This window comes from Pseudomonas sp. NA-150, from assembly GCF_044336365.1.
Classification (GTDB): Bacteria; Pseudomonadota; Gammaproteobacteria; order Pseudomonadales; family Pseudomonadaceae; genus Aquipseudomonas.
Genome location: NZ_CP172305.1, coordinates 2,042,055 through 2,097,802, shown reverse-complemented (window position 1 = coordinate 2,097,802; position 55,748 = coordinate 2,042,055). Strand labels below are relative to the sequence as shown.

The following is a 55,748-nucleotide window of genomic DNA, read 5'->3' as shown; positions in this document are numbered from 1 at the left end:
CCGTTGAGCGACTCCAATGGGCGGCCATACAGGTGAAAATGCAGGGTCGGTGTTTCGCCTTCGACACGAATCCCGTGCAGGTCTTCGCCGAGGAAGCTGATCGAAGTACCTGGCTGCACCACCACCTCTTTTTCCAACTCTAGTTTGGCGAACGCCGGGTCGCTGCCGTCGTCGGTGCGGGCCCACACGTAATTGATCTCCTGGCCTTGTACCGCAACGATCACCGCCCAGGTTTCGTGGTTATGCGGCAAGGTGCTTTTGCCCGGCAGCAGCGAGTTCATGTACAGCGTCGGGGTCTCGCCATCGTCGTTCAGGCGGTAGCGAAAAGCCGTGTCGCCCTCACCCGGCACCGGCGCTGGAAATTCGCTGAAGTTGAACAGGTCACGGCGCGCGGTCAGGCCTTCCAGCAGGCTGACGATTTCCTCCAGCGCTGCACGGTCAACGCCGCGTTGGTGGATGACTCGAATCTGTTTGAGGAAGTCCTCGATCACGTCGGCGCGGGTAGCGGTACTCATGGGATTGCTCCTCTTAGATAGACAGGCTGTAACGGCTGATATTGCTAAGCAAATACGGGTCGCCAGGGGCCGTGACACGGCGCCCCGAGTCCCCCAGTGCATGGCGCAGAAACGCTTGGGTGCGCTCGCTGTTCGGGCGCTGGAAAATCTGTTCGGCGCTGCCGTGCTCGACGATCAGGCCGTTCTCGGTGAAGTACACGACGTCACTGATCTCTTCGGCGAAGCGCATCTCATGGGTGACCAACACACAGGTCATGCCCTCTTCGGTCAGTTCGCGAATCACGGTCAGCACTTCACCGACGGTCTCTGGGTCTAGGGCCGAGGTCACTTCGTCGAACAGGATCAATTCCGGGCGCATGGCCAAGGCGCGGGCAATCGCCACCCGCTGTTGCTGACCACCCGACAGTTGACCCGGATAAGCATCGGCCTTGTGCTCCATGCGCACTTTGGCGAGCAAGGCACGGGCTTGTTTTTCGGCCTCGACGCGCTCGCGACCCAACACCTTGCGCGGCGCAATCACCAGGTTTTCCAGCACTGACAGGTGCGGGAACAGGTTGTACTGCTGAAAGACGAACCCCACCCGCTTACGCAACTCAATGCGTTCGGCCTCGCGGGTGAGGCGATGAACCTCGGTGCTGCCGACCCGAATCGTCCCGCGCTGCGGCTGCAACAGCCCGGTGATGCAGCGCAGGATGGTCGACTTACCGGAACCTGACGGCCCGATGATCGACACCGCCTGCCCGCGCTGCACATCCAGATCAATGCCCTTGAGCACCTGATTGCTGGCGAACGACAGATGCAGGTCCCGCAGGCTGACCAGAGGCGATTCAATAGAAGGCATAACGTCGCTCCAGGCGTTGGGTCAGTCGGGAAATCGGGTAGCAATAGGCGAAGAATAGCGCCAGCACACTGAAGTAGATCAGCACGGTAAAACCGGTGCGATTCACGGTATTGCTGGCGATCTGCGCGGTGTCGATCAGGTCATGCACGCCCACCAGCGAGGCCAGCGCGGTGCCCATGGTGATCACCGCGTAGAGGTTCATCCATGGCGGCAGCATGCGCTTGAAGCACTGCGGCAAAATGATCGAGCCGAACATCTGCCTGCGGCTGAACGCCAACGAACGCGCGGCTTCCCACTGGGTGGCCGGGATCGAGGCAATCGCCCCGCGAAAGATCTCCGCGACGTTGGCGCTGGCCGGCAGTGCCAGGCCGATGGTGACTTTCAGCCAATCAGGAAACGGCAAATACATCCCGCCCACATGAACCTCGAACGGGAACACGTAGGTGACGAAGTAGATCAACACCAGCCACGGCGCATTGCGAAACAGCTGCACCCATAGCCTCGCCGGCAAGCGCATCAGCCTGAACCGCGACAGCCCCAATGCACCCACCAGCAAGCCCAGCAGCGAACCGATGAGCACCGCCAACAGGCTGATCAGAATGTTTTGCCCCAGGCCCACGGCCAGCGCCGGCGACCATTCGACGAGCGCGGAAAATACCGAACCGGAGGCTTCAATAGCCATAACCAGGCATCCTCAAACGCGCTTCCAGCCAGCGCCCTGCGACGTTGACGACAAAGCTCAACAGGCCGAAAAACAGCAGAATCAATATCATCAGCTCCAACACGTTATCGCCCTGGGTCCAGATCATGATCGCCGCGTAGGTGATATCCCCCACCGCAATCGCCGACGCCACGGCGGTCATTTTCACCAGGTCGATCAGGTTGTTGATCAACGACGGCAAGGCAAAGCGCAGGGCCAGCGGCAGTTGCACGTTCCACAACAGTTGACGGCTGCTGAACGCCAGCGAGGCCGCTGCTTCGAGTGTTACCGCTGGCACCGCTTCGATTCCGGCACGCAGCGCTTCGGCGTGGAACGCGCCCTTGTGCAGCGAAATCACGATCACCACCCAGGCAAACGGCGTCAGCGGATTGGCCGCGCCCACCGCCTGAGTCAACAGCATGTTCAGCACCAGGAACGCGCAGTACAACTGGACCAGGGTCGGGGTGTTACGCGTGACTTCGATAAAAACCCGCGCCGGTTTGGCCAGCCACGGATTGCCCGAAGTCAGCATCGCCGCCAGCGTCACCCCGGCCAGCAAGCTGCCGACGATGGTGCACAGGCACAGGAGAATGCTGGTCAGCGCGCCATCCACCAACGAACCACGCTGATAGGCGTCAAGCAAAAAGCCGTAGTTCAAACCGAAGCCGGCGCTCCAGTGCACGAACAGGGTCAACCAGTGGGTCATTGCTCGACCTCGACCCGCAACCGTGCGCAAGCGTCGGCGATTCGCCGCCCGGCTTCGCGAACACTGATGGTCGCGGTGGCAATCGACAGGCGAAACCATGGAGACAACCCATACGCACTGCCCGCCACCCCGGCCACGCCCTCCTCCAGCAAATACGCGACCACGTCGGCGTCGCTGTTCAAGCGTTGACCATCTTCGCGATAGCGACCCAGCAAACCGGCGCAACGCACGAAAACGAAAAACCCACCTTCGGGTTGCAGCACCTCAAGCCCGTCCACCGCGCTCAAGGCACTGACCAACAGATCGCGGCGCTCGTGATACGCCGCGACCTGCTCCGGCAAGAATCCCAGTCCACCTTCGAACGCGGCCAGGGCAGCCGCCTGCCCCACCGAAGAAGCACCGGAGGTTGATTGCGACTGCACCACCGTCATCGCCGTGGTCAGCACCTCCGGACCGGCACCAAAGCCAATGCGCCAGCCGGTCATGGCGTAGGTCTTGGACACCCCGCCGACCAACAGGCAACGCGCCTGCAAATCCGGCGCGACATTGAGCAAACTCAGGGCATGACGGTCATCGAAACGAATGTGTTCGTACAGCTCATCCAGCAACACCAATACCTGTGGGTGACGGCGCAAGACCTCGGCCAGCGCCGCCAGCTCGGCTTCGCTGTACACCGCGCCACTGGGGTTGCCGGGACCGTTGAGGATCAGCCAGCGGGTGCGCGGACCGATGTGCGCTTCCAGTTGTGCCGGGGTCAGTTTGCAGCCTTGTTCCAGACCACATTCGATCAACACCGGCTCGCCGCCGTTGAAGCGCACGCTGTCCGGGAACGAAGGCCAATACGGCACCGGCACCAGCACTTCATCGCCGTCGTCCAGGGTCGCGGCGAAGGCGTTGAAGATGATTTGCTTGGCACCGTTGGCGATCACGATGGACGGCAGCGCATAGTCCAGACGGTTCTCGCGCTTGAGTTTGCGTTGCACCGCTTCACGCAAGGCGCGCACACCCGGCGTCGGCGTGTATTTGGTTGCCCCGGCAGCAATCGCCGCGTAAGCGGCTTGTTTGATGTGCTCCGGGGTGTCGAAATCCGGCTCGCCGGTGGTCAGGTCGAGTATGTCGCGACCGGTTTCGCGCAAGGCCATGGCCTGGGACTTGGCGGCGGCATTGGCCGACAGCGAAACGCGCTGTACGCGCCGGGACAGACGAAAGCTCATGGCGCGGTTCCTGTTGAATGATCAGCGTGCAGCACTTTGCCCGGATTGAGCAGGTTGCGAGGGTCGAGGGCCTGCTTGATGCACTGCATCAGCGCCAGTTCCACCGGGCTTTTGTAGCGCGGCAGCATCTCCAGTTTGCGCTGACCGATGCCGTGCTCGGCGCTGATCGAGCCGCCATGGGCATGGGCGCTGTCGTGTACCAGCAGACTCAACGCTTCGTAGTGGGCCATGTGCGCGTCAACCGTCGAGCCTAGCGGATGGGCCACGTTGTAATGCAGGTTGCCGTCGCCCAGATGGCCGAAGGTGAAGTGCCGCACCCCGGGAAAATGCGCCTGCAATAACGCATCGGTGTGTTCGACAAATTCCACCACCCGCGAAATCGGCACCGAGATATCGTGCTTCATGTTACGACCCGCGCGCTTCTGCGCCTCGCTCATGTGCTCACGCAACAGCCACAGGGCTTCGCTTTGCGCCAGGCTTTCGGCGATCAGCGCATCTGCCACCAACTCACTGTCGAAGGCTTCACCCAGCACCTCTTCGAACGCCTGACGCGCATGTGTATCACTGTGGTTATCGGACAGTTCGAGCAGCGCGAACCAAGGCTGGGATGCAGCGGAGAACGGCTGCGGACCGTCGGGAAACTGCTCACGCAGCAGGCTCAGACAGTCGGCAGTGAGCAATTCAAACGCGGTCAGGTTTGCGCCAAATCCAGCGCGGGCGTGTGATAGAAATTTCACCGCTTGCGCCAGCGAATCAAAGGCCAGCAACGCCGTGCATTGGGCTTTGGGCAGCGGGAACAGCTTCAAGGTCGCGGCAGTGATGATGCCCAGCGTGCCTTCGCTGCCGATGAATAGGTCGCGCAAGTCGTAGCCGGTGTTGTCCTTGCGCAAGCCGCGCAGGCCGTTCCAGATTTCGCCTTGAGCGGTGACCACTTCCAGCCCCAAGGTCAGCTCACGGGTATTGCCGTAGCGCAACACGGCGGTGCCGCCAGCGTTGGTGCCGAGGTTGCCGCCAAGGGTGCAACTGCCCTCGGCGCCCAGACTCAGGGGAAACAGACGCCCGGCGTCACGCGCCACGTCCTGGACGTTTTGCAGGATGCAGCCGGCTTCGACGGTCAGGGTATCGTTGTCGGTATCGACTTCACGCACCCGGTTCAAGCGATCCAGCAGCAACAACACCGCCGTGCCGCTGGCGTCCGGGGTCGCGGCGCCCATCAATCCGGTGTTGCCACCCTGGACCACGATCGGCGCGTTGAAATGCGCGCAGGCGCGGACCACGGCGGCGACTTCTTCGGTGTTGGCCGGGTGTACTGCCGCGATCACCGCGCCGACGTAACGGCCCTGTTTGTCGGTCAAAAAAGCCGACGCTTCTTCAGAGGTCTGCACATGCCGGGCGCCGAGTAACTGCTGCAATGTATTGAACAGATCACTGCTCATTGCTTCGCCTCCAAAGGCGCGGCGTCGCGGAACTTGTCATGCAACTGGTGCAACGCCTGGGTCGGTGGCATGCCGGTACGTTCGCCGAGTTCGATCAGCCAGCCACTGCGGTGCCAGTCACGAATGATCGCGTCCAGTTTCGCTTGCACGTCGTGTTCGCCCTTGCGCACCCAGATCACCGATGACGAAGGGATCAGGTCGTCGGCCAGCGGGATCTCGTAGTCGGCCCACTCGGCGTCACTCAACAGCGTGTGCATGGTCGGGCTGACGTGAACTGCTGCTACGCAACCGTTGCCGCGCAATGACAGCAGGGACTCCGACTGGCTTTTGAAGGCCTTGATTTCCGCGCCGTAGGTTTCCTGCAGCGGCTTGATGAAGTTGCTGCCCTGGGACACGCACACCGGTTTGCCACGCAGGTCTTCCCAACGAGTGATTCCCGCGCCCTTGCGAATCAACGCCGCGCCGCCGACTTCCTCGTAAGGCGTCGGCACGTAATCGAGGATCTGACTGCGCTCTTCGGTGAACTGCATGTTGGCGATCAAGATGTCGACCTTGCCCTGTTGCAGAAATTGCACGCGGTTGGGCGCCAGCACCGAGACGGTTTCCAGGTCGACGCCGAGGCGTTGCGCGATGCCCTTGGCCAACTCGACGTTGTAGCCCAGTGGGTCGCCGGTCTTGGGGTCGATGGTGCCGAACGGCGGACCACTGAGGATCACCCCAATGCTGATCTTGTGCCGCTGTTGAATCTTGTTCAGCGTGGCATCGGCCTGGGCCAGTCCGGCACACAGGGTCAACAGCAGCGCAGCCAGGGTACTGCCGGAAAAAAACGTCTTCATACGCGACTGCCTTGTACACCGACGCCCGAGGCGCCGGATTGCGGGAAAGGTGGGACGATCAGGCGCCGGCGCTCTGGAATTGCTTCTGCATTTCCACCAACGCGGGCGAGGCCGGGGTGATGTGGTTGCGCTGCTCGGCTTCGATCAACCAGCCGCTGCGGTGCCAGCCTTTGACGATGGGGTCGAGGCGCGCCTGGGTGTCGGTCTCGCCGCGTCGGGTCCAGATCACCGACGGTGCTGGATTGAGTTCCGGCAGCAAGGCGCGGTAGTTCTGCCATTCGGCGGTGTCGGCCAACAGCGGGTTGATCAGCGTCGCGTCGTGCACGGCGGCAACGCAGTTATTACCGCGCAGGGCCAGCAGCGATTCGGAGGAACTTTTGAAGGCCTTGATCTCGACGCCCAGTTCGGTCAGCGGTTTCACGTAGCTACTGCCTTGCGAGGTGCAGACTGCCTGGCCCTTGAGGTCTTCCCAGCGGGTGATTTTGCTGTCTTTCAACACTGCCGCGGTGCCGCCGACGCGATAGAACGGCGTCGGTACATGCCCCAGAATCTGGTCGCGTTCGGTCGTCCATTCCATGTTGGCGATCAGCACATCGACCTTGCCCTGTTGCAGGAACTGCACGCGGTTGGCCGGCAGGACTGACACCAGCTCAACCTCCACCGACAGCTGTTTGGCCAGGTCATTGGCCAGGTCGACATTCAGCCCCTTCGGCGCTTGAGTGGTGGGATCGATGGAGCCGAAAGGTCCACCGGACAGCACCACGCCGACCACCAGGCGGTGGCGCTGCTGGATTTTGTCCAACGTCGCGTCGGCCTGTGCCACACCCATCCCGGCGAGGGAAACCACGGCACCCAGCATCACGGGTAACCATCGACTAACGCGCAGGTGCTGAAACGACATGAACTTCCCCTTGGCAATGATCGGCGTGTCCCGACCTGATAGAGGGGCATGCTAGGGATGGACGGTGCCTAACGGAAATTCAAATATCTCATATTGTTATAACTTTCTGGATGCTGGTGGTTTTACAAAAGGCTATAAGCCTTATTTTATTGGTCTCCAGCGACACCTTCAAAAAACAACTTCCCCTATACATAAAAATACGTAATGTATTAGCACTGCCCATTGATATGAATATTGCCCGATCGAGCGCCCATGTCCGACCTTTCCACCCTGGATCTTGAACTGCTGCGAACCTTTATCGCCGTGGTCGATCACCACAGTTTTGCCGGAGCCGGCGTGCACCTGGCGCGTACTCAGTCGTCAGTGACGCAGCATATGCAGCGCCTGGAACAGCAAGTGGGCGTGCCGCTGTTTCGCAAACAAGGCCGGCAGAAGCTGCTGACCGAGCCGGGTTTGCAGTTACTGCGGCACGCACGACAAATGCTCGCGCTCAATGATGAGGCCTTGAGCTCCCTGCGTGAAAGCAGCCTCAGCGGCATACTGCGCATAGGCTCGCCGCATGACATCGCCGACACCATCCTGCCGCCGATTCTCAGCCACATCGCCCGCTCGGCGCCGCGCTTGCGCCTGGAAATCGACGTTGGCCGCAGCCCGTTTTTGATGGAAGACCTGCATCGCGGCAAGATCGACATGGTGATTTCTACCCGCGAAGACCCGTCCCTCGAAGGCTTCGCCCTGCGCACCTCGCCGGTGTGGTGGATTTGTTCGGCGCAATATATCCACGTGCCCGGCGAACCGCTGCCGCTGATTCTGGTGGATGAGCCAAGTATCTATCGGCGTTATGCGCTAGAGGCGTTGGAGCAGGCACAGATTCCGTGGCGACAGGCGTACCTGGCGTCGAACCTGATCGGGATCAAGGCGGCCACGCGTGCGGGGTTGGGGGTGACGGCGCGCAGCATGGAAATGCTCGGGCCGGACATGCGCGTGCTTGGCGAAAACGACGGACTGCCGCGCATGCCGGACGTGACCTATTACCTGTGGATTCGCCCGAACACGGTCAACCCGCTGGCGCGCAAGGCGTACGATTTAGTGCGCAGCAGTCAGGGCCTGCGCGGTGGATTTTAGACGTGTGGCTGGATAAAAATCTGTGGTTGATCCCAACTCTGTAGGAGCTGCCGAAGGCTGCGATAAGGTCGGAACGACCTTCGCGATGGCGATTGATCGTCCGAGTGCGGCCCAAACCTTCGGCAGCTCCTACAGGGGTCATGCGTGTTGCCTGCAATGGGTCAGATCAACTTCTGCTTGATCGCCTCTTCCAGCGAACTCTGGCTCAGGTGCTTGATCGTGGCATCCAACGATTCATTGAACGGTAACGTCACAATCAACAGCAATTGCATCCAGGTGGTGATGGTTTCGCTCTTGCTCACGGTGCCCAGTACTTTACCGTCGCGATTTTTGTACACCGTCTCCAGCGTCAGGTCATTGCTGAATGTCACAGGAATAACGAGAAACGTGAAGCCGCTGATAAACGCGGCGGCGCGATTTCCACGCTCGCTGTTCTTCAGGCTGGCATAGACGTAGACATCAGAATCAACCTGCTGACTGGTCACACTGCTCAGGCGATTGGATTCTTTGTACGAATCCAGCACCAGCTTCTCCCAGGCAGGAACATTGACCCCACCCGCCATAGGCGTGCCATTGAACTCATGCTCTGCGGTAAAACGCAGGTAAGCAGTTGGCTTGTGCTCAGCAGCGGCGGCTTGCGGAGGCCAGGTCTGAACCGGAGCCAGATTGTGCGCGGAGTAAGATACACACCCGGTCAACGAGGCACTGACCAACATCAACAATGCAACGAAAAAACGGCTCATTGTGCAGCCGCCTGTTGCAGTGCAGGTGCGGCAACCGAAGCTTGAACGGCCGATGGCGGCAGTTGCCTGGTCGCCGACGCCAGCAACTGAGCAACCAATTGGTTCAGGTAGTTCGCACCCAGGCGCGGCGCCCAGTAATCGCGGTCATATATGCCGACGTTTTGGGAGATATCGATCTTCTCGCTAGTCTTGGCCAATTGCTTGCCGTGGCGATCTTCGATGGTCAGGGTGCCGGCGATGTCGAAGGTATCGACGTCGACCGGGCCGTTGACCCAGATCCAGATGGTCAGCGTCAGAATCGCGCCGGGGATGTAGCCGGGGTGAGTCGAGCGCTTGCCCTTGAGCGAAGTCAGGTCGAACTTGAGCACCATGTCGTCATCGCCGGCTTTAACCGGGAACACCACGACCTTGTTGAAATAGTCGCTTTTCTCGACGTAATGGGTGATCTGGTCAGTCAGTTGACGGCTGGCGGTCAGGCGCTTTTCCGCGTTCACGCCAGGATCGGAAATCGACACTTCAGCGATTTGTGCAGCGTGTTCGATGCTCGTCGCGGCTTTAACTTGCGGTTCGCCAATAGGGCCTGTCGGGGTGAAGGAGATACAGCCGGTCAACGACAGGCTCATTGTCAGGGCGAGGGGTAGAAAAATCCGATTCACTGCAGTGTTCCTGTCTAATGCCAGGCGCGCGGCGACTCGGTGTCAAACAGACGAACAAGGATGAAGAAGTTTGCCAACGTCCGTGTATGCACTGTATTGCGGGTTACGCCGCCGCCTGAAAAATGGCGCCGATAAAATAGCGTAACCATTGTATATCTAAATGTTACAAAAAGAAGGCATAGAGCCACTATTTTTTGTAGCTCAGCACACCTACACAGTAGTTCTGTGGCTGGAGCAACATCCAGGTCACACCACAAATTCCCTTTAGGAACTGCCGCAGGCTGCGATAAGGTCCGAAGGACCTTCGGCAATTTCAAGAACACGACGGCTGCGCAATCGATCGCAGCCTTCGGCAGCTCCTACAGGATCACGGGCAATCACGGATTTGCACCCGCCACAAATCCACTGCGCCGCTACCAGGCCGCTATCGTCGAATCCGCCCTCGGCTCGGTCCCGCCACATAAAACCCCGCTCTGCGGATCACGCACGATGATCTGCCCTCGCCCATACACCGTCAGGTCGCAGGCCACTTCTACCTGATGCCCGCGCCGTGCCAGCGCCGCCGCCAGATCCCGCGAAGCGCCCTGCTCGATCCCGACTTTCATCCCGCCCAGCCACTGCCAGCGCGGCGCATCGAGGGCAGCCTGGGGATTGAGGCCGAAGTCGATCAGGTTCATCACCATCTGCACATGCCCCTGAGGCTGCATGTAGCCGCCCATGACCCCGAACGGACCCACGGGCTCGCCGTCCTTGCTGAGGAAGCCGGGGATGATGGTGTGGAACGTCTTTTTGCCCGGCGCCAGGCTGTTGGCATCGGCGGGGTCGAGGCTGAACTCCTGCCCACGGTTTTGCAGGCCGATGCCACTGTCGGGCAGCACCACGCCGGAGCCGAAACCGTGGTAGTTACTCTGGATGAACGACACCATGTTGCCTTCAGCATCGGCGGTGGCCAGGTACACCGTACCGCTGGCATGCGGATCGCCAGGCTTTGGCGGCAAGGCCTGCTCACCGATTTCGGCACGACGGCGGCTGGCGTACTCGGCGCTGAGCAAATCATTAACCGCAACCCGCATGTGTTCAGGGTCGGTGATGTAATGCCGGCCATCGCTGTAGGCCAGTTTCATGGCTTCCAGTTGCCGATGCCAGGTCTGCAGACTGTCGCGATGGTCGAAATCGAAGCCTTCGAGGATCTTCAGCGTCATCAGCGCCACCAGCCCCTGCCCGCTCGGCGGGATTTCCCAGACGTCGTAGCCTCGGTAATTGATGCTGATCGGATCGACCCACTGCGGGCGATAATCCCGCAAGTCACTGGCGCTCAAGTAGCCGCCGGTGGCCTGTGAATGCGCGGCCAGAAGCTCGGCCAGCGCGCCGCGATAGAAACTCTCGCACCCGGTTTCGGCCAGTTCGGCCAGGGTCCGAGCCTGTGCCGGATTGCGGAACAACTCGCCAGCCTTGGGAGCCCGGCCATCAATCAAGAAGGTCTCGAACCAGGCATCGAGCACCGCATCGCGATGTGGGCTGAGTTCCTCCAGCGTAGCCTGCCATTGCAGGGCAACCACGGGAGAAACCGGGAAGCCATCCCGCGCCAGACTGATCGCCGGTTGCAGCAGGTCGGCAAACGGCAGTCGGCCAAAACGCCGCGACAACTCGGCCCAGGCCGACGGAATGCCCGGCACGGTGACCGGGGTCCAGCCGTACAGCGGCATCTGCTGATGACCCGCCGCCTTCACCGCCTCGATGCTTAACGCCTTCGGCGCGTGACCGCTGGCATCGAGTCCGTGTATTTGTCCTTTGACCCAGACCAGCGCAAACGCGTCGCCGCCAATCCCGCAACCAGTGGGCTCGACCACGGTCAACGCGGCGGCTGTCGCAATGGCCGCATCAATCGCATTGCCGCCTTTTTGCAGCATTTCCATGCCGGCCTGTGCGGCCAGCGGTTGCGAGGCAGCGACCATGCCGCGACGGGCAAACACGCTTTGACGTTGTGATGAATAAGGGTATTCGTGGGCAGAAAATTTCAACATGACAAAGACTCATCAAGAAGGAATGCTAAATCACTCAGAGAACCCGGCTGAGAAAGGCCTGGGTTCGCGGATGTTTGGGTTTGCTGAAGATTTGCTCCGGCGGCCCCTGTTCGATCAGTTCACCTTGATCGAGCACCACCACGCGGTCGGCCACTTCACGGGCGAAACCCATTTCGTGGGTGACGACGACCATGGTCATGCCCTCCTTGGCCAGCTCTTTCATCACCTCCAGCACCTCACCCACGGTTTCCGGATCGAGGGCGCTGGTAGGTTCATCGAACAGCATCGCCTGGGGTTTCATCGCCAGCGCGCGGGCAATCGCCACCCGCTGTTGCTGACCGCCCGAGAGCATCGACGGGTAGTGATCGACCTTGTCCGCCAACCCGACCCGCACCAGCAGCTCGCGTGCCTGTTGGGTGGCCGCCGCGCGGGATACGCCAAGCACCTGAATCGGTGCCTCGATGATGTTCTCCAGCGCAGTCATGTGCGGGAACAGGTTGAAACGCTGGAACACCATGCCGATGTCCCGCCGTTGCCGGGCGATATTGCGCTCCGAATCGCGGACCAGGCTGCCGTCGGCGCGCTCGCGATAGCCCATGGCCCGACCATTGACCCGAATCGACCCGGATTGAATCTCTTCGAGCAAATTGATGCAGCGGATAAAGGTGGTCTTGCCCGAACCGGAAGCGCCAATCAGCACCACCACCTCGCCCCGGCGTACCTGCAGGGAGATACCTTTGAGAATCTGCAGATCGCCGAATGACTTGTGCAGATTCAGCGCTTCGATCACCAGTTCTTCACTCATGTGCGCCATCTCAACGTCCCCTCAGCAGTTTCATGGTGCTGCGCCCGAACATACGACTGGTGGGCGCCGCCGGCCGATCTGACTGACCAAAACGCGCTTCCAGCCAGCGCTGAAAGAAGCCCCAGAGTGTGGTCAACAACAGGAAATAGATCGCCACCACCAAGTACAACTCGAACACCCGGAAGGTCGCCGAGGTGACCATTTGTGTACTCAGCAACAACTCCTGCACGCCAATCACACTGACCAGCGTAGTGTTCTTCAGCATCACGTTGAACTCGTTGCCGATCGGCGGAACGATCACCCGGAAAGCTTGTGGCAACACAATGCGGCGCATCAGTTTGCCGAAGGTCATGCCCAGCGAGCGTCCGGCTTCGTACTGCCCCTTGTCCACCGCGCCGATGCCGGCCCGAATGATTTCGGACATGTATGCGCCTTCGTTGAGGCCCAGCGCGATGATCGCCGCCTGCAGGTTGCCCGGCAGAATGAACCAGCCGAAGTCGAGGTCTTCGAAACGAAAAATCCCGCCAGCCGCCAGCGCGGTATAGAGGAATACGATCTGCACCAGCAACGGCGTGCCGCGCATCAACCACACGTAAAAACGCACCGGGTACTGCAACAGCGGGTTGTTCGACAGCCGCATCAACGCTGCCAGCAGCCCCAACACACTGCCTATCAGCATCGCCGACACGCTGATCACGCAGGTCAGCCAGAGCCCGGTGAGGTACACCCCGCTCGGCTGCAACAGGTACTGCCAGAACACGTCCCAATTGAAGTTCATCGAACGAACCCTCAGTCCAGCTTGTCGCTGTCGACATGCCATTTGGCGAGCAATTGCGTGTAGCTGCCGTCACTGCGCATGTCCTTGAGCACCTGGTCCACGGCAGCCGTCAGTTGCGGATCATCCTTGCGCGTGCCCAACCCGGTAAGGATGCGACTGAACGCCGGAACGCCTTCCTGGAACAGGTCCGGGGCCATCGCCGCGTAGTAACCAGCGGTTTCCACAGTGGTGCCGTAGGCGTCGACCTGACTGATGCGCAGCGCCTGAAAGGCATCGGTGTCGGTGTTGTAAACCACCAGTTTCATCGGTGGCTTGCCGGCTTTGCTCAGGTTGTCGTTCTCGGCGTCGAGCAGGGTTTTGATGGTCGAGCCGTTGAGCACCGCCACCTTGTGTCCGGAGAGGTCAGCCAGTGCCTTGATACCTTTGGGATTACCCTTGGGCACCACCACCGACTGGCTGGAGTACATGTAGTTGGAGATGTCGATCACCTGCCGCCGCTCAGGCTTGTCGAACAGTTGATCGACGATCATGTCGCACTGTTTGGCGAGCAACGCCGGCACCAGTCCGGAGAACGGAATCACCCGCCACTCGACTTTCTTGTTATCCAGCCGTTTGGCGATTTCCAGGCCCAGGTCCACGGTCAGGCCCTTGGGTTTCTGCGCCTCGTCGAATGACACCAGCGGTGGTGAGTCCATGCCGGAGCAATAGGTCAGTTTGTCGACCTTTTGCAGGCGATCCGGCACTGTGGGCGCGGCCACCGCCAGTTGGGCAGCCAGACTCAGGGATACAACCGCGAACAACACACTTGGTTTATGCATGACGACTCCGATCAGTTAAGTAACGGGGCAGCACTCAAATCACAGCGGTAGTACGGCAGGCTTGACGCCGGCTCTATTTTTCCGATTGCGTGTGTTCCAATTTCAAAAACTCAATTAGCGGCGGGATGGTGCCCTCGATGTGCTCGCGCAGCACCGCCTCGGCCTTCGCCGCATCCCCGCTGCGGATCGCGTCGAGAATTACCGAATGTTCTTCGCGGGCGCTCATGGGCTTCTCGGCGTGCTGCAACCACAGGCGCATGTGTGGTTCGATCACCGAATACAGCGCGGTAATCTGCCGCATCAAACGCGGACGCTCGGCCAGGCTGCACAGGTATTCATGAAACGCGCGGTGCCGGCCGACCCACTCCGCACTCTCTTCGCGGCAGTCGTCCATTTCATCGAGCAGGCGTTCCAGACGACTCAGGTGGCGCTCAGTCATCTTTGGCACCGCCACCCGAATCGCCAGGCCCTCCAGGGCACTGCGCATTTCGAAAACTTCGTGCATCTCTTCGATATTCAGGCCACTGACCACCGCCCCGCGATTGGGCCGCAGGGTCACCAGACCATCGGCCGCAAGACGCCGAAACGCCTCACGCACCGGCATCCGGCTCATGCCGATTTCATTGGCGATGTCTTCGGCAATCAGCCGATCACCGGTGCGCAAGGTACCGCCGCAAATCGCCCCGAGCAGGTAGTCATAAGCTTCTTCTTCAGCAGTCATGGGCTGACGTTCAACGTAAGGATGGGCAAATCGCATGCTCTGTCACCGTTTTGTATTTTTGTATCCAATTATCCATAGATACAAAAAAGCAGAATCCGTGCCAGTTTGGAGAAACCGATTTAAGCGATTGATTCAGGGAGTTTATTGCGGATTTGCTGCGGAGTTAAACGGGCGGGCGGTCAGGCAGAACGACACAAAATGGAGCAGCTATAGGGTAAAACGCACACGACTGGGGAGAATGGGTAACGCGGTAACAGCAGGTGCAATGGTGACTTGTGGGAGCTGCCGAAGGCTGCGATGAGGCCCGAACCTTCACCGCGTTTTATGCCAATCGCAGCCTTCGGCAGCCCCTACAAAGTCCGCATTTCGTCGGTCAGAGATGCAACGCATGCCCCAACGCCCGCAGCGCCGCTTCCTGCACCGCTTCACCCAAGGTCGGATGCGCATGGATGGTGCCGGCGATATCTTCCAGACGGGCGCCCATTTCCAGGGATTGGGCGAATGCTGTGGACAGCTCCGAGACGCCGACACCCACCGCTTGCCAACCGACAATCAAGTGATTGTCACGACGCGCCACCACCCGGACGAAACCGCTTTTCGACTCCAGGGTCATCGCCCGGCCGTTGGCGGCGAACGGAAAGTTGCTCACGATGCAATCCAGGCCTTGGGCTTCTGCTTCCTGCGGCGTGGTGCCGACCACCACCAGTTCCGGGTCGGTAAAGCACACCGCTGCAATCGCCGTTGGATTGAACTCCCGTGCCTTGCCGGCAATCAGCTCCGCGACCATTTCACCTTGAGCCATGGCGCGATGGGCAAGCATCGGTTCGCCTGCCAGATCACCAATTGCCCAGACGTTGCGCATGCTGGTCTGGCACCGGTTGTTGATCTTCACCGCCGCGCCGTTCATCTGCAGATTCAGTGTTTCGAGGTTCCAGCCCTGACTGTTCGGACGCCGTCCCACGGCCACCAATACTTGATCGGCCGACAGCGTCAACGTCTCGCCGCCTGGGGCGCGCACGTGCAATGCCTGTTGATCGGCATCAAACCCTTCGACGCTGTGTTGCAGGTATACCTTCACCCCCAGTTGCTTCAGGGTCTCGGCAATCGGCAGGGTCAGTTCGCGATCATAGGCTGGCAGGATGCGGTCCTGCGCCTCGACCACGCTGACCTCAGCGCCCAGTTTGCGATAAGCGATGCCCAGCTCCAGACCGATGTAACCGCCACCGACCACGATCAAGTGCTTGGGAATCGAGGTCGGTGCCAGCGCTTCGGTAGACGAAATGATCGGCCCGCCCAACGGCAGCATCGGCAGGTTCACCGAGGTCGAACCGGTGGCCAGCAACAAGTGCTCGCATTGAATACGCAGGCCGGCGCTTTCGACGTCGACGGTCTTGCCATCGATGACCTTGGCCCAGCCATGAATCACCTGCACGTTGTTTTTCTTCAGCAGCGCCGCGACGCCGGTGGTCAAACGATCAACGATACCGTTGTTCCAGTTAATGCTTTGGCTGATGTCGAGACTGGCCGACGGCACGCTGATGCCCAGCGCCGATGGCTTGCTGAAAGCGCTGGTCTGGTGGAACTGCTCAGCAACGTGGATCAACGCCTTCGACGGGATGCAGCCAACGTTCAAGCAGGTGCCGCCCAAGGCCTGGCCTTCGATGAGCATGGTCGGAATGCCCAACTGACCGGCGCGAATCGCGGCGACGTAACCGCCAGGGCCGCCGCCGATGATCAGCAGTTTGGTGCTCAGAGTCTGTTGCATGCCTTACTCCACAAACAGGGTGGCGGGTTGTTCGAGCAAGCCACGCAGGGCTTGGATGAATTGCGCCGCGTCCATGCCATCGACCACGCGATGATCGAAGGAGCTGGAGAGGTTCATCATCTTGCGAATCACGATCTGGCCTTTGATCACCACCGGCCGCTCAACCATGCGGTTGACGCCGACAATGGCCACTTCCGGCAGATTGAGCACCGGCGTGCTGACGATCCCGCCCAAGGCGCCGAGGCTGGTCAGGGTGATGGTCGAACCGGACATTTCATCGCGACTGGCTTTACCGCTGCGCGCGGCCGTGGCCAGACGCGCGATTTCTTCGGCGTTGGCCCACAGGCTGCGGGATTCGGCGTGACGCACCACCGGCACCATCAAGCCGTTGTCGCCTTGGGTGGCGATGCCGACATGCACCGCGCCGTGGCGGGTGATGACTTGCGCTTCGTCGTCGTAGCGCGCATTGATTTGCGGGAAATCCCGCAGCGCCACGACCATCGCCCGCACCAGGAACGGCAACAAGGTCAGCTTGCCGCGACTGGCGCCCCACTTCTCGTTAAGTTGCACACGCAACTCTTCCAGTGCGGTGACGTCGATTTCTTCGACATAGCTGAAGTGTGCGGCGCGGCGTGTAGCATCTTGCATGCGTTGGGCAATCTTGCGACGCAGGCCGATCACCGGGATTTGCTCTTCATCGGTGCGTGCGGAGTACGCTGCGACGGGTGCCGGAGTGCCTTGGGTCTGCTGCTCCAGGTAAGCGTCGATATCTTCGTGGCGGATCTGCCCGGCAGGACCGTGGCCTTGCACCAGACGCAACGCAATCCCGGCGTCCAGAGCACGCTTGCGTACCGCTGGCGACGCCAATGGGCGCTCGTCGGTCTGCCGCGTAGAGCGAGCTTCCAGTGAGCGCTTCACACCCGCCGCCGATGCCGTGGTATGCGGTTTGACGTCGAGCACCGGCGCGGTTTCAACCTTGGGCTGAGCGACCGCAGCGGGCACGACAGGTGCTGCCTGAGCACTTTCTTTCAGGTTGCCAGCGCCTTCGACTTCGATGCGAATCAGCTCACTGCCGACCGCCATCACTTCGCCCGGCTGACCGCCGAGGGCGATGACCTTGCCCGCCACCGGCGACGGAATATCCACCGTGGCTTTGTCGGTCATCACATCGGCGACCACCTGATCTTCAACGATCATATCGCCGACTTTAACGAACCATTCCACCAGTTCGACTTGCGCGATGCCTTCGCCAATGTCCGGCATTTTAATGACATGCGTGCCCATTTAAATCTCCATAACCCGTTTCAAAGCCGCACCCACGCGGGATGGGCCAGGGAAATACGCCCACTCTTGAGCATGGGGATACGGGGTATCCCAGCCGGTAACGCGCTCGATGGGCGCTTCCAGGTAGTGGAAGCAATGTTCCTGAACCAACGCCACCAGTTCCGCGCCAAAACCACAGGTGCGAGTCGCTTCGTGAACCACTACGCAACGCCCGGTTTTCTTCACCGAGTTGACGATGGTTTCCAGGTCCAGCGGCCACAGGCTGCGCAGGTCGATCACTTCCGCATCGACGCCGGTTTCTTCCGCCGCCACTTGCGCGACATACACCGTGGTGCCGTAGGTCAACACCGTGACAGCGCTGCCAGGGCGGGCGATCGCGGCCACATCCAGCGGCACTTTGTAGTAGCCATCGGGCACGGCGCTGGCCGGGTGTTTCGACCATGGCGTTACCGGACGGTCGTGATGCCCATCGAACGGGCCGTTATACAGGCGTTTCGGCTCGAGAAAAATCACCGGGTCATCGTTTTCAATCGAGGCGATCAATAAGCCTTTGGCGTCATACGGATTGGACGGCATTACCGTGCGCAAACCGCAGACCTGAGTGAACATCGCTTCGATGCTCTGGCTGTGGGTCTGGCCACCATAGATCCCGCCGCCGCAGGGCATGCGCAGGGTCATCGGCGCAGTGAACTCGCCGGCCGAGCGATAGCGCAGGCGCGCTGCTTCGGAAATGATCTGGTCTGACGCCGGGTAAACGTAATCGGCAAACTGGATTTCGGCCACCGGGCGCAAGCCATAGGCGCCCATGCCCACGGCGACGCCGACAATCCCGCTTTCCGAGATCGGCGCATCGAACACCCGCGAGGTGCCGTATTTGGCTTGCAGGCCTTCGGTGCAGCGGAACACACCCCCGAAATAACCCACGTCCTGACCGAACACCACGACGTTGTCGTCGCGCTCAAGCATCACGTCCATGGCCGAGCGCAGGGCCTGGATCATGGTCATGGTGGTGGTGGTCATGGCGGTTTCCAACTGGATATTGTTGTTGTGATCGTTCATGTCAGATCCCCAACTCTTGACGCTGGCGTTTCAAGTGCTCCGGCATCTCTTTATAGACGTCTTCGAACATGGTCGCGGCGCTGGGCGTCTGCCCGCCGGCCAAGGTGCCGTACAGCTCAGCTTCTTTCTGCGCGGCGATGATCTCGGCTTCGAGTTCGGCGCTGACGCTGGCGTGTTCCTCGTCGGACCATTGACCGATGGTGATCAGGTGCTGCTTGAGGCGCGCAATCGGGTCACCCAACGGGAAGTGACTCCAGTCATCGGCAGGACGGTATTTCGACGGATCGTCGGAGGTCGAATGCGGACCGGCGCGGTAGGTCACCCACTCGATCATGGTCGGACCCAGGTTGCGCCGCGCACGCTCTGCCGCCCAGGCCGACGCGGCGTACACTGCGACAAAATCGTTACCATCGACACGCAACGAGGCAATGCCACACCCGACGCCACGCCCGGCGAAGGTCGTCGCTTCACCACCGGCAATCGCCTGGAAGGTGGAAATCGCCCATTGGTTGTTGACCACGTTGAGGATCACCGGCGCGCGATAGACGTGTGCAAAGGTCAGTGCGGTATGGAAGTCGGCCTCAGCGGTAGCACCGTCGCCAATCCAGGCCGATGCGATCTTGGTATCGCCCTTGATCGCCGAGGCCATGCCCCAGCCCACCGCCTGCACGAATTGCGTGGCGAGGTTGCCGGAAATGGTGAAGAAACCATAATCACGCACCGAGTACATGATCGGTAATTGCCGGCCTTTGAGCGGGTCGCGTTCGTTGGACAGCAACTGGCAGATCAGGTCCACCAGCGGCACTTCGCGGGCCATCAGGATGCTTTGTTGGCGGTACGTCGGGAAGCACATGTCGGTGACATTCAGCGCCAGCGCCTGTGCGCTGCCGATTGCCTCTTCGCCGAGGCTCTGCATGTAGAACGACATTTTTTTCTGACGCTGAGCGACCACCATGCGGTTGTCGAAGATCCGCGTCTTGAGCATGGCACGCATGCCTTTGCGCAAGATCTCTACCGGCACGCCTTCAGCCCACGGGCCCACGGCCTGGCCTTCATCGTTGAGGACCCGGATCAAGCCTTTGGCGAGGTCAGCGGTATCAGCGGGTTCGACATCGATGGGTGGTTTGCGCACCAGGCCGGCGCCGGTCAGTTTCAGGTAGGAAAAATCGGTCTTGCAGCCGGGACGGCCGGAGGGTTCAGGAACGTGCAGGCGCAGTGGTTCGTATTCGGTCATGGCTTTCTCTACGCTCGGTCTTGTCTGATATTTTGTTGGGCGTTGGAGCAGTGCTATCTGTTGGACCAGGATTTCAAGAATCTTGTCCTACACAAATCATATTCCTCAGCGTAGAGAATATTTTTCTGAAGTGGGTTGCGCTGAAGGCTATTTAGAGATAAATATTCTGCATAACCACAAAAAACAGGTGCTTTTATCTCATGCGCAAGCTGGATCGTACTGATGTCGGGATTCTCAACAGTCTTCAGGAGAATGCCCGCATCACCAATGCCGACCTCGCACGCTCGGTAAACCTGTCTCCTACCCCGTGCTTCAACCGAGTCAAGGCCATGGAAGAGCTGGGGCTGATCAAGCAACAAGTCACCCTGCTCGACCCTGATTTGCTCGGTTTGCACGTCAACGTCTTCATTCACGTCAGCCTCGAGAAGCAGGTGGAAGAAGCGCTGCACGTGTTCGAAGACGCCATCGCCGACCGCCCGGAAGTGATGGAGTGTTATTTGATGGCCGGCGATCCGGACTACCTGCTACGAGTGCTGGTGCCGACCATTCAGTCGCTGGAGCGCTTCATGCTGGACTTCCTGACTAAAGTCCCCGGTGTGGCCAACATCCGTTCGAGCTTTGCCCTTAAACAAGTGCGCTACAAAACCGCGCTGCCGCTGCCGGCCAATGGCTTGAACCTGGAAATCTAGAGCGTAAACCGATGAAGCACTCCCTTGCCTCGCGACTGCCCGCACCGCTGCGCAAACTGCTGCGACCGCTGCTTGACCCCTACCGCCGCTACCGCCACGCCCGGGTGATCCACGCAGTACGTGTGTCACTGGGCCTACTGGCGACAATTTTGCTAACCACCGGGATCAACCTGCCCCACGGCGAATGGGCGTCGATCACCATGCTGGTGGTGATTGGCGGCCTGCAGCACCACGGCAACATCGGCAAAAAAGCCAAAGAGCGAGCCTATGGCACGCTGATCGGTGCCGGGGTCGGGCTGCTGTTGCTGTTGCAACACGCGTACTTCGGCCTGCCGATCGTGACGTATCTGAGCATCTCGGTGGTCTGCGGTTTCTTTGCGTACCACGCGATTGGCAAGGGCGGTTACACGGCGTTGCTGTCGGCAATCACCGTGTTCATCGTCGTTGGCCATGGCGACAACCCGGTAGCGGACGGGCTGTGGCGGACCGTGGATATCCTGATCGGCAACGCCCTGGCCCTGGCGTTCTCCTTCGCCCTGCCGCTGTATGCGGTGTTCTCCTGGCGCTACAAACTGGCCAGCGCGTTGCGTGATTGCGCGGCGATTCATGGGCGGATCATCAGTGGACAGTCGGTGACCGATGATGACTATACAAAGCAGGTGAGTCAGGTGAACGGGGCGATGGTGCAGTTGCGCTCGTTGATGCCGTCGGTGTCCAAGGAGGTACGGATTTCGGTGACCGAGCTGGATGCGATTCAGCGTAATTTGCGGATGTGCATCAGTACGCTGGAGATCCTTGCCAATACACGGCCCGGCGGTGAGGTGATGGCGCAGTTGCAGCTGTCGCTGAAGGCAGAGCATCGGCAGATTCGGGTTCAATTGATAGGCATGGCAAGGGCGTTGCAGACCGGGATCTCCGAACGCCTTGAGCGCAAGGTTGCGGGGGTTGAGAAGGATGATTTGTTGCAGGAACCGGTGTATTCGGCGCTGGATGGCTATCGATTGTTGACCCTGCAACTGGCGGCGAATGTGGATGAGATGCGCGGTCGGTTGGCGCAGAGTTCGGGGCGGTGGAGGATTTGACTTTTGAAAAGTCAAAAGCCGCCTCCCTGTAGGAGCTGCCGAAGGCTGCGATTGGCATTCAAACGCAGCGACCGGTTCCTCCGAATGCGGTTCAGATCGATCGCAGCCTTCGGCAGCTCCTAGGTGTTTACCGTCTCCGGCGGATCAAACGCCGTCACCACCGGCAACTCCCCCACCCACAGCTCAATCTCCACACTGGCGGTCTGCGCCGAACACCCCTGCGACAACAACGAAGCCCGCACGTCATCGGTCACCACATTCGGATTGCCGTGTTTCTCCAGACTCCCATGCCCACCCCGCAATAGCGGGTCATACCAGGCCCCGGTGGCAATTTGCACCACGCCCGGGCGGATTCCGTCACTGACGATCACCCCCGCCAAAAACGCCCCGCGCTCGTTGAAGACCCGCACCACATCACCCGCCTCAATCCCCCGCGCTCGAGCATCGTCGGTATTCAGCGTCAACGGCTCGCGCTGGCGAATTTTCGACGCCCGACTGTAAGCCCCATGATCGTACTGACTGTGCAACCGCGTCTTCGGCTGGTTCGACAACAACTGCAATGGATACCCGGCCACGGGCTTGTCCAGCCATACCGGATGCCCCGGACAATCGGCGTAACCAAACCCGGCAATCCGCTCGGAGAATATCTCGATTCGCCCCGACGGCGTCGGCAACGGGTTCGCCAGCGGATCATCGCGAAAGCCTTTCAACAACACCGTTTCCTCGGCCGGAAACGCCACCTCAAACACCCCCTCACGCCAGAATCGATCAAATTCCGGCAACTCAACCCCGTGTTCACTGGCCCGCCCCCGCGACTCGTCGTAGATATGCCGCAACCACGCTGACACGTCACGCCCCTCGGTAAACGCAGCGCCCTGCCCCAGGCGTTCGGCCAGTTCGGCAAAGATCCGGTAATCGTCCCGTGACTGCCCCACCGGCTCGATGGCTTTGTGCATGGCGATCATGAAGCGGTCTGAACTGGCACTGCCGATGTCGTCACGCTCAAGGGCAGTGGTCGCCGGCAGGACGATGTCGGCGTACTTGGCCTGCGCCGTCCAATACTGCTCGTGAACGATGATGGTTTCCGGACGGTGCCAGGCGCCGATCAAACGGTTGAGGTCTTGATGATGATGAAAGATATTGCCGCCTGCCCAGTAGATCAGGCGAATGTCCGGATACGTCTGGCGCTTGCCGTTGTAGTCAAATGTCGCGCCGGGGTTGAGCAACATGTCACTGACCCGTGCCACCGGAATGAAGTCTTTGACCGGGTTGAAACCTTGGGAAAAGCGTGGCCCGGAGAACGCCTTGCGGCCGCTGCCCGTATTGTTCATGCAGCCATAACCCAGGCCGAAACCGCCACCGGGCAAGCCAATCTGGCCGAGCAAGGCGGCCAGGGTCACGGTCATCCAGAACGGTTGTTCGCCGTGCACTGAACGCTGCAGCGAGTAGGCGATGTTGATCATGGTCCGCTTGCGCGCCATGCGTCGGGCGAGGTCAATGATGTCGTGGGCGGCGATGTCCGTCAGGGCTTCGGCCCAGGCCGGGGTCTTCGCTTGGCCGTCGACAGTGCCCAGTAAATACTCGCGAAAATGTTCATAGCCCACGGTGTAGCGCGAGACAAAGGCGGCGTCATGCAGCCCTTCACTGATCAACACATAGGCCAGCGCCATCATCAACGCGGTATCGCTGCCAGGCCGCACCGGTAGCCATTGATTGCGCGCGGGGCCGACCAGATCCTCGCGCAGCGGGCTGACATTGACGAACTCCACCCCGGCTGCGGACATGTTCTCCAGCGCGGTGCTCAGCAGGTGGTCGCTGGCGCCCCCCGGACTGGTCTGGGCGTTCTTCGCCGGCAACCCGCCGAAGGCCACGAACAGTTCGCAATGCTTGGCCAGGTTGCTCCACGAGGTGTGCGCAGCGAGCAGCCAATCCATGTTGCCGACGATGTGGGGCATCAGCACCCGCCCGGCGCCGAGACTGTAGCTGTCGGTGCTGAACACGTAGCCGCCGAGGGTGTTCAGAAAACGATGCAGCTGGCTTTGCGCATGATGAAAACGCCCGGCGCTGCCCCACCCGTAACTGCCGCCGAAAATTGCCCGGTTGCCGTATTGATCCTTGACCCGCCCCAATTCCCGAGCCACCAGGTCCAGTGCAACCTCCCACGACACCTCGACAAACGGCTCCTGCCCGCGAAGCTCGCGGTGGCTGCCAGGGTTTTCAAGAAAGCTTTTGCGAACAGCCGGGCGCATGATCCGCGTCGGTGAGTCGATGGCACCGGCAATCGAATCGCCAATCGGCGACGGATCGCGGTCCCAGGACACCGGCTGCATACCTTCCAGCTTGCCGTTGCGTACCTGCGGGCGGTAGGCGCCCCAGTGCAGCGAGGTGAAACTCATGAAGCGATGACCTCCCGGGTCGTTTCGCCCAAACCAAGCAGCCCGAGAATCTGTTGCCGTAGTTGCACTAGATAAGGATCGTCGCGCCGACGCGGATACGGGCGTTCGACGGTCAACTGCGCCTGAATCCGCGCCGGGCGCTCGCTGAACACAATAATCCTATTCGCCAGCAGCAACGCTTCCTCAACGTCATGGGTCACCAGCAAGGCGGTATAGCCCTGACGTTGCCACAGCTGAGTCAGCTCAGCCTGCATGGCGATGCGCGTCAGCGAGTCGAGCTTGCCCAACGGCTCGTCGAGGATCAACAATCGCGGCTCATTGACCAACGCCCGCGCCAAAGAAACCCGCTGCGCCATGCCGCCGGACAATTGATGGGGAAACGCACGGGCGAACTGCCTAAGGCCGACCTTGGCCAACGCCGCATCGACCCGGCCCTTTTCGCCCTTGAGCAGCCCCCTGGCTTCAAGGCCGATGGCGACGTTGTCCCAGACCCGGCGCCATGGGTACAGCGTTGGGTCCTGAAACACCACCACGCGGCTGGGGTCCGGACGTTTGATGGCTTCGCCGTCGGCCTGCAGGCTGCCACTGTCTGCCGGTTCAAGCCCGGCGACCAGGCGCAGCAAGGTCGACTTGCCGCAACCCGACGGCCCCAGCAAGGCGACAAACTCGCCGGGGGCGACATCCAGCGATACCCGATCCAGCACCGGCAGCTTTTGCCCTTCAAGGCTGAAGGCGTGGCTGAGGTTATCGATGCGCAACGCCAGCCCGGCCGGCGTTGCCTGTTGTTTCAGCGCTACCATTTCATCGCTCCTTTTTGCCAGGCCAACAGACGATCACGCACGATGAACAAGGCCGAAATCAATCCTGAACACGCCAGCGCCATCAACAGCAGTGCGGCGTACATGTTGGCGTAGGCGGCCCAGCCCTGGGCCCATTGCAAATACCAGCCAATACCGGACTTGACGCCCATCATCTCAGCCACGACGAGCGTCGAGAACGACGCACCGAGGCCCATGAACAAGCCGACGAAGACATGCGGCAACGCGGCGGGGATCGCCACGTTGAAAATCAGAAAAGACGGTTTCGCGCCCAGGGTGCGCGCGACGTCGTAATAGGCCGTGTCGACGCTGGCCACACCCGACCAGGTCAGCACCGTCACCGGGAACCAGGTGGCCAGCGCGATAAGGAACACGCTGGCGCTCCAACTGCTGGGAAACAGGAAAAAACACAGCGGCAGCAACGCCGTCGACGGCACAGGGCCTAGAATCCGCAACACCGGATGCAGCCAGTAACCGAGGGCCCGCGACCAACCGATGGCGACCCCAGTGGTAAAACCGCTGATCGCGCCGAGCAACACCCCGCTGCCCAGCAACAACGCCGAATGCCACAGGCTATCGAGCAGGCGCGGCCAGTCCTCGACGTAGACATCCAGCAAGGCTTGCGGTGGGGCGAAGAACGGCACCGGCAGCCAGCCGAGCTTGGCGGTCAGCAACTCCCAAATGCTCAACAGGATCGGCAAGGCGATCAACCATGGCGCCGTGCTCCGCAGCCGTTTGGCCACGCGCGGCAGCCAACGTCCGGCGACGATCAACACCACGATCACCGCCGCCAATCCGAGAAACAGATTGGCCAGCCCTTGGGTCATCGGCCAGTTACGCGTGGCATTGGCAACGTGTGTGGTCAGCCAGGCCGCCGCGACCCAGCCCACCACCGACAGAATCGGTAAACCCGACCCTCGCGTCCAACTGACCCGATCGGTGCCGGCACTGGTCGCAACCGCCGTTTCAACTGAAGACATCGGCAGTGATCTCCTTGGCAAAGGCTGCCGCGTCGGTGCTCTGACGAATCACCTCGACGGTTTTCAGGTCCTGCACGTAGGTCTGGATTTCCGAGGTCAACACCGCACCGACCGCGTGGTGGCCGTGGGTGTGATCGTGAAGAATGCCCTGCACTTCTTCGGCCGTAGTATTCAGGGCGAATTTCTGAAACCCGATCGCCACGGCTTCCGGGTGCTGTACCGCATAGTCGTGGGCTTCGAGAATCGCCTGGTTCAGCGCCGCCACCACCTGTTTGTCTTCGCGCACCAACTTGCCCGTCACGCCGACCACGCAGCAACTGAGGTTGGCGTATTCATCCACCAAATTGCTCGACAGCTCCCGCGCCTGGCCAGACTTGATCAACCGGTACATGAACGGATCACTGCCGCTGATGGCCTGCACTTCGCCCTTGTCCAATGCGCTGCCGAGCAAGTCCGCCGGGTACAGTCGCCAGTCAACGTCGCGCTGCGGATCGATGCCATGCTTTTTCAGCAAGATGGAAAAGAAATTGCGATCCGGACTGGCCATGTCAGTGACGCCGATGGTCTTGCCCTTGAGCTCCTCAAGGCTGTGCAGCGGGCTGTTGGCCGCGCTCAACAAACGCAGGCAACCGCCGTGGGTACCGGCAGTGAGCTTGACGTCGAAACCCTGCTCCAACGCCTTCAACCAACGCAACGCCATGCCGACCCCGGCGTCTGCCTTGCCGGTGGCAATCGCTTCCAACAACACCTCGGTGGAGTTGCCGAAGTTGACGAACTCAACGTCGAGGTTGTGCCTCTTGAAGAAGCCTTCGCCATGGGCAATGACGATGGGCGCCAGGCACACCGCGTTCAAGTTGATCGCGAGCTTCAACGAACGCGGCTGGGCCAGCTTGATGAACTCCCCGGTCCCGCCCGGCTCTGCGCCCTGGTGTCCGGCGTGCTCATCCTCGGCCCAACCCAGCCGGGGCAATGACAACAGAAACGGGCTGGCCAAGGCTGCACCGGTGAGGCCGAGCATGCGCCGGCGGGACAAGGTTTCGAACGAGGCCATGGTGGTTTCCTGTACCTGGTAACGTGGATTGAATCAGCGAGAGGCTTGCGCCGGTTGCACGGCCTGCCCAAGGGCGGCGTGGAACGAGTCATCGAAAATGGTCGCCGCCGGGTAGGTTTTGGTCATGCCGGTCTGGGTGAAGAAGTCGATGGTTTGCTGCGCACCACTGATGACTTCTGGGCTGACCGGCGCGATGCTGATCTGCGAACGGGCGAACCAGATGCGCGCCACCTCGGCATCGGCTTTGGTCACACTGGCCCAGGCGTCGGCGTAAGTCCGGGTGTGTTGCGCATCGCTGAGGGACCAGGCACGGGCCTGCTGCAAGCGATGCAGGAAATCGTTGATCTCGGCGCGTTTGTCCTTGATCGCAGGGTCACTGGCGACGATGAAACTCTGGGCCGGAATCAAGCCTTTGGCGCTAAGGATGACGCGGCCACCCTGACGTTCCTGCTGGGTCACATAAGGGTCCCAGGTCGCCGTGGCGTCGATCGAACCACCGTCCAGAGCATGGGACGCGTCGAGGGCGCTGAGGTAGCGGTAGTCCACCGCATCGCGCGGCACCCCGGCCTTATCGAGTGCAGTGAGGATCAGTTGCTGACTCCACGAGCCTTTCCAGATCCCCACGCGCTTGCCAGCGAGGTCGGCCACGCTTTTGATCGAGGAGTTTTTCGGCACGACGATGGCGACCCCGTCGAGGTTCTGCCGCGAGACACCGATGACCTTGATCGGCGCGCCGAGTGCGCCCATGAACCGGCGCATCACCCAATAGGCCGACATCGAGGTTACCGGTGTTCAAGGCTTCGGCCACGGGCGAGCCGGAGGTGAACTGCTTCCATTCCAGGGTATAGGGCAGATCCTTGAGCACCCCGGCCGCTTCCATCACGGTACGGGCGCTATAGCTTTGGTCGCCGACCACCAGACTGTCGGCCTGGGCTTGCACGCTGGCAACCAAGGCAAAGGCCAGGCTCAACAGGGTTCGTGGGAAGATGCTCACGTTCGGTCTCCAAAGGCCCATACAGAGCCGGTCACAGAGTGATAACCGGGTCCGCGCGTGCGGTGACCGACAGCGTTTTTAATAACTTTTAAGACGGGTTTGTCTTTGACTTAAAACCATAACACTGGATCTTATATAAGATAAATTCAGTTTTGATCTAACCTAATATGCGAATTGCCGTATGGATTTACGGTGGATAATTGAGGGTTTCCAGGTGTATCAGGGTCGCCGCCTTCGCCAACACGTTGGCTCCCGCAGTGAATCCGAGTCTGGAGCAGGGTCTGCGGTAGACATAGGTCCGTGAAAGTTACAGACAACCAGCACTGGACAGCCGGGCTACACATCTGGAAAGTGGTCTGCAACGGACCTGAAGGGTGACTTCCAATACCCTCCATTCATGCTTGCCAGCCTCGGGGAAGACTCATGACCAGCGAACGCGCTCTCGATAATCTGTTTCCCACCGCCACGGAAATTCCGGAAAACTTCCGCTTCGCCGACCCGATCGAACAACGCGAGTACCTGGTCGATGGCGCCTTGCGCACCTGGGACGGGCCGCTCGCGCAAGTGCGCAGCCCGGTGTACCTGAAAACCGACCAAGGCGATCAACAAGTGATCCTCGGCAGTACGCCACTGCTCGACGGCGAAACCGCGCTCACAGCGCTCGATGCCTCGGTTCGCGCCTATGACAAAGGTCAGGGCAGTTGGCCAACCATGCGCGTCGCTGAACGCATCCAGCATGTGGAAGCCTTCCTCGGGCGCATGCGCGAACAGCGCGGCGCCGTGGTCAAGCTGCTGATGTGGGAAATCGGCAAAAGCCTCAAAGACTCGGAAAAAGAATTCGACCGCACCTGCGATTACATCGTCGACACCATCGGCGCGCTCAAGGAACTGGATCGCCGCTCCAGCCGCTTCGAGCTGGAACAGGACACCCTCGGCCAGATTCGCCGCGTACCGTTGGGCGTCGCGCTGTGCATGGGCCCTTACAACTACCCGCTGAACGAAACCTTCACCACGCTGATTCCGGCGCTGATCATGGGCAATACCGTGGTGTTCAAGCCGGCCAAATTTGGTGTGTTGTTGATTCGTCCGCTGCTGGAAGCCTTCCGCGACAGCTTCCCGGCCGGCGTGATCAACGTGATCTACGGCAGCGGCCGGGAAACCGTCAGTGCACTGATGGCCAGTGGCAAGGTCGACATCTTCGCGTTCATCGGCACCAACAAGGCCGCCAGCGACCTGAAGAAACTGCACCCCAAACCACACCGCTTGCGCGCGGCCTTGGGCCTCGACGCGAAAAACCCCGGCATCGTGTTGCCTGAAGTCGACCTCGACAACGCGGTCAATGAAGCGGTCACCGGCTCGCTGTCGTTCAACGGCCAACGCTGCACCGCATTGAAAATCCTGTTCGTCCACGAAGATGTGGTCGACAGCTTCATCGAGAAATTCAACCGCAAACTGCAAACGCTCAAGCCGGGCATGCCGTGGGAACCGGGGGTTTCGCTGACGCCGTTGCCGGAAATGGGCAAGACCGAATACCTCAGCGGCCTGGTCGCCGATGCGGTTGCCAAAGGCGCAAAAGTGGTCAATGCCCATGGGGGTGAGATCCGCAGTTCGTTCTTCTACCCGGCGGTGCTGTACCCGGTCAGCCCGCAAATGCGGGTGTACACCGAGGAGCAGTTCGGGCCGGTGATACCGATCGTGCCGTATCGGTTTCTCGAGACGGTGATCGATTACGTGCTTGACTCGGACTTCGGTCAGCAACTGAGTATTTTCGGCACCAACTCGACCCAGGTCGGGCGTCTGGTGGACACCTTTGCCAATCAGGTCGGGCGCATCAACATCAACGCCCAATGCCAACGCGGCCCCGACACCTTCCCGTTCAACGGCCGCAAGAACTCGGCCGAAGGTACGTTGTCAGTACACGATGCGTTGCGGGTGTTTTCGATTCGAACCCTGGTGGCGACCAAGTTCCAGGAGACCAACAAGGAACTGATCAGTGAGATCATTCGTAACCGTGAGTCGAGTTTTTTGACGACCGATTATATTTTCTAAAGTGATAGGCAGTGCAAACCGCGTGAATAGAAATACGTTAAAACGACAATGGCTGGCGGCCTCGATATTGGCCGCCTGTCTTGCGCCGCTGGCCGGCTGCACCCACCACCCTGCCGCCGTGGAGGGCTCGAGGTGCTACGCCACGGCGATGCCGACCGTGGGCGAAGGCGGTTTGGCCTGGGGTGATAATCAGAAGACCGCGCGCACCTCTGCGCTGGACAACTGCGAGCGTTACGCAGGCCGGTCAGGGGGAACGCCGGGGACGTGCAGGATTGTCGAGGCGCGGTGTAAGTAAGGGGTCTGTTCCAACAAGTTGGCGAAGGGCTTGATGCGACGTATCAGGCACACCGCCATCGCGGGCAAGCCCGCTCCTACAGTGATATTTGAGATATGGATATTCAAGAGCACCTGGCGCAGTTGGAAAGGCAACTTCAACAACGCATGACACCCGTCACCGAGCATGAAGTGTCAAACCTCATTGCCGATGACTTCGTTGAGTTTGGCGCCAGTGGCCATGTCTGGAGTAAATCAGATGTCATAGACGGCTTGAAAAATGAAGAAATTATCGGCCGGTCTATCAGTGATTTTTCCGCCAAACAGCTGGCAGAGAAGGTCATGCTCGTCACTTACCGCTGCCACAACCATGCCTCCGCGCTGAGGTCCGATTGCTGGTCATTAAGAAGTTCGATCTGGACTCTGAAAAATGGTCACTGGCAGATGACCTTTCATCAAGGAACCCCGCTGGTCTGCGCTGATATCTCTGCAATCTGAACCGGCTTCTTCGCAGGCAAGCCTGCCACAGTGGGTCTATATCAGGCACACACCCTGTGATCTGCACAAAACCTTGTAGGAGCTGCCGAAGGCTGCGATCACTCTAAATCGCGAAGGCCGTGCCGGCCTTATCGCAGCCTTCGGCAGCTCCTACAGGGGTTGTGTTGTCAGCCTGTTACTTCAGCACAATCAAGCGCTGCACGCCCTCCTCCGATTCTATGCCGTGGGTGTCGTGGGTGAAGCCTGGGAAGGATTGGTCGAAGCTTTCCAGTGCCTTCAGGTAGCTGAGGTACGGGCCGTCGGCCGTGCCCATGTTTTCGCCGGGCATCAGCAGCGGAATGCCCGGTGGGTACGGCACGATGCCGGTGGCGACGATGCGCCCCGCCGCCTGTTCCAGGGTGACGGATTCGGTTTCGCCTCGTACCAGTTTTTCGTAAGCCTCCACCGGGCTGAACTCGGCCTCGGGCAAGGTGCCGAACGCCAGGGCCATGTTCGCGGTGGTGCGGTGTTCGCCCATGGCTTTGAAGATCTGGCTGGCCAGGTCTTTCAACCCCATACCCTTGTAGCGCTGCGGATAGCTTTGCACCAGACCTGGCAACGCACGCTCCAGTTCGAGGTTTTCGTCGTAGTCGCGCTTGAAGTCGAGCAAGGCATTGACCAGCGTGCCCCACTTGCCACGGGTGATGCCGATGGAAAACAGGAACAGGATGGTGAAGTCGGTGGTTTTTTCGACCACGATGCCTTGATTGCCCAGGTAGGCAGTCAACACGCAGGCGGGTATGCCGGTGTCGAGCAACTCACCGTCGTCGCCCATGCCCGGCGTCAGCACCGAGACCTTGATCGGGTCGAGCATGCAGTAGCCTTCTTCGATATTGCCGAAGCCGTGCCAGACCTCGTTCGGGTGCAAGACCCAAGAATTCGGCTCGCTTCTCAGGAACGCCGGGGCTGCTTCGTGGAACGGCACCTGCTGCCCATTGAACTGCACGGTCGGTGGCTGCCAGCAGTCAAAGAACCATTCGTTTTTCGCCGCCCACTCATGGTGCATCTTGGAGATGACCTGGCGGAAAGCGACCGCCTCATCGATGGATTCGCCGGTCAGGATCTCGCCGCCCGGCGCTTCCATCATCGCCGAACTGACGTCACACGAGGCCATGATCGCGTAGTTAGGCGAGGTCGAGGCGTGCATCATGAACGACTCGTTGAAGCGTCCATGGGGAATCGCGCCGCGACCGTCGCGGACGTGAATCATCGATGCTTGCGACAAGGCCGCGAGCAGTTTGTGGGTCGATTGCGTGGCGAACACCGTCGGCCCCGACGGATCGTGGTCCTGCGGATTGCCGTGCATGGCAAACCGTTCGCGGTACAACGGGTTGAAGCGCGCATAGCCGTACCAGGCTTCATCGAAATGCAGGCGGTCGACACTCTCGCCCAGCAGTTTTTCCACGCGAGCGACGTTGTAGGTGAGGCCATCGTAAGTAGAGTTGGTGATGATCGCGTGCACCGGTGTTTTGTCGATGCCTTCTTTGACCAGCGGGTTAGCTTCGATGGCCTGTTTGATTGCCTCTTTGTTCAAACGCTCGGGCAGGATCGGCCCGATGATCCCGTAGCGGTTGCGGGTCGGTACCAGGTAGGTCGGAATTGCCCCGGACAAGGTCATCGAGTGTTCAGCAGACTTGTGGCAATTGCGATCGCACAAGGCGATCTGGTTGCGGGTCACGCTGGCCATCAGGATCACGCGGTTGGAGGTCGACGAGCCGTTGGTGACGAAGTAGCTGCGATGGGCACCGAACACCTTCGCGGCATACCGTTCGCCCTGACCGATGGGTCCACTGTGGTCCAGTAGCGAGCCAAGTTCACCGACGGAAATCGACAGGTCGGAACGCAGCAGGTTCTCGCCGAAGAACTCATGGAACGCGCGCCCCGCCGTGCTTTTCAGGAACGCAGTGCCACCGGCATGACCTGGGGTGTGCCACGAGTACTCATACGTCCTGGAGAACTTGATCAACGCGGCAAACATCGGCGGCAATACCGCCTGACGATAACGTTCAATGGCCGCCAAAATACGGCCACTTAAAAACGCGTAAGTGTCCTCGGGGAACCAGATAAAGTCGTCGGCATGCTGCATCACGGGCAAGGGGATGCTCGCCACCGTGCTGCGATCACTGAGCAGGAACACCGGCACGCGGGTATTACGTGCGCGCAGTTCGTTAAGCAGGTTGATGCAGGCTTCTTTGCCCTGACTGCGATCGCAATCCCAGTTTACTAACAGACACTGGATCGCCGAATCCGAGCGGACAATGCTGACCGCATCGTCGAAACCTTCCGTGGTCAGCACATTGATGCCACGGCCTTCCATGTCCTCGATCAACTTGCTCAGCGAACGATCAAAGATATTTTTTCCGCCTGGTGCGGGACTGACAACCAATGCAAGCATGCCCAATGGGCGCAGATCCTGGCTCATTGCAAAACCTCCCTGTTAGTAATGATGACGGGTTGATCACTCGCGGTAACCGTTGCCCCCGGATTCTTCAGCTTCACTGATTCCAACCGCATCAAGCGGGTATTGACCGTGCCGAACAAGGTGTAGCCAATGATGATGGCGATACCGCCAAGCATCAGTGCCTGAGCACCGGAACTGTACAGCGCAAGGTAGCTGTAAGCCGCTGCCACCCACGCGACGACGTTGGCCAACATCCGCTTGCTGAGGGGGATGTTGTTGACGATTTGCATGGTTTGCAGCGCGGCCATACAAAGGATGTAAGGGACCAGGTTGGTAACCACCGCCAGGTTGGTCAGGGCGGTAAATTGCGCCGAGAGATCCGGGCTGATGGTCAACAACGCCAGTGCCGTTTGCGCCGCCAACAAGATCAGCATCGCAACAATGGGCGTGCCATGCGCATTCGCTTTGCCAAAGATCGGCAAAAAGTAGCCCGTATCCGCCGAGCTTTTGAACACCTGAGCGATGGTGAATTGCCAACCCAGTAGCGAACCGATGCAGGCCAGCACCATCAAGGCCATGACCACATTACCGACCATGGGGTTGAACATTTTGGCGAACACTAGACCGAATGGCGCGGTGGACGTCACCAGGTCCTGGTTGGAGACAATCCCGGCAATCACGTTGGTGGAAACAATGTAGATCACCGCCGCACCGATGGTGCCGGCCAGTACCGCAATCGGGACGTTACGTTCGGGATTTTCTACTGCGTCCATGTTGGCGCACGCCGACTCAAGGCCGAGGAAGGCCCACAGGGTGATCGCCACCGAAGAACTGGCCGCGTGGAACCAGGTGACATTATGTGGGTTCCAGCCTTGGGCATAGATGCTGGAGTCGAACCAGAACCAACCCACGGTGGAAACTACCAATACCGGAGCGATAACCCCCCACACCGTGACCGCGCCGATTTTACCGGTGATGCCGGCACCACCAAAGTTGGCGAAGGTTGTTATCCACAATAGCGCGATAGTCGCCAACGTAATATTAATCGCACTGAGCTCCATTCCAAACAGCACTTGCAGATAGCCCACGGCGGTAATACTGATCGCCACATTGGCAATCAACAATGACAGGCCATAGGTGTAGTTGGTCATATAGTTACCGGCTTTACCGAAGGCATATTCGGAATACCCGCCCATGCCACCGGTCTTTCGACTGAGCATGCCGCAGCGCGCGAACGCATAGGCCAAGGCCAACGATCCAGTGGCCGTGACCAGCCACGAAAGAATTGAGATAGAGCCTACTTCAGCCAACTTGGTCGGTAATAGCACAATCCCTGAACCCAGCATATTGACGGCCGTCAACATCGTGAGCTGCATCACGTTCATTTTCTTTGCAGTAGCCATACCAAACTCCCTGCGGCAAGGTGAGTTTTTGAGTGTAGCGCTACTTTTTAAAACTTCCTGCTGTCAATACGGGTGTATACCCGTAATACGTTTATCGTGTGCCCGGACTGTTTAATGGTAATAATTAACCCACCGCAATCAATATGAAATATGACAATAGGCCACTATCGGTTTTATCTGGATTCATTGATAAAACAGATGAAAGCAATCTGCCAGAACGGCAGGCGCCAGGTTTGGGGGCGTTAATGGTGGGCGACACGAAGGATTTCCCGAGTCGGTCAGTACATTGAAACTTTATTTCGATACACTGAACTGACAAACGATACGAAGGACAACACCCATGACCCTCCCGGAGTCGGATCGCAACGGTATTCAAGTCATTTCACGGGCTGCGGCGATCCTCCGTTGCCTTGAAAGCGAGCCTTCTGGTTTGAGCCTGGGCGCGATTGCAAAACGGATAGAGCTTCCTCGCTCGACCGTTCAGCGGCTGGTCGACGCACTGGCGTTGGAGCAGCTACTAGAGCTGCAGGGCGCGGGCGGTGTGTGTCTCGGTCCGGCCTTGATGCGACTGGCCTCGCACACACACGTTGATATCACCCAACGCGCTCGCCCTTTCATTGAAGACCTGGCGCAGCAGACCGGCGAAACCGCCGTGTTGGAAAACGCCAACGGCGGCCACATGATGATTTTGCACTCCGCGATCTCCCATCAGCCGCTGCGGGTTTCCCCGACGGCGGGCACTGCGTTCAGCATCTACGCCACCTCCGGGGGCAAGATCCTGTTGTCAAAGATGAGCGATGAACGCGTGAGCAAACTGCTCGGCGCCGAGCTGCCCCCCTGACGCCGCATACCCCCTCCCTGCCCCACTTGCTCGAACAACTGCAGCAAATTCGCGACGAAGGTTTTGCCTATGACTTTGAGGAACACCTTCTCGGCGTCGGCGCGGTTGCTGTGGGTTTGCAAACGCCACAGGGTCATTACGCCATCGATGTGGTGGGGCCGATCTGGCGTGTGAGGGATCAACTGGAAACCATCAAGGCGGCGCTGTTGGCCTGCCAGGTGGCCCTGAACAAGGCCTTGCGCAGTATCGATTGAGCCCGGCATGAAACCAAAAAGCCCCGAACGGTCGGGGCTTTTGTTTGCGGCGATGGCTCAGCTGACCACCTCAATCTCTTCATAGCGCTTCCAACGATAAATCGCTACCGAGACCAGCCAGCTCAACGCAAATACGCCGACGATGAGGTAACCGATAATGCCGAAGTTATCGTTGAGGCCGCCAATCGCATCCCAGAATCCGCCACTCAACTTGAAGGTGTCGACCACCAGCCCGAGACCTTCGATACTGGCGACCAGCAGCGCCACCAACACGGAAACGCTGGTAATGGTGATGTTGTAATACAGCTTGCGAATCGGTTTGACGAAGGCCCAGCCATAAGCACCGAGCATCAGAATGCTGTCGGTGGTGTCGATCAGCGTCATGCCGGCCATGAACAGCACCGGGAACACCAGGATCGACCAGATCGGCATACCTTGCGCGGCCCCCGCCGCGGAGATCCCCAACAGCCCGACTTCGGTCGCGGTGTCGAAGCCCAGGCCAAACAGGAAGCCAAGAAAATACATGTGCCAGCTCTTGGTGATCAGCCCGAACAAAGGGCGAAAAAGCCGAGCCATGAGGCCCCTGCCGGCCAGCAGCAGGTTCAGGTCTTCTTCGACGTAACGTTCGCCACGCTTGACCCGGCGGAAGGTCTGGATCACCGAACGCAGTATCACCAGGTTCATCACCGCAATGGCGAACAGGAAGGAGGTGGACACCAGGGTGCCAATCAGACCGCCGATTTCTTTGAACCCGGCCATTTTGTCCTGCATGGCCATCGCCGTTGCCGCGATCACCACCGAGGCAAGCACGACGATGGTGGAGTGCCCCAGGGAGAACATCAGGCCGACACTGATTGGCCGTTTCCCGGCCTGCATCAGTTTGCGCGTGACGTTATCGATGGCCGCGATATGGTCGGCGTCCACGGCGTGGCGCAGGCCAAACGAGTAAGCGAGTATGCTGGTGCCCATGAGCAGCGGGTAATCGTGAAAAGCAATGAAGGCCCAGACCCACGCCGCCACATTGAACAGAATCAACACGGCATACAGTGCAATGACCTTCTGTTTCATCTGACCGCTGCCGTCACCGAACAAGGCTTTAACTACCGTTATCATCGACTCTCCCGGGATCTGAAATGCGGTTGATGTCAGACCATCGCCAGCCGACCGCTCTATCCCGGTGGAGAGTAATACTTTTTTACAAAAAAATCATACCGCGTCATTGTTTCGGGACGCAGCACCACAGGACAAGGCCATGCAACGAGTAACAATTACAATCGATGACGACCTGTTGGCGATCGTCGATTCGATGGTCATCGAGCGCGGTTACACCAGCCGCTCCGAGGCGTTCCGCGACCTGATCCGCGACAGCCACACGCGTGAAGCCAGCACCGAAGCCAGCGGCCAATGCGTGGCCACCCTGACCTACGTCTACGACCACGGCACCCGCGACCTTGCGCGAAAAATTACAGAAGCCCACCACGAACGCCACGACCTGGCCGTGGCTTCGATGCGCGTGCACCTCAACCACGACAGCCTGATGGAATGCTCGGTACTCAAGGGCGAAGCGCAAGACATCATCGCCTTCGCCAACGCCCTGACCAACCAGCGCGGCGTCAAATACAGCCACTTGCACGCGATACCAGTGACTCGTGAACACACGGAACATCATCACGGGGACTCGTCGATACCCCATGATCATTTGCATGTTTGAGGGTTTAGCGGTTGGCTGAATTGGAATGCGCTCTTCTTCAAGGAGCTGCCGAAGGCTGCGAACACTCTACATCGCGAAGGCCGTTCCGGCCTTTTCGCAGCCTCCGGCAGCGCCTACAGAGGACCGCGTTCTAAATAAAAATGGATGACACCGGCATGAACAACGAACCCCGTGACCCCAACGAACCGTTCAAACGCCTGTTCTTCGCCCTGCCCTGTGCCCCGGAACTGCGTCGCGCCATCGGCCAGTGGCGCGGTGCACTGCGGCTCAATAACGGGCGCCCGGTGCCGACGGAGAATTTTCATCTAACGCTGATGTTTCTCGGATCGGTCGGCGTCACGCAGATCCCGGACATCTGCGCGGCTGCGGCAAACCTGAAGACTCCAGGCGAAGCCTTGACCCTCTCACTCGATCATCTGGATGCCTGGCACCGCTCTGGGGTCCTGCTGCTGGCCCCCAGCCAAACGCCGCTCGCGCTGCGCCAGTTGGTTTACGCCTTGCAACAGGCGCTGTTACCGCTGGGGTTCGTTGACGCCGCCCGAGAGTTTCGCCCGCACCTGACGCTGATGCGCGACTATCACGCCACCGTCCCCGAATCCCCCACGGCACCGGAATTTCACCTGCGCGCCGGGCAGTTCATGTTGTTTGAATCACACAAAGGCCTCTACCGATCACTGGCCGAGTGGCCTCTGCTGGCGTAGCTAAAAGTTCTCAAGCGTCGCGTAACAGGTCATTGGCGTTCAACAGCTCGTAGGCGATTTCCGGGCGCTTCTCCAAACCGCGCCGAATCGCCGCCGGGATCGCTTGCCGGGTCTTACGACACAACCCAGGCAATTCGTCGATATTGATCCCGATCCCGCGCATGCTGCGCACTTCATTAAGGCTCGGAACGATCGTCACCCGCAGCCCCAACTGCTCGAACATCCGACGCTGCATATGCTCAAGGTCCGACAAACTGGACAGACTTTCCAGCCGATCGAGCAGGCGCTTTTCTTCCTGTCGCGTCAGATAGAGGATGCGCAGATCGGCGCCCTGGATTTCAACCAGCCGCTCCCGCTCGCAAATGCAGGCACCGGGTGGACAGGGTTGGCGGGTGGGAATGGTGGGGGTCATGGGGTCCGATCATAGCCAGTTCAGCCGAGTTTTCCATGCCCGTGTCGCCATTCGACTGGCTGTACCCGTTGAAATCCATGTTCAGACACTCCTTTCGAACGCATTTGAAATCATGACTTTCAACACTTAGGCTTGAGCAACACCCCAAGAGGAAACGTGATGACCTGGTCAGCCAAGCAATATTCGACGTTTGAGCAAGAGCGCACGCGCCCGGTGCGTGACCTGGTGGCGGCGATACCAACGCAAAACGTGCGCCTTGCTGTGGATTTGGGCTGCGGCCCCGGCAACTCCACCGAAGTGCTGGCCGAGCGCTTTCCCGGGGCGTTGGTAACCGGCATGGACAGTTCCGACGACATGCTGGTCAGCGCCAAATCGCGCTTGCCGGCGTTGAACTTTGAGCTGGCTGAGATCGAGACCTGGAATCCCGACCAGCACTTCGATGTGATCCTGGCCAATGCCTCGTTGCAGTGGGTGCCGGCCCATGACGCGCTGTATCCACGTTTGGTGAGCAAACTGGTTTCCGGCGGCAGCCTGGCGGTGCAGACCCCGGACAACCTGGAAGAACCCGCGCATCGCCTGGCGCGTGAGGTCGCGGCAAACGGGCCGTGGGCGAGCAAGACCGGCGCGGTCAAGCTCCCTCCACGGCACACCGCGAGCTTTTATTACCAACTGCTCAAACCCCATTGCAGCACTGTGGATGTGTGGCGCACCACCTATCACCATCCGTTGGCCGGTGGGCATGCGGCGGTGGTCGAGTGGTTCAAGGGTTCGGCATTGCGCCCTTATCTGGCGCAGTTGGACGACGCCGAAAAAACTGCATTTCTCGACAGTTACCTGACTGAGATCAGCAAGGCCTATCCGGCGCTGGAAGATGGCACAGTGTTGCTACCGTTTCCGAGGTTGTTCGTCGTCGCGACCCGCTGAGGTTTGGGAGTCAAGTTACATTCCTTGCAGGCGCTGCCGAAGGCTGCGAAGACGTCACAATCGCAGCCTTCGGCAGCTCCTGCGGGGGGCTTGTGCACCACCTGAGGACATAGCGCTCTTTGAAGGTGATAATGCCCGCCGCACTGTCCTCTCAAAGAAGCCATCATGTTCGAAATCAAACCCATGGACCCCACCCTCTACCGCCAACAAACCCGGCGCAGCACGCTGATCATTGCGCTGACCTTTGCGGTACTGGCGATGTTTTTTTCCGGTCTGGCGGTGATGCTGTTGGGTGTACCCGGCGGGGATAATTTCAGTTTGAACGTCGGCGGGGTGATTGTCGGACTGGCGCTTACCGTGGTGCTGGTACGCGGGCATTTCTGGTCCAAACCCTGGATGGCATCGGCGGTGTACGGCTGGCGACTCAAACGCAGCTTGATGAGCGTAACCAATGTCATGCATCACGTGACCGCTGGCGTGCAAGCCAGTGATCCGACGGCGATCAAACTGCTGCGTTTCTACCATCTTGGCTTGACCCAGATGCATCAGTTGGACGCCAATTCCAGCGCCCTGAGCCAAGCCGTGCATGAAATCGACCGGCACAAAGAACTGATGGAAGCCAAGGCGATGGACACTGATCAGTCACGCCTGGACCCAGCTTGGCTGGACGCGATGAAAAGCAAAACGACAAAATAATCGATTCCACCGACTAAAGACATTTGGTTATAAAGTTAGATCATATCGATATAAATAATTATAAGGAATATCGTTATGCTGCCGGCCTGTTTTTTCACGCAGTCGCGCTGGTTTCGTAGGGCAAGTCATGGATCTCGGTAATCTCGGTTGTGTCGTTGCAGGCTTGCTGGTTGGCTTCATTGTCGGGATGACCGGCGTGGGCGGCGGTTCGCTGATGACCCCTATTCTGCTGTGGTTTGGCATCAACCCGGCGACGGCGGTGGGCACCGACCTGCTGTATGCCGCGATCACCAAATCCGGCGGCGTGCTGGTGCATCGCAAAAACCGCAATATCGACTGGGCGATCACCGGCTGGCTGACCCTCGGCAGCGTGCCCGCAGTGGCGTTGACCCTGTGGTACCTGAGCAGCCTGCACACTGCGCCCCAGGCCATGAACGCGATGATCAAGCAGGCGTTGGGCGTGGTGTTGCTGCTCACGGCGCTGGCGATTTTCTTCAAGAAGCGCCTGCTGGAATTTGCCCACAAGCGCGCGGGCGGCCACTACAACCCCAGCGGGAAAAGCCTGAACGCCCTGACCGTGCTCACCGGTTTGATCCTCGGCACCATGGTCGCCCTGACCTCCATCGGCGCCGGCGCGCTGGGCACCGTGGCGTTGTTTGTCTTGTACCCGTTCCTGCCCACCCGACGTTTGGTCGGCACCGAAATCGCCCACGCCGTTCCGTTGACCCTGGTTGCGGGTCTGGGTCACGCGAGCATGGGCAACATGGATTGGACTGTGTTGGGCTTCTTGCTGATCGGCTCGCTGCCGGGCATCTACATTGGCAGCCACCTGACCGGGCGTGTTTCCGATGACATCTTGCGCCCCTGCCTGGCATTGATGCTGTTGCTGATTGGTTATAAGTTGGTGTTCTGATCGTCCCTCAAGATTAAAAAGCTCAACAAAAATGCCCCTCATCACAAGGGGCTTTTTATTAGAACTCAGACGCCTTACAGACTACCCAGAAAGTCCATCTTGCCCAGCGGCACACCGTTATTACGCAAAATACCGTAAGTGTTCACCAGGTGGAAGTTGAAGTTCGGCAGACCAAACTTGAACAAGTAATCCTGCTGGGTAAAGGTCATTTCCATGCCTGGAATGGTCAGGTTAACCGGTTTACCGGCGTTGTCCTGATAATCCGCCGGTGTCAGGCTTTCGAGAAAACCAACCAGCACGGCAATGCGTTCACGCAGTTGTTCCAGTGTGGTCTCATCTCCGGCAAAGCCTGGCCCTTCGACGCCTGACAGGTACTCGGCACTGATCTTGGCAATATAGGTCGCGGTGTGGACTTGCCCAACCAGGTCATACATATCCGGGGCGAGACGAGCGGACAACAACGTATCGACTTTAATGTTTTTGGCCTGGGCATGGACGTCGGCTTTATCCAGAAACGCGGACATTCTTTCGAGACCACGGAGAAAAACAGGAACAGTCAGATCGAAGTAAGAAAGGCTCATTGGGGTATCCTCGGGTGATCGCTTGGTAAGAAGTCAGTTATCAAGTTCCGCAACAATGTCGCTGTGTTAGTTAGCAAGGACACTGCGGCGCTGATGGGAGTAATACTCTTCTTTCCACGGGCAACCGAGAAGGACCACACCGGACAATGTACTGTTTCACCGGGTGAAATAAAGCCGAAACGACAAAGCCCCCGAGAGCATCGGGGCTTTGTCCTTAATGCCTAACAAGACTGCTTGTAAATGCTGCTTCAACGTGCGGTCCACCGAACGCTTTACGTTCGAGATCCTTCATAGCTTGACCCTGCTGGTCAGGTGCCCTGACTCGCTGGGAAATGAAAGGAACAGACCCAAATCCACCTGAGTACGAGAGGCCTCTGCCAGCGAGCGCACCTTCTTCGAAGCCGAGAGCAAGGTCTGCTTGTCCAGCGTGCCCTCACGCACAGCCGCGACGATCGCCTCAGCAATCGCGTCAAGGCCGGCCTCGCTCGACACCAGCAACAAATGCGCGCCTGCGGCCAGGGACGTAACGGCCGTTTCGGTGATGGTGTTACCACGAATGATGGACACGGCATCGAGGTCATCGCTGATGATCAATCCGTCGAACGCCAGGTTATCGCGCAACAGACCTATGACCTTGGCCGAGGTGGACGCGGACTTATCGGGATCGATGGCGGGGAAAACCGCCGGGCCGGGCATGATCGCTTTGACCCCGGAGGCAATCACCTGCCGGAAAACGTCGAGCCCGTCCTCAAGCAATTCATAGGGACCAGGAACGAAGGCTTCAGCCACCGCCGGATCAGCCTCGGTGATAAAATGCCCCGGGAAATGCTTGGCGGTCGCGATCACCCCGGCCCGCTGTACACCCCGGATGAAGGCACAGGAAATCCGCGCGACTTCTGCCGGATTCGAACCGAGATTGCGGTTATGCAACCAAGGGTTGGCGCCCGTCACCACATCCACAATCGGCGCCAGGATCAGGTTGATGCCCATAATGCGCGCCGCACTGGCCATCTCGAAACAGCGCTCTTCAATGTCGGCGGCGCTCAGATCTTTGAGCAATTCCACCGGCGGCATTTTAGGCACCAGTTCGTGAAGGCGCTGGATACCGCCAAGCTCTTGGTCGACGGCAATCAACACCGGCGAGTTGGCATACTCCACGGCTTCTTTAGCAATCTGCGCGAAGTGCTCGCGTGTTTCCCGACGCCGGCGCTCAACGCTCATACTTCTGGCAATGTATTCCTCGCGACTTTCCCCCAGCAACACGGACACTCCGCCACGGCTCAAGTAGCGGCGGACATTTTCATCCAGTTCCAGCCCCGAAAATGCAGGCAGTAGCACTGAATAGGCGGCTCTCTGAAGTTCGTTTGACATGGACTTACCCTGCATGTGTGAGGCCCTGACCCCATGGCCAGAGGCGAGTGATCCGAGCGAGCGAAATTGACCCATCGAGCGAGCCGATGCATGATGCTGCTCGATCTTCTGCAAAAACGACATTTGCATGCTCGTTTATGCCCACTATATGACAGGACACGATTAAGTCAATGCTCACTCATGAAGCTTTCCCCGGCGAGCGGCAAAAACTGATCACCCTTCGCCTTGCGCAACACGGACGCGTTTTGGCGGCGGAGTTGGCCACGGAGTTCAACGTTTCGGAACATTCGATACGTCGCGACCTCGGCGTTCTCGCTGACGCGGGCCTGTGCAAACGGGTATACGGCGGCGCGATCTCCATTCCTGGCAACAGCGCCGGTCAGCCTGAAAAAAATGAAGAACAGCGTTCACGCAAAGACGCTTTAGGGACAACGGCCGCGACCCTGATCAAATCCGGTCAGCACATTTTCATTGATGGCGGCAGCACCAACTTCGCCATTTCGAGCGAAATCAATCACGACCTTGCACTGTCCATCACTACGAATTCACCGTCGATTGCGCTTGAACTGGCCAAATTACCGCTGGCAGACGTGATTTTACTGGGCGGCCGATTGCACAAAGCGACAGGCAGCGCAGTCGGACTGACCGCAACCCAGCAATTGCTGAATTTCAATTTTGATATCTGTTTTCTGGGCGCTTGCGCCATCGATGCGGGCAAAGGGATAACCGCCTTCGACCTGGACGACGCCGAGTTCAAACGTGCGGTGGTCTCGCGCAGCGGTCAGATCGTGGTGGTGGTCACCAATGAAAAATTGGCGAGCATCGCGCATTATCAGGTCGCACCCTGCGAGGACCTGGGCGTGCTGGTGGTTGAACATGACGCACCGGCGGAGCGACTGGACCCGATTCGCGCGAAGGTTTCGACTGTCTTGATTGCCGGTTGAAGAGTCGACTACCAGAGACCGTCTTCCGTCAGCCCCAACTCACGCATTTCGTGCTCCCGGAACTGTTGGTCGCACGCCATAAAAAACTCGTCGAGTTGCGGTGCTGCGACAGAGGTTCCCGACAGCATCGAGTGAACCTGCCCGCGATGGTGAATTTGGTGCTCGAACAGGTGCAGAAGAATTCGGTCAATCCGCTCCTCGACAGGGCCGGCCGTGCGCTTCAGGAGCACGGTTCGACGCAGTTCGTGTTGATCGAGGCCTTGGCATAGCGCGGCCAGACGGCGGTCCATTGAGCGCTGCCGGCTGTTGAGGTCGGCAAAAACAAGGTCCGCCGGAATGCTGATGTCCTGCCCCGGTAAATCCTGTTCCAGCGCTGCGAGGTAGTAGCGGTCGACATCGAGGATGTGGTGAAGCGTGGACTGGATGGAGGGGAAAAAACTGGTCCTGGGTGCGCGATACTCGGCATCAGTCAGTGCATTGCAGGCGCGCAGCAGCCGGTCGTTGGCCCAGAGGTTGTTGAGCGCTTGGGCGAGGAAGTAGTTCATCGGGCTGGCCTCTTTCCATTGTCTTTTACCGACCTCCCCCCGAACGATAACCGCTACTCAAACCGCCTCTCGAGCAAACGACCGGACGATCGATTTGGTAGCAGGACTGATGTCCAAATCGCCGGCCTTTTTGAACGGAAGCCATTTGCAGTCAGCGATTTCATTTTGCGGAGAGGGTTTGTCGGTTTCACGTAGCTGCACAGTAAACACGTAGTGAACCGTGTTGTTCTTCTCGAAGCGGGCAAGGTAAATCAGATCTTGTGCCACCAATCCGGTTTCCTCGCTCAGCTCGCGCAATGCGGCTTGCGCGGGTGTTTCGCCGGCCTCGATCTTGCCGCCAGGCAACACCCAGTTGGATTTTGCTTTGCGCACATAGAGAACGCGATTATCTCGCCGGCAAATTACAGTCGCTCTCTCTTTCATCGCCTTGCCCCGCCAGTAGTGTGTCGGGCTACGCCGCTTCAAGCGATGCTCTAAGCGTAGCACTGTCATAAATCCTTCATATTCGACGCACTAAACATGCCAGCCAGGCACATTTTTCTGTAACCACAAACTGCGAGGCATCGCCCTACGTGGTCATAATGACCAAATATAAATATAAACAATTGAATTTAAAGGGAAAAAAATGGCGCTAACTGTGACCTGTTAATCACAGAATCCTCACAGCCGAAACCGAGCGACGGCCAGGCACACCGTTCATGTACACATTTTTTAAATCTTGAGGGAGCAATACGACGCAATGCCCTAACGCAAAAACTCTGGGCGCCCCTGGAAAACGTCATGGTGATCTCCACCACTGACTTGCAAGGCAACATCACTTACGTCAACGACCTGTTCTGTCCGTTGACCGGCTACAGCCCCACCCAAACCCCAGAAACGAAAAAGCCCTGAATAATCAGGGCGTTGACGCGAGTCTTAGGATTAAGGTGATCGCCGTTTATTTGCTTTACTAAATATCAGCAATCACAAACGGCTCTTCCGTCGCAAAAACTGACTGGTAAATTGCGTCATATGGAGCTTCGCGAGCTAACCAGCCGACGGTTCGGCGATCCGGTTATCTGTGAAAAGAACGCTGCAAAATGAATCAAACCGTGGGATGAAACTCGATTGCTAACCAGATGGCATCCGAGTCAGACCAGTAGCGGTGCCATGGGTAGGTCGGGTTGCCATCGGCCTGCACCTGGGTAAACGGATCATGGGTAAAACCCGGCGCCATGCTGATCTGTTCGTAAAGGGTTGAGTCATCACGCTCAAGGAATTTCTGGATGCGCCCTGTCCCGTGAATCTGAGTGTGAATCTCAAGGAACGGATGCTCGTTGTGCAGGTAGCAGTCGGTATTCGTGGGTGCCCACCACAAGTTGAGGCGAATGCCGTACTCACGCAGGTCGGTCACTTCTTTGCGCTGATTGGCAAAGGCGAACGGATCGAGCATCACGTTGCCGATTTCGTCGTAACGGGAAATGTACAGCGGCGTGGTGCGCGGAAACTTGGCAAAGCGATTGCCGAACCAGTCCCACTCACCGAACACCACCCCCCCCAGATTGACCTCGCTGCGAACCCTGAAGATCGCAACGCGGCTCGCCTCGGCGATCACGGCATTGAACAACCGGGTGGATTTCCAGCCTGGGACCACGCTGGGAATCGGCCCGCCAATGTGCATGGGCGCATGGTCCAGATTCAGGGCTACCCCGCCAGGCACGACAAAGTCCTTCACATTCTCGACGAGGTAGCATTCCACGAACTCGTCGGAAAACTGCAGTTCACGTTTTTGGTTAATCGCTGACATGGTTCTCTCCTGCCTGGGAATTTTCTGACTCAACGAATCATGCCGCCACGAAGGGCGGCACAATTCAAGGAGCTACTATCAGAAACCGCGCTTCTCGACGTAGTCGTCACGCAGGTCACCCAGGTAGGCAGGCACGGTGATGTCCCACCAGCCGGTCGGGTGCATGTTGCTCCATGGGCGCTCAAGGGAGGTGATCGCCTCGATGACGTATGGGCGGCCCGATGCCAGCGCACGCTCCACCGCCGCGCCGATCTGCAGAGGGTCGGTCACGCGTTCAGATGCGGCACCCAGCGACTTGGCGAAGTCGGCAATGTGCGCTTCCCACGAAGCACCGTCCGGGGTGCGGAAATCGGTGATCATTTCCCGGTCCTCGCCGAACATATTCAGTTGCAGGTTGCGAATGGCCGCCCAACCGCCGTTGTTCATGATCAGGAAGATGGCTGGAACACCCATCATCACCGCCGTGGCCAGTTCCTGGCCTGTCTGCAGGAAAGCACCGTCGCCGCAGATAGCCACCACGGGCTGACTCGGGGCACCCATCTTGGCACCGATGGCCGCCGGCACCGCGAAGCCGATCCCAGAGAAGCCCCCAGGTGTGATGTGCTGCTTGGGGCCGTAGACCGGGAACTCGTTGAACACCTGGTTCTGCGGGTTGCTTGAGTCAGTGACCACGATGGTGTCGCGAGGCAGTACCTTGCGCGCTTCGAACAGCACTTGAGACACAGTCATCGGCGATTCATTGCAGGTACGCAGCGGGTGAAGGTGCTCTTCCCACTTGCCTTTGAGGGTTTGCAGGCGCTTAAACATCGGCGACTGGGAATAGTCGCGGGCCGGGCCCTGCGCACGCAACTGCGCCAGCAGTGCAGTCAGGATCGGTCCGGCGTCGCCGACGATGCCCACTTCGGCCGGGTAGTTTTTGCCGATCTCAAAGCCATCGATGTCGATCTGGATCAGCTTGGTTTTCGGAATATCGAAGGTCACGCCCGGACGGTAGGACGAGGTGATACGGTCGCTGAAGCGGCAACCGATGGCCAGGATCACATCAGCTTCCCGGGTCATGGCGTTGCCTGGGATCGAGCCCAGGTCACCGCACGGCCAGGCATACAGAGGGTGGTCTTCGGGAATCGAGCCCTTGCCCATGAATGAGGTCGTGACGGCCGCACCCACGTGCTCGGCGATCGCGACGAGCTCGGCACTGGCATTGGCCGCGATCACGCCGCCACCGGCCATGATCACCGGACGCTCGGCCGACAGCAGCAGCTCGACGGCGCGAGTGATGTCGGCCGGGTCACCGTGCAGGCGACCATGGCCACGGTGGGTCTGCGGGGCAGGCAATGCCACCTCTGCGTACTCGGCTTGCAGGTCTTGCGGCAGATTGATCAGCGCCGGGCCACGACGACCTTCAAGCATCACGTTGAAGGCCTGGGTCATAACACTTGGCAACTGCGCGACATGGCTCGGTTGCCACCAACGCTTGACCACAGGTTCGGCCATGCGCGGGAAGTTGTCGCCGTGGGGGCGGTCCAGCTCCTGCAGCACGCCCTTGCCCATCATGTAGGTGTGTACGCCACCACTGATCACCAGTTGCGGAATCGAATCGGCGAATGCGGTAGCGATGCCGGTCAGCGTGTTCGTGGCGCCAGGGCCGATAGAGGCACAGACCGCAGCGATCTGGCCGCTGGCCCGATAGAAGCCGTCGGCCATGTGCGAAGCGCCTTGCTCATGCATAGCGGGGACGAGGGTGATCTCGTCCTTGCGATCGACGAAGGCATCGAGCAATGCGGTGTTGCCGTGGCCCGGAATACCGAAGACATAAGGCACTTTTTCGCGGATCAGGTACTCGACCACGATCTGCCCGCCCGTCATTTTTTTTGTATCAGCCATGTCCTGCTCCGTTTTTCTGTAATGGGATGGTGTGCGTTGCCACGCAGATCGTGGCCTTCAAGTTCGAGACAGCCCTGTCGAGTCAACCAATGTCGACCGTGTTCACCGTGTTGGTTCTTTTCACCGCGGCGATACCGAAGTCTCGCTCCAGGATGTGGTCTGCCGCGCGCAATGCCTGCGCCGCAATCGTGAGGGCCGGGTTCACGGCAGCCGAGGACGGCATGAAGGAGGCGTCGATCACGAAAAGGTTGTTGTGGTCGTGGCTGCGGCAGAACGTATCCAGTGCGCTGGTGCGCGGATCGGTGCCGAACTTCACGGTGCCGCACTGGTGCGACGTCGAATGCTTGAGCAGCGGTTTGGTCAGCACGATCGGATAGCCGCTGGCACGCAGTAACGCTGCGAGCTTTTTGACTAACACACGATGCGGTGCCAGGTTGTTGCGCCGGATCGCCAACTGAATCTTGCCGTCCTTGAGCACCACTCGGCTGTCCGGGTCGGGCAGGTCTTCAGAAAAGGCAATCCAGTCGATGCTGTGACTGGCCATGGTCGAGCCCACAGCCTTGGGCAGAAACGGCACGTTGGCAGACAACATTCCACCTTGCAGCTTGCCGAGCATTTGCGCGTGCCCCAACGGAAATGGGTAATCCGGCGCACCGAAGTAGAACTCGTTCATCGCCAGGGTTTTCTGAAAGGTGGTGGTGTTTTTGCCCATGGAAAGCCCCATCAACGCCGTCTGGTTATGGGCCATGTAATTGCGCCCTACCACGTCGGAACTGTTGGCCACCCCGTTCGGCGCCGCATCGCAGGCCGAGCGCAACAACAACGCCGCGCTATTGACTGCCCCGCAGGCGACAACGATCAGCTTTGCGGTGAGGATTTCGGTCTTGCCGGCACTCTCCACCTCCACCCCGCTGACCGTTTTGCCGTCAGCCGAGAGGATCAAGCGCTTAACCAGAGTCTGGGTGCGCAAGGTGACGCAACCGGTGGCCAATGCTGGCTTCACCAGTGCGGTTTCCGCCTCCATCTTCGCGCTGACCTTGCACGGAAAACCATCGCAGGTTTTGCAGAGGATGCAGCAGCCCTTTCTGGAATAATTGATGGCCAGCGGCAAGGCGGAAGTGCGCGCGCCCAGTCGGGACATCGTCGCGCCCATCTGCGCAACGATCGGCTCGCTGGCCACTCGCGGGAATGGATACGCGTTGCTGCGCCAAGGGGCCGAGGGGTCATCGGTGTCATCGCCGTGCACCTCAAAGATCGCTTCGGCTTCGGCGTAATAGGGCTCCAGCTGCGCATAGGAAATCGGCCAGGCGGGAGAAACCCCGGCTTCATGGCGTAATTCCTCGAAATCCCGTTCACGCAGGCGGATCATCGAGGCACCATAGAACTTGGTGCAACCACCCACGTTGTAGTAGATGCTGGGGCGAAATGCCGTGCCACTCGCATCCAGCCAAGAGTCATGTGCAGTGTATTTTTTGTCGAAGAATACTGATGCGACGCTCCAGTTCTGGTCTTCCTGAGGCACCCAGTCACCGCGTTCGAGCATGAGCACGTTCACGCCGTTCTCAGCGAGACGACGGGCCGTGGCCCCACCGCCTACTCCGCTGCCGATGACAATGACTTCGGGTAATTGCTTCATGTACGCCTCTTTATCGCCTGAAAAACCAGCTGAGCCTCACGTGCATCGTGTGGGCACCCAGCGCAGCCGCTGGGTGCCATTGAAGTATTTGCCGTTGGCCGCTTTCACTCAATTTCGCAACCTAAACAAAGCCGACGCACACTGACGCACTGCATGACATAACGGGCGCAGGCGCGCCGATCAGACCTGCGGGAAAGGCACCCAGCCACGCGTGCGATTGGACTCCACACACGCCTGCGACAACGCCACGCCACGCACGCCCTCCTGGATATCGGGAATCGGCACAACGGTTGCGCTGCGCCAGGCAGGCCCCGCCTCCAGCGCTTGGGCGAAATCGGCGTAAAGCACCGCCAGCGCTTCCAGATAGCCCTCCGAGTTGCCGGCGGGCAGGCTGGTGAACGCCAGCGTCTGGGCACAATTGTCGGACTGCCCGCGCCGATAGATCCGCTCCGCTTCGCCTGTGGGCGCGAAACGCAGGGTCTCGGGCGCCTCCTGGCACCATTCGACCGACGCCTTGCTGCCGATGACCTTGAATCGCAGGCCATTTCGGTGGCCGGGCGCCGCCAGGCTTGCCCATAACAAACCATCCACGCCGCCTTCAAACTCCAGTTGCACCACGTTGGTATCGTCCATTGCCCAACCCGGTACGGTACTGGTCAGCTTGGCGTTAAGCCCGGTGCAGCGTCGCCCCGAAAGGAACTCCAGCAGGTTGAAGGCATGGGTACCCACATCGCCCAGCGCAGCGGTTGGGCCCGCCTTGGCCGGCTCACCACGCCAGGCCAGGCTTTTGCCGAGGTGCTCGACCCCTGGCGCCAGCCACTCCAGCAGATACTCGACATACAGAAAGCGGATCTCGCCGAGCTCCCCGCCCTGGATACGGCTGCGCGCGTCCCGAACCATGGGATAACCCAAGTAGGTGTAGGTCATGGCCAGGAAGGTATTGCGCTGCCGAGCGATCCTCACCAGTTCAAGCGCCTCGTCCAGGCTGTTGACCAGGGGTTTGTCACAGATGACCGGAATGCCCGCCTCAAGGAACAGACGGCACGGCTCAAAGTGCAAAAAATTGGGCGTGACAATGACCACCGCTTCGATAGGGTCAGGACGCGCTTTCTCGGCGAGCGCCATGTGCGCAAACGTCGAGTAGATCCGGGTCGGGTCCACACCCAGCGCCTCGCCCGCTTCACGCCCTGTGGCAGGATCGGAAGAGAATGCGCCGGCCACGATCTCGAAGCGATCGCACAGGCGCATGGCTGCGCGGTGGTAACTGGCAAAGAAAGCGCCTTTGCCACCACCGACCATGCCGACCTTGAGTTTTCTTTTTGCAGGAATATCGCCCGTCAAAACCGCCATGGTGAAAAACCCTCGTGAGTGAGGCCGACTTAGGCCTTAGATGTTATTGCAGGACCGCCCTGTTACTTACGCCTTACCCGCCCAGACGGAATCAAAGAACGCCCGACACTTATTCAGGTTCTGCAGCGGGTCCGCGCGCCATACCTCTTCGCTAAACACTTCCACATCGAAATACCCGCGGTATCCGCTCTGATGCAGCTTGGTCAAGATGGACTTGAGCGGCAGCACACCCTCCCCCGGCAACAGGCGATCATCGTGGCAGCGTGTGGGCTCTCGCCAATCCGAAAAATGCACCAGGGCGATTCGCGAGGCCGTTTCTTCGATGCGCCTGTCCAGTTCCGGCTCATGGCACAGGTGCCAGGCATCAAACAGAATGCCGACCGCGGTGCTGTTGACTACTTTCACGATCCGCTCGGCATCGACCAGCGTGTTCAGATAATCCAGATAGGGTTCATGCACGGGCTCCAGCGCCAGGGTCACCCCCCGTTGCCGAGCTTCCTCGCCCAGGCGTACCAGCACGTCGACGGTTGCCTCGTCCATCTGCTCACGGGTGCGGCCTTGGTGATTGCCCGGCACCACGCCCATCACGCCGACGCCGAGGGTCGCGCAGTCATCCAGCGCGCCACGCAACAGGTCAAAGACCTGTCGGTCCTGCCGCCCCTCCGCCGTCAGCATGCACGGCAGTCCGACCATGCTCACCGGTGCAAGCGGTGCATCCCTCAGCACCTTGGCGCCCCGGTCCACCCCACAGGCCTTTATCTTGTCCCACCACAGACTGATCCCGTTCATACCCGCTTCTGAACAGACCCGAACGTCCTCCTCGAAGGACAAGTACCGGGTGGTGATCCCACAAACGGAAAGTGCTCGCGCAGGCGAACCCGCCACCGCGTTAATGATGTGAGGCATGTGCTTGTCGACCCTGTTGTGCTGTTATTTCGCAGGTAGCGACAACCCTGCACGCGATGAGCCTGAACGGTTACCTGCTCGGGCCCTCATCAATAGCGGCCCGAACAATGTCAGAAGACCCAGGAGCACCAGCGGGATGTAGAACAGGGCGTGAATCCCAAACGTGCTGACAATCCATGAATACGCGGCCGGCCCCGCCAGCAACCCGGAAAAACCGATGCCGTTCACAATCCCGACGTTGCGCCCGGCATTGGCTGGATCCTTACGCCCGGCACTGGACAGCATTAGCGGTGCAATGCAGGCCAGCCCCAAGCCCAGCAGGGCAAACCCGGCCATCGCGACGACCGCATGAGTACTCAGTGTCGCCAGGCATATACCGAGAATGGCGGTGAACCCACAGCACAGGAGCATGCGTGACACCCCAATGAGCTCGGCAAGGCGGTCGCCGGTGATGCGCCCGATGAACCCCGCCCCGGTAAACAGGCTGATGGCCAGGCCCGCCGTGGCGATGCTCATGCCCGCTTGGCGGTTGAGGAACTCCTGGCCCCAGTCATTCACGGCGCTCTCGCTGACCATCCCGCCCGTCAACAAGGCTCCGAAGGCCACAATGACGGCGAGAATGCGCCAATCCCAGCCTTTCGCGCCTGCCGTTAAGTCAGCACTGGCCTGTGGAGCGGCCAGCAATTCATGTTTGTCGAGCATGAAGCGATTGGCGAGCACACTGAGCACCGCCAGGCTGATGCCGGCGAAGGTGAAGGGTGCGGCGGCACTGAGGGGAAAGAGGCCGGCAAGGTAGCTGGCCAAAATGCCAAAGAAGAACCCACCCAAGGAAAAGAACGCATGGAACGCCGCCATGATCGGCCGCCGGTAAAACCGTTCAACCTGGACGCCATGGGCGTTGAGCGCCGTATCCGTGGCCCCGCGCAGCGTCCCCAGGACGATGCCGAAGGTCATGGCAAAATAGAAATCATTGGAAAAGCCCAGAACAATGATCGAGACCGGGTAGAGCAGCATCAGCACCCTGATAACGGACTTGGGGCCGAAGATGTCCAGAAAGCGCCCGACACACAGGGCCCCCACAGTCGAACCAACGCCGATCCCCAAGGCCACCATGCCAAAATCAAGATCGCCCAGGCTGCCTTGTAGCCCTAACTGACGGCGAAACGCGCTCACGCCAATGGCCCATGTGTAGAGCATGGCCCCCAGAATCATGAAGCCTGCGAAGGTGGCGATTCGCGCTTTCCTGATCCTGGGTGTGACGTGGGAGTTGTCTCGTGTATTCATGACGGAGGATCACCTGTCGAGAGGGCCAGTAGCCGAGTGCCCACACTGGCTTGAGTGTGAACCGCTCAAGGCTCACTCGAGTATCTGTCCGTGTGTGGCTTAACTCAATTTCGCACATCGGCGGCAAGTGACGCACACTGACGCGCCCCATAAAAAAGCCGCCGCCCGAAGTCGGGACAGCGGCCAGGTTGCGCGCCGAATTGAGCTACAGCGGCTATTGCCACAGCGACGTGTACAGTTCGATCACTTCATCGGCGCTCGGCACGCGAGGGTTGTTACCCGGCGAGCCCGAAGCCAGCGCTTGTTGCGCCATGACTGCCATGGACTGCTCGAAGCGTTCACGGTCAACGCCGAACTGGCGCAACGTGGGTACAGCCAACTCGTCATTCACGGCCTCAAGAAAAGCAATCAGCTTTTCATTGGCCAGCGCATCGCTGTCCGCCGCATTGGCAGCACCGATGGCGCGAGCACAGTCGGCGTAACGCTCGACGGCGGCCGGAATCGACCAGGCCGTTACGGCCGGCAGTAGCATGGCGTTGGACAAACCATGGGGGACATGGAAGAAGGCACCGATAGGCCGGCTCATGCCATGTACCAGTGCCACCGAGGCATTGGAAAAGGCGATACCCGCCAGCGTGGCGCCGATCATCATGGCTTCGCGAGCGACCTGATCCTGACCATCACGGTAGACGCGGCGCAAGTTCGGCCCGATCAGGCTCATGGCCGCCAGCGCCTGAGTGTCGCTGTATGGGTTTGCCTTGCGGCTGACATAGGCTTCGATGGCATGAGTGAGCGCATCGATGCCGGTATCCGCGGTCGTGCGCGCAGGCAGGCTGAGGGTAAGTTTGAAGTCGATCAGTGCTGCCACCGGCATGAAACCAATCCCGGCGCACAGGAGTTTTTCATCGTTGGTTTCATCGGTAATGATCGTGAAGCGCGTCACCTCCGAACCGGTGCCGGCCGTGGTGGGTATGGCGATGATCGGCAGGCCGGCTTCGTTGACTTGGCGCGGAAAACGGTAATCACGAATGTTCCCACCGTGCTTGCCGAGGATGGCAATGGCCTTGGCACTGTCGATGGGGCTGCCGCCGCCCAGGGCGACAATCGAGTCGAAGCTGCCGTCGCGTACACGCGCCACCCCGGCCTGAATCGACTGGGCTGTCGGCTCCGGCACGGTGTCATCGAACACTTCACAGACAATATTGCGCTCGGCCAGCACCGCGACCAGTCGCTCAGCCTGCCCCAGTTTGACCATGACCTTATCCGTGACGATCAACGGGCGACTGCAGTTCAGCGCCGCCAATACGTCGGGCAGTTTTCGGCTGGCGTCGGCGCCGATTTCCATGATGCGGGGAAGAATGGCTTGTACAGACATCAGATCACCTCAAGAGCATTACCGTTGATTATTTTTATATAACGATACAAAATGTATCGTTATATAAAAATAAAGTCGACCGGAAGCGCAAAAAAAAGCCACCGGCTGTCGACCGATGGCTTGGAGTGAGGCGTGACGGTGGGTTATGTCTCAGACGGAGGCTCTTCTACCAGCTCGCCTAATCTGGATGCCGCGCGTCTGAGCTGCGGCTCGAGTGCCAACAGTTCCTCAAGACTTTTGCGTATGGTCGGGGCATGGGTGTACAAGCAGGCGAAGAGTCGCCCGCTGCGGTCCTTGATCGGCACGGCGCAGGCCACCATACCGTCGACGAATTCTTCATTGTCGACCGCCAGTTCGCTCTTGCGGATGGCCTTGAGCTGGGCCTCCAACGCTTCGGCCTGGGTGAGGGTGTTGCGAGCCATACGCTTGAGCGACAGGCTTTCGATGATCTGCCTGCGGCGGCTCTCGGAGAAGGTGCTCAGGTACAGCTTGCCACTCGCAGTGCACCACATCGGTACATGGGTGCCCACCGGCAAGTGCAACTGCAAGGGCCAACTGCTCTGGACCCGATCGTGGTACACCATGTCGATGCCGTCAGGCATGGCGATGCCGCAGGTTTCGTCCAGTTCCTCGGCCAGTTGCCTGAGAATGGCCTGGCGCTGGGCCTTGTAGCGGCTGGCATAGATCACGCCCATGGCGATGTGATGCAGGCGCTCGCTGGGCACAATCGCCCCGCGCAGGTTGGTCTGCAGGAAACCTTCGGCCTGAATCTGCTGAAGCAAACGATGGAGGCTAGGCTT

54 protein-coding genes and 1 pseudogene (2 of these 55 cut by a window edge) are annotated in these 55,748 nt (G+C 59.6%); 15 read left to right on the top strand and 40 right to left on the bottom strand.

Annotated features, from left to right (window positions below; translation table 11 throughout):
- The 8 genes in view from ACF0H7_RS10065 to ACF0H7_RS10030 are tightly spaced (at most 58 nt apart) and all read right to left on the bottom strand, a layout consistent with a single transcriptional unit that may run on beyond the window.
- On the bottom strand, positions 1-515 hold the 5' portion of the coding sequence (locus ACF0H7_RS10065; protein WP_397452611.1) for a cysteine dioxygenase. 82 nt of this gene lie to the left of the window's left edge; only the first 515 of its 597 coding nucleotides appear in the window; its start codon is at positions 513-515; the stop codon falls past the left edge of the window.
- 13 nt (positions 516-528) lie between these two features.
- On the bottom strand, positions 529-1,356 hold the full coding sequence (locus tag ACF0H7_RS10060) for an amino acid ABC transporter ATP-binding protein (protein ID WP_397452610.1): 828 nt from the start codon (positions 1,354-1,356) through the stop codon (positions 529-531).
- Positions 1,343-2,038: an amino acid ABC transporter permease gene (locus ACF0H7_RS10055; RefSeq protein WP_397452609.1), complete on the bottom strand. Its 696-nt coding sequence runs from the start codon at positions 2,036-2,038 to the stop codon at positions 1,343-1,345. The genes ACF0H7_RS10060 and ACF0H7_RS10055 overlap by 14 nt, the downstream gene beginning before the upstream one ends.
- Positions 2,028-2,762 (bottom strand): amino acid ABC transporter permease, encoded by a 735-nt coding sequence (locus ACF0H7_RS10050; RefSeq protein ID WP_397452608.1) that lies wholly within the window; start codon positions 2,760-2,762, stop codon positions 2,028-2,030. The genes ACF0H7_RS10055 and ACF0H7_RS10050 overlap by 11 nt, the downstream gene beginning before the upstream one ends.
- Entirely contained in the window at positions 2,759-3,976 is a 1,218-nt protein-coding gene (locus tag ACF0H7_RS10045) for an aminotransferase class I/II-fold pyridoxal phosphate-dependent enzyme (RefSeq protein WP_397452607.1), read from the bottom strand. The genes ACF0H7_RS10050 and ACF0H7_RS10045 overlap by 4 nt, the downstream gene beginning before the upstream one ends.
- Positions 3,973-5,412: an FAD-binding oxidoreductase gene (locus ACF0H7_RS10040; RefSeq protein ID WP_397452606.1), complete on the bottom strand. Its 1,440-nt coding sequence runs from the start codon at positions 5,410-5,412 to the stop codon at positions 3,973-3,975. The genes ACF0H7_RS10045 and ACF0H7_RS10040 overlap by 4 nt, the downstream gene beginning before the upstream one ends.
- Positions 5,409-6,248, bottom strand: a complete 840-nt coding sequence (locus ACF0H7_RS10035) for a transporter substrate-binding domain-containing protein (RefSeq protein ID WP_397452605.1) — start codon at positions 6,246-6,248, stop codon at positions 5,409-5,411. The genes ACF0H7_RS10040 and ACF0H7_RS10035 overlap by 4 nt, the downstream gene beginning before the upstream one ends.
- 58 nt (positions 6,249-6,306) lie before the next feature.
- On the bottom strand, positions 6,307-7,149 hold the full coding sequence (locus ACF0H7_RS10030; RefSeq protein WP_397452604.1) for a transporter substrate-binding domain-containing protein: 843 nt from the start codon (positions 7,147-7,149) through the stop codon (positions 6,307-6,309).
- A gap of 252 nt (positions 7,150-7,401) precedes the next feature.
- On the opposite strand from ACF0H7_RS10030, the gene ACF0H7_RS10025 reads away from it, so the two are divergent.
- Entirely contained in the window at positions 7,402-8,274 is an 873-nt protein-coding gene (locus ACF0H7_RS10025; RefSeq protein WP_397452603.1) for a LysR substrate-binding domain-containing protein, read from the top strand.
- Positions 8,275-8,435: 161 nt separating this feature from the next.
- On the opposite strand, the gene ACF0H7_RS10020 is transcribed toward ACF0H7_RS10025, so the two are convergent.
- The 11 genes from ACF0H7_RS10020 to ACF0H7_RS09970 all read right to left on the bottom strand — a co-directional run bounded on the left by ACF0H7_RS10020 (position 8,436) and on the right by ACF0H7_RS09970 (position 20,161).
- Positions 8,436-9,017 (bottom strand): hypothetical protein, encoded by a 582-nt coding sequence (locus tag ACF0H7_RS10020; protein ID WP_397452602.1) that lies wholly within the window; start codon positions 9,015-9,017, stop codon positions 8,436-8,438.
- Positions 9,014-9,673, bottom strand: coding sequence for a hypothetical protein (locus ACF0H7_RS10015; RefSeq protein WP_397452601.1), 660 nt, complete (start codon positions 9,671-9,673; stop codon positions 9,014-9,016). Before ACF0H7_RS10015 ends, ACF0H7_RS10020 begins: the two co-directional genes overlap by 4 nt.
- A gap of 413 nt (positions 9,674-10,086) precedes the next feature.
- Positions 10,087-11,697 carry a gamma-glutamyltransferase gene (gene ggt / locus ACF0H7_RS10010; protein WP_397452600.1) on the bottom strand — a complete coding sequence of 537 codons (1,611 nt, stop codon included), beginning with the start codon at positions 11,695-11,697 and terminating at the stop codon, positions 10,087-10,089.
- A 34-nt stretch (positions 11,698-11,731) separates the two neighbouring features.
- A complete protein-coding gene (locus ACF0H7_RS10005) occupies positions 11,732-12,511 on the bottom strand; it encodes an amino acid ABC transporter ATP-binding protein (protein ID WP_397452599.1) in 780 nt (259 codons plus the stop codon).
- A 1-nt stretch (position 12,512) separates the two neighbouring features.
- Positions 12,513-13,280, bottom strand: a complete 768-nt coding sequence (locus ACF0H7_RS10000) for an amino acid ABC transporter permease (protein WP_397452598.1) — start codon at positions 13,278-13,280, stop codon at positions 12,513-12,515.
- Positions 13,281-13,291: 11 nt separating this feature from the next.
- Complete coding sequence (locus ACF0H7_RS09995) at positions 13,292-14,098, bottom strand: ABC transporter substrate-binding protein (RefSeq protein ID WP_397452597.1); 807 nt, start codon at positions 14,096-14,098, stop codon at positions 13,292-13,294.
- A 73-nt stretch (positions 14,099-14,171) separates the two neighbouring features.
- Positions 14,172-14,855, bottom strand: a complete 684-nt coding sequence (locus ACF0H7_RS09990) for a GntR family transcriptional regulator (RefSeq protein ID WP_397452596.1) — start codon at positions 14,853-14,855, stop codon at positions 14,172-14,174.
- Between the two features lie 337 nt (positions 14,856-15,192).
- Positions 15,193-16,584 (bottom strand): dihydrolipoyl dehydrogenase, encoded by a 1,392-nt coding sequence (gene lpdA, locus ACF0H7_RS09985; RefSeq protein WP_397452595.1) that lies wholly within the window; start codon positions 16,582-16,584, stop codon positions 15,193-15,195.
- Positions 16,585-16,587: 3 nt separating this feature from the next.
- On the bottom strand, positions 16,588-17,868 hold the full coding sequence (locus tag ACF0H7_RS09980) for a dihydrolipoamide acetyltransferase family protein (RefSeq protein ID WP_397452594.1): 1,281 nt from the start codon (positions 17,866-17,868) through the stop codon (positions 16,588-16,590).
- Entirely contained in the window at positions 17,869-18,927 is a 1,059-nt protein-coding gene (locus ACF0H7_RS09975; RefSeq protein WP_397452593.1) for an alpha-ketoacid dehydrogenase subunit beta, read from the bottom strand. It lies immediately after the preceding gene.
- A 1-nt stretch (position 18,928) separates the two neighbouring features.
- Positions 18,929-20,161 carry a 3-methyl-2-oxobutanoate dehydrogenase (2-methylpropanoyl-transferring) subunit alpha gene (locus ACF0H7_RS09970; RefSeq protein ID WP_397452592.1) on the bottom strand — a complete coding sequence of 411 codons (1,233 nt, stop codon included), beginning with the start codon at positions 20,159-20,161 and terminating at the stop codon, positions 18,929-18,931.
- Positions 20,162-20,361: 200 nt separating this feature from the next.
- Here ACF0H7_RS09970 and bkdR point away from each other — a divergent pair, with 200 nt between their 5' ends.
- Positions 20,362-20,850: a Bkd operon transcriptional regulator BkdR gene (bkdR, locus tag ACF0H7_RS09965; protein WP_397452591.1), complete on the top strand. Its 489-nt coding sequence runs from the start codon at positions 20,362-20,364 to the stop codon at positions 20,848-20,850.
- Between the two features lie 11 nt (positions 20,851-20,861).
- On the top strand, positions 20,862-21,932 hold the full coding sequence (locus ACF0H7_RS09960) for an FUSC family protein (protein ID WP_397452590.1): 1,071 nt from the start codon (positions 20,862-20,864) through the stop codon (positions 21,930-21,932).
- Positions 21,933-22,051: 119 nt separating this feature from the next.
- On the opposite strand, the gene ACF0H7_RS09955 is transcribed toward ACF0H7_RS09960, so the two are convergent.
- The 5 genes and pseudogenes from ACF0H7_RS09955 to ACF0H7_RS09935 all read right to left on the bottom strand — a co-directional run bounded on the left by ACF0H7_RS09955 (position 22,052) and on the right by ACF0H7_RS09935 (position 28,192).
- A complete protein-coding gene (locus tag ACF0H7_RS09955; protein WP_397452589.1) occupies positions 22,052-24,328 on the bottom strand; it encodes a molybdopterin guanine dinucleotide-containing S/N-oxide reductase in 2,277 nt (758 codons plus the stop codon).
- Positions 24,325-25,128: an ABC transporter ATP-binding protein gene (locus tag ACF0H7_RS09950; protein WP_397452588.1), complete on the bottom strand. Its 804-nt coding sequence runs from the start codon at positions 25,126-25,128 to the stop codon at positions 24,325-24,327. The genes ACF0H7_RS09955 and ACF0H7_RS09950 overlap by 4 nt, the downstream gene beginning before the upstream one ends.
- Entirely contained in the window at positions 25,122-26,126 is a 1,005-nt protein-coding gene (locus ACF0H7_RS09945; protein ID WP_397452587.1) for an ABC transporter permease, read from the bottom strand. Before ACF0H7_RS09945 ends, ACF0H7_RS09950 begins: the two co-directional genes overlap by 7 nt.
- On the bottom strand, positions 26,113-27,177 hold the full coding sequence (locus ACF0H7_RS09940) for an ABC transporter substrate-binding protein (RefSeq protein ID WP_397452586.1): 1,065 nt from the start codon (positions 27,175-27,177) through the stop codon (positions 26,113-26,115). Before ACF0H7_RS09940 ends, ACF0H7_RS09945 begins: the two co-directional genes overlap by 14 nt.
- A 33-nt stretch (positions 27,178-27,210) precedes the next feature.
- Positions 27,211-28,192: pseudogene (locus ACF0H7_RS09935) on the bottom strand (ABC transporter substrate-binding protein).
- Between the two features lie 402 nt (positions 28,193-28,594).
- Between ACF0H7_RS09935 and ACF0H7_RS09930 the strand changes: the two are divergent.
- The 3 genes from ACF0H7_RS09930 to ACF0H7_RS09920 all read left to right on the top strand — a co-directional run bounded on the left by ACF0H7_RS09930 (position 28,595) and on the right by ACF0H7_RS09920 (position 30,991).
- Positions 28,595-30,220 (top strand): NADP-dependent glyceraldehyde-3-phosphate dehydrogenase, encoded by a 1,626-nt coding sequence (locus ACF0H7_RS09930; protein ID WP_397452585.1) that lies wholly within the window; start codon positions 28,595-28,597, stop codon positions 30,218-30,220.
- 22 nt (positions 30,221-30,242) lie between these two features.
- Positions 30,243-30,515 carry a hypothetical protein gene (locus ACF0H7_RS09925; protein WP_397452584.1) on the top strand — a complete coding sequence of 91 codons (273 nt, stop codon included), beginning with the start codon at positions 30,243-30,245 and terminating at the stop codon, positions 30,513-30,515.
- Between the two features lie 95 nt (positions 30,516-30,610).
- Positions 30,611-30,991 carry a DUF4440 domain-containing protein gene (locus tag ACF0H7_RS09920; RefSeq protein WP_397452583.1) on the top strand — a complete coding sequence of 127 codons (381 nt, stop codon included), beginning with the start codon at positions 30,611-30,613 and terminating at the stop codon, positions 30,989-30,991.
- Between the two features lie 175 nt (positions 30,992-31,166).
- On the opposite strand, the gene ACF0H7_RS09915 is transcribed toward ACF0H7_RS09920, so the two are convergent.
- Both ACF0H7_RS09915 and potE read right to left on the bottom strand, forming a co-directional pair.
- Entirely contained in the window at positions 31,167-33,452 is a 2,286-nt protein-coding gene (locus tag ACF0H7_RS09915) for an Orn/Lys/Arg decarboxylase N-terminal domain-containing protein (RefSeq protein WP_397452582.1), read from the bottom strand.
- Positions 33,449-34,834, bottom strand: a complete 1,386-nt coding sequence (gene potE, locus ACF0H7_RS09910) for a putrescine-ornithine antiporter (RefSeq protein WP_397452581.1) — start codon at positions 34,832-34,834, stop codon at positions 33,449-33,451. The genes ACF0H7_RS09915 and potE overlap by 4 nt, the downstream gene beginning before the upstream one ends.
- 340 nt (positions 34,835-35,174) lie before the next feature.
- Between potE and ACF0H7_RS09905 the strand changes: the two genes are divergently transcribed.
- A complete protein-coding gene (locus tag ACF0H7_RS09905; protein WP_397452580.1) occupies positions 35,175-35,675 on the top strand; it encodes an IclR family transcriptional regulator in 501 nt (166 codons plus the stop codon).
- 26 nt (positions 35,676-35,701) lie between these two features.
- A complete protein-coding gene (locus ACF0H7_RS09900; RefSeq protein WP_397452579.1) occupies positions 35,702-35,929 on the top strand; it encodes an IclR family transcriptional regulator C-terminal domain-containing protein in 228 nt (75 codons plus the stop codon).
- 57 nt (positions 35,930-35,986) lie between these two features.
- Here ACF0H7_RS09900 and ACF0H7_RS09895 read toward each other — a convergent pair whose 3' ends face one another.
- On the bottom strand, positions 35,987-37,042 hold the full coding sequence (locus ACF0H7_RS09895; protein ID WP_397452578.1) for a HoxN/HupN/NixA family nickel/cobalt transporter: 1,056 nt from the start codon (positions 37,040-37,042) through the stop codon (positions 35,987-35,989).
- 139 nt (positions 37,043-37,181) lie between these two features.
- On the opposite strand from ACF0H7_RS09895, the gene nikR reads away from it, so the two are divergent.
- Together nikR and thpR are read left to right on the top strand one after the other, a co-directional pair.
- Positions 37,182-37,640: a nickel-responsive transcriptional regulator NikR gene (nikR, locus tag ACF0H7_RS09890; protein ID WP_397452577.1), complete on the top strand. Its 459-nt coding sequence runs from the start codon at positions 37,182-37,184 to the stop codon at positions 37,638-37,640.
- Between the two features lie 155 nt (positions 37,641-37,795).
- The gene (gene thpR / locus ACF0H7_RS09885) at positions 37,796-38,341 is read left to right on the top strand and encodes an RNA 2',3'-cyclic phosphodiesterase (RefSeq protein ID WP_397452576.1); all 546 of its coding nucleotides are present in this window, start codon (positions 37,796-37,798) and stop codon (positions 38,339-38,341) included.
- 10 nt (positions 38,342-38,351) lie between these two features.
- Here the strand turns inward: thpR and ACF0H7_RS09880 are convergent, their stop codons facing one another.
- Positions 38,352-38,753, bottom strand: a complete 402-nt coding sequence (locus ACF0H7_RS09880; protein ID WP_397452575.1) for a hypothetical protein — start codon at positions 38,751-38,753, stop codon at positions 38,352-38,354.
- A gap of 159 nt (positions 38,754-38,912) precedes the next feature.
- Here ACF0H7_RS09880 and tam point away from each other — a divergent pair, with 159 nt between their 5' ends.
- From tam to ACF0H7_RS09865, 3 genes are all read left to right on the top strand, one after another.
- Positions 38,913-39,677, top strand: a complete 765-nt coding sequence (tam, locus tag ACF0H7_RS09875) for a trans-aconitate 2-methyltransferase (RefSeq protein ID WP_397452574.1) — start codon at positions 38,913-38,915, stop codon at positions 39,675-39,677.
- A 165-nt stretch (positions 39,678-39,842) separates the two neighbouring features.
- Positions 39,843-40,373 (top strand): DUF3087 domain-containing protein, encoded by a 531-nt coding sequence (locus tag ACF0H7_RS09870; protein ID WP_397452573.1) that lies wholly within the window; start codon positions 39,843-39,845, stop codon positions 40,371-40,373.
- Between the two features lie 127 nt (positions 40,374-40,500).
- Positions 40,501-41,286 carry a sulfite exporter TauE/SafE family protein gene (locus ACF0H7_RS09865; protein ID WP_397452572.1) on the top strand — a complete coding sequence of 262 codons (786 nt, stop codon included), beginning with the start codon at positions 40,501-40,503 and terminating at the stop codon, positions 41,284-41,286.
- A gap of 74 nt (positions 41,287-41,360) precedes the next feature.
- Here the strand turns inward: ACF0H7_RS09865 and ACF0H7_RS09860 are convergent, their stop codons facing one another.
- Together ACF0H7_RS09860 and ACF0H7_RS09855 are read right to left on the bottom strand one after the other, a co-directional pair.
- Entirely contained in the window at positions 41,361-41,867 is a 507-nt protein-coding gene (locus tag ACF0H7_RS09860; RefSeq protein ID WP_397452571.1) for a DUF1993 family protein, read from the bottom strand.
- Between the two features lie 288 nt (positions 41,868-42,155).
- Positions 42,156-43,361, bottom strand: a complete 1,206-nt coding sequence (locus tag ACF0H7_RS09855; RefSeq protein WP_397452570.1) for a glycoside hydrolase family 3 N-terminal domain-containing protein — start codon at positions 43,359-43,361, stop codon at positions 42,156-42,158.
- 47 nt (positions 43,362-43,408) lie between these two features.
- On the opposite strand from ACF0H7_RS09855, the gene ACF0H7_RS09850 reads away from it, so the two are divergent.
- Positions 43,409-44,182 carry a DeoR/GlpR family DNA-binding transcription regulator gene (locus ACF0H7_RS09850; protein ID WP_397452569.1) on the top strand — a complete coding sequence of 258 codons (774 nt, stop codon included), beginning with the start codon at positions 43,409-43,411 and terminating at the stop codon, positions 44,180-44,182.
- Positions 44,183-44,190: 8 nt separating this feature from the next.
- Here the strand turns inward: ACF0H7_RS09850 and ACF0H7_RS09845 are convergent, their stop codons facing one another.
- Positions 44,191-44,727 carry a DinB family protein gene (locus tag ACF0H7_RS09845; RefSeq protein WP_397452568.1) on the bottom strand — a complete coding sequence of 179 codons (537 nt, stop codon included), beginning with the start codon at positions 44,725-44,727 and terminating at the stop codon, positions 44,191-44,193.
- Between the two features lie 57 nt (positions 44,728-44,784).
- Complete coding sequence (locus tag ACF0H7_RS09840) at positions 44,785-45,150, bottom strand: NUDIX hydrolase (protein ID WP_397453868.1); 366 nt, start codon at positions 45,148-45,150, stop codon at positions 44,785-44,787.
- A gap of 357 nt (positions 45,151-45,507) precedes the next feature.
- Between ACF0H7_RS09840 and ACF0H7_RS09835 the strand changes: the two genes are divergently transcribed.
- The gene (locus ACF0H7_RS09835; protein ID WP_397452567.1) at positions 45,508-45,618 is read left to right on the top strand and encodes a PAS domain S-box protein; all 111 of its coding nucleotides are present in this window, start codon (positions 45,508-45,510) and stop codon (positions 45,616-45,618) included.
- A 193-nt stretch (positions 45,619-45,811) separates the two neighbouring features.
- On the opposite strand, the gene ACF0H7_RS09830 is transcribed toward ACF0H7_RS09835, so the two are convergent.
- The 8 genes from ACF0H7_RS09830 to ACF0H7_RS09795 all read right to left on the bottom strand — a co-directional run.
- Positions 45,812-46,513 (bottom strand): hypothetical protein, encoded by a 702-nt coding sequence (locus ACF0H7_RS09830; protein WP_397452566.1) that lies wholly within the window; start codon positions 46,511-46,513, stop codon positions 45,812-45,814.
- A 78-nt stretch (positions 46,514-46,591) separates the two neighbouring features.
- A complete protein-coding gene (locus ACF0H7_RS09825; RefSeq protein WP_397452565.1) occupies positions 46,592-48,397 on the bottom strand; it encodes a thiamine pyrophosphate-binding protein in 1,806 nt (601 codons plus the stop codon).
- Between the two features lie 82 nt (positions 48,398-48,479).
- Positions 48,480-50,033, bottom strand: coding sequence for a GMC oxidoreductase (locus ACF0H7_RS09820; RefSeq protein WP_397452564.1), 1,554 nt, complete (start codon positions 50,031-50,033; stop codon positions 48,480-48,482).
- A gap of 180 nt (positions 50,034-50,213) precedes the next feature.
- Complete coding sequence (locus ACF0H7_RS09815) at positions 50,214-51,383, bottom strand: Gfo/Idh/MocA family protein (RefSeq protein ID WP_397452563.1); 1,170 nt, start codon at positions 51,381-51,383, stop codon at positions 50,214-50,216.
- Between the two features lie 66 nt (positions 51,384-51,449).
- Positions 51,450-52,289, bottom strand: coding sequence for a sugar phosphate isomerase/epimerase family protein (locus ACF0H7_RS09810; RefSeq protein WP_397452562.1), 840 nt, complete (start codon positions 52,287-52,289; stop codon positions 51,450-51,452).
- Positions 52,290-52,313: 24 nt separating this feature from the next.
- Positions 52,314-53,573 carry an MFS transporter gene (locus ACF0H7_RS09805; protein WP_397452561.1) on the bottom strand — a complete coding sequence of 420 codons (1,260 nt, stop codon included), beginning with the start codon at positions 53,571-53,573 and terminating at the stop codon, positions 52,314-52,316.
- Positions 53,574-53,787: 214 nt separating this feature from the next.
- Positions 53,788-54,948, bottom strand: a complete 1,161-nt coding sequence (locus ACF0H7_RS09800) for an iron-containing alcohol dehydrogenase (protein ID WP_397452560.1) — start codon at positions 54,946-54,948, stop codon at positions 53,788-53,790.
- 143 nt (positions 54,949-55,091) lie between these two features.
- Positions 55,092-55,748, bottom strand: the 3' portion of a protein-coding gene (locus ACF0H7_RS09795; RefSeq protein WP_397452559.1) for an IclR family transcriptional regulator. 129 nt of this gene lie beyond the right edge of the window; only the last 657 of its 786 coding nucleotides appear in the window; the start codon falls outside the window, past its right edge — the gene reads right to left on this strand; the stop codon is at positions 55,092-55,094.

What these genes read in the sequence shown, in the direction of transcription:
- ACF0H7_RS10060 (WP_397452610.1), bottom strand. Translation starts at nt 1,356, where the DNA reads ATGCCTTCTATTGAATCGCCTCTGGTCAGCCTGCGGGACCTGCATCTG.
- ACF0H7_RS10055 (WP_397452609.1), bottom strand. Translation starts at nt 2,038, where the DNA reads ATGGCTATTGAAGCCTCCGGTTCGGTATTTTCCGCGCTCGTCGAATGG.
- ACF0H7_RS10050 (WP_397452608.1), bottom strand. Translation starts at nt 2,762, where the DNA reads ATGACCCACTGGTTGACCCTGTTCGTGCACTGGAGCGCCGGCTTCGGT.
- ACF0H7_RS10045 (WP_397452607.1), bottom strand. Translation starts at nt 3,976, where the DNA reads ATGAGCTTTCGTCTGTCCCGGCGCGTACAGCGCGTTTCGCTGTCGGCC.
- ACF0H7_RS10040 (WP_397452606.1), bottom strand. Translation starts at nt 5,412, where the DNA reads ATGAGCAGTGATCTGTTCAATACATTGCAGCAGTTACTCGGCGCCCGG.
- ACF0H7_RS10035 (WP_397452605.1), bottom strand. Translation starts at nt 6,248, where the DNA reads ATGAAGACGTTTTTTTCCGGCAGTACCCTGGCTGCGCTGCTGTTGACC.
- ACF0H7_RS10030 (WP_397452604.1), bottom strand. Translation starts at nt 7,149, where the DNA reads ATGTCGTTTCAGCACCTGCGCGTTAGTCGATGGTTACCCGTGATGCTG.
- ACF0H7_RS10025 (WP_397452603.1), top strand. Translation starts at nt 7,402, where the DNA reads ATGTCCGACCTTTCCACCCTGGATCTTGAACTGCTGCGAACCTTTATC.
- ACF0H7_RS10020 (WP_397452602.1), bottom strand. Translation starts at nt 9,017, where the DNA reads ATGAGCCGTTTTTTCGTTGCATTGTTGATGTTGGTCAGTGCCTCGTTG.
- ggt (WP_397452600.1), bottom strand. Translation starts at nt 11,697, where the DNA reads ATGTTGAAATTTTCTGCCCACGAATACCCTTATTCATCACAACGTCAA.
- ACF0H7_RS10005 (WP_397452599.1), bottom strand. Translation starts at nt 12,511, where the DNA reads ATGGCGCACATGAGTGAAGAACTGGTGATCGAAGCGCTGAATCTGCAC.
- ACF0H7_RS10000 (WP_397452598.1), bottom strand. Translation starts at nt 13,280, where the DNA reads ATGAACTTCAATTGGGACGTGTTCTGGCAGTACCTGTTGCAGCCGAGC.
- ACF0H7_RS09995 (WP_397452597.1), bottom strand. Translation starts at nt 14,098, where the DNA reads ATGCATAAACCAAGTGTGTTGTTCGCGGTTGTATCCCTGAGTCTGGCT.
- ACF0H7_RS09990 (WP_397452596.1), bottom strand. Translation starts at nt 14,855, where the DNA reads ATGCGATTTGCCCATCCTTACGTTGAACGTCAGCCCATGACTGCTGAA.
- lpdA (WP_397452595.1), bottom strand. Translation starts at nt 16,584, where the DNA reads ATGCAACAGACTCTGAGCACCAAACTGCTGATCATCGGCGGCGGCCCT.
- ACF0H7_RS09980 (WP_397452594.1), bottom strand. Translation starts at nt 17,868, where the DNA reads ATGGGCACGCATGTCATTAAAATGCCGGACATTGGCGAAGGCATCGCG.
- ACF0H7_RS09975 (WP_397452593.1), bottom strand. Translation starts at nt 18,927, where the DNA reads ATGAACGATCACAACAACAATATCCAGTTGGAAACCGCCATGACCACC.
- ACF0H7_RS09970 (WP_397452592.1), bottom strand. Translation starts at nt 20,161, where the DNA reads ATGACCGAATACGAACCACTGCGCCTGCACGTTCCTGAACCCTCCGGC.
- bkdR (WP_397452591.1), top strand. Translation starts at nt 20,362, where the DNA reads ATGCGCAAGCTGGATCGTACTGATGTCGGGATTCTCAACAGTCTTCAG.
- ACF0H7_RS09960 (WP_397452590.1), top strand. Translation starts at nt 20,862, where the DNA reads ATGAAGCACTCCCTTGCCTCGCGACTGCCCGCACCGCTGCGCAAACTG.
- ACF0H7_RS09955 (WP_397452589.1), bottom strand. Translation starts at nt 24,328, where the DNA reads ATGAGTTTCACCTCGCTGCACTGGGGCGCCTACCGCCCGCAGGTACGC.
- ACF0H7_RS09950 (WP_397452588.1), bottom strand. Translation starts at nt 25,128, where the DNA reads ATGGTAGCGCTGAAACAACAGGCAACGCCGGCCGGGCTGGCGTTGCGC.
- ACF0H7_RS09945 (WP_397452587.1), bottom strand. Translation starts at nt 26,126, where the DNA reads ATGTCTTCAGTTGAAACGGCGGTTGCGACCAGTGCCGGCACCGATCGG.
- ACF0H7_RS09940 (WP_397452586.1), bottom strand. Translation starts at nt 27,177, where the DNA reads ATGGCCTCGTTCGAAACCTTGTCCCGCCGGCGCATGCTCGGCCTCACC.
- ACF0H7_RS09930 (WP_397452585.1), top strand. Translation starts at nt 28,595, where the DNA reads ATGACCAGCGAACGCGCTCTCGATAATCTGTTTCCCACCGCCACGGAA.
- ACF0H7_RS09920 (WP_397452583.1), top strand. Translation starts at nt 30,611, where the DNA reads ATGGATATTCAAGAGCACCTGGCGCAGTTGGAAAGGCAACTTCAACAA.
- ACF0H7_RS09915 (WP_397452582.1), bottom strand. Translation starts at nt 33,452, where the DNA reads ATGAGCCAGGATCTGCGCCCATTGGGCATGCTTGCATTGGTTGTCAGT.
- potE (WP_397452581.1), bottom strand. Translation starts at nt 34,834, where the DNA reads ATGGCTACTGCAAAGAAAATGAACGTGATGCAGCTCACGATGTTGACG.
- ACF0H7_RS09905 (WP_397452580.1), top strand. Translation starts at nt 35,175, where the DNA reads ATGACCCTCCCGGAGTCGGATCGCAACGGTATTCAAGTCATTTCACGG.
- ACF0H7_RS09895 (WP_397452578.1), bottom strand. Translation starts at nt 37,042, where the DNA reads ATGATAACGGTAGTTAAAGCCTTGTTCGGTGACGGCAGCGGTCAGATG.
- nikR (WP_397452577.1), top strand. Translation starts at nt 37,182, where the DNA reads ATGCAACGAGTAACAATTACAATCGATGACGACCTGTTGGCGATCGTC.
- thpR (WP_397452576.1), top strand. Translation starts at nt 37,796, where the DNA reads ATGAACAACGAACCCCGTGACCCCAACGAACCGTTCAAACGCCTGTTC.
- ACF0H7_RS09880 (WP_397452575.1), bottom strand. Translation starts at nt 38,753, where the DNA reads ATGACCCCCACCATTCCCACCCGCCAACCCTGTCCACCCGGTGCCTGC.
- tam (WP_397452574.1), top strand. Translation starts at nt 38,913, where the DNA reads ATGACCTGGTCAGCCAAGCAATATTCGACGTTTGAGCAAGAGCGCACG.
- ACF0H7_RS09870 (WP_397452573.1), top strand. Translation starts at nt 39,843, where the DNA reads ATGTTCGAAATCAAACCCATGGACCCCACCCTCTACCGCCAACAAACC.
- ACF0H7_RS09865 (WP_397452572.1), top strand. Translation starts at nt 40,501, where the DNA reads ATGGATCTCGGTAATCTCGGTTGTGTCGTTGCAGGCTTGCTGGTTGGC.
- ACF0H7_RS09860 (WP_397452571.1), bottom strand. Translation starts at nt 41,867, where the DNA reads ATGAGCCTTTCTTACTTCGATCTGACTGTTCCTGTTTTTCTCCGTGGT.
- ACF0H7_RS09855 (WP_397452570.1), bottom strand. Translation starts at nt 43,361, where the DNA reads ATGTCGTTTTTGCAGAAGATCGAGCAGCATCATGCATCGGCTCGCTCG.
- ACF0H7_RS09850 (WP_397452569.1), top strand. Translation starts at nt 43,409, where the DNA reads ATGCTCACTCATGAAGCTTTCCCCGGCGAGCGGCAAAAACTGATCACC.
- ACF0H7_RS09845 (WP_397452568.1), bottom strand. Translation starts at nt 44,727, where the DNA reads ATGAACTACTTCCTCGCCCAAGCGCTCAACAACCTCTGGGCCAACGAC.
- ACF0H7_RS09840 (WP_397453868.1), bottom strand. Translation starts at nt 45,150, where the DNA reads ATGAAAGAGAGAGCGACTGTAATTTGCCGGCGAGATAATCGCGTTCTC.
- ACF0H7_RS09835 (WP_397452567.1), top strand. Translation starts at nt 45,508, where the DNA reads ATGGTGATCTCCACCACTGACTTGCAAGGCAACATCACTTACGTCAAC.
- ACF0H7_RS09830 (WP_397452566.1), bottom strand. Translation starts at nt 46,513, where the DNA reads ATGTCAGCGATTAACCAAAAACGTGAACTGCAGTTTTCCGACGAGTTC.
- ACF0H7_RS09825 (WP_397452565.1), bottom strand. Translation starts at nt 48,397, where the DNA reads ATGGCTGATACAAAAAAAATGACGGGCGGGCAGATCGTGGTCGAGTAC.
- ACF0H7_RS09820 (WP_397452564.1), bottom strand. Translation starts at nt 50,033, where the DNA reads ATGAAGCAATTACCCGAAGTCATTGTCATCGGCAGCGGAGTAGGCGGT.
- ACF0H7_RS09815 (WP_397452563.1), bottom strand. Translation starts at nt 51,383, where the DNA reads ATGGCGGTTTTGACGGGCGATATTCCTGCAAAAAGAAAACTCAAGGTC.
- ACF0H7_RS09810 (WP_397452562.1), bottom strand. Translation starts at nt 52,289, where the DNA reads ATGCCTCACATCATTAACGCGGTGGCGGGTTCGCCTGCGCGAGCACTT.
- ACF0H7_RS09805 (WP_397452561.1), bottom strand. Translation starts at nt 53,573, where the DNA reads ATGAATACACGAGACAACTCCCACGTCACACCCAGGATCAGGAAAGCG.
- ACF0H7_RS09800 (WP_397452560.1), bottom strand. Translation starts at nt 54,948, where the DNA reads ATGTCTGTACAAGCCATTCTTCCCCGCATCATGGAAATCGGCGCCGAC.